The following is a 56,507-nucleotide window of genomic DNA, read 5'->3' on the forward strand; positions in this document are numbered from 1 at the left end:
AATCGTGCTCGCCACCGACAACGCCGCGACGATCGCGCCCGACGCATCGCGCACCGGCGCCGCGACGCAACGGATCGACGCTTCGTTCTCTTCGAGATCGAACGTGTAGCCGCCGGCCGCGTAGTTCGTCATGCGCTGCAGGAAGGTCGGCGCGTCGGGGCGGTTGTCGGGCTTGAAGCTGACGCCCGCGAGCGCGCGGCGCGACGCCTCGAACAGCGACTGCCATGCGTCCGGCGCGAGGTCGAGCATCATCGCCTTGCCGATGCCGGTCGACGCGAGCGGCATCCGATGGCCGACCCGCGAGCGCATTTCGAGGCCGCGCGTGCCGGGGATCTTGTCGATGTACAGCACGTCGTCGCCGTCGCGCACGCCGAGGTGGATCGTGTCGAGCGTCTGCTCGGCCAGCGCCTGCAGGTGCGGACGCGCGACGGCCGTCAGCGGCATCTGTTCGAGCGCGATCGTGCCGAGCTCGATCAGCTTCGGCCCGAGCAGATAGCCGCCCTGCACCTGGCGCAGATAGCGCGCCTGCACGAGGCTGCTGACCAGTCGATGCGTGGTGCTGCGGGTGGTGCCGAGCGCGGCGCCGAAGCTGCGCAGATCGCGCACGCCGGCCGCCGCCGCCTCGAGAATCGCGAGGCCGCGCAACAGTGTCTGTGTGCCGGCCTGCTGCGGCGTGATTTCCAGCAGCGTGACCGGCAGCCCGAGTCCGTCGACGGTTGCCGCGCGCTGCACCGGGCGCGACGCCCTTGCGGTTGCGGACGCACTGGCGGCGACATTGGCGGTGACGGCTGAAGCCTCGCGCGGCGCGGGATTCGCGGCGCGGTCCGGCGCGCCGTTCGACCCCGGCGCCGCCTCGGTCGGGCTAGCCCCGTGAGTAGGCATCGCTTTGTTCATGGCGATTCGCTTTCGGATGGTTTCTGCGCTTAGCGCGCGGGGCCGGAGAACAGGGCGGGAACGCGTGCGGCGCCGCGCTCGCGCGGCTGCTGTGGTTGGCTGCCAGACATGTTGGCCTCGTCTCCGGTTTTTTGTGTCGCGGTTCGCTGTTTCAGCGCGCTGGAGCGCCTACTTGCGATGCATGTTGGCTTGGATTGTAGGGCGACTTTTGAGAATCACCAATATGTGAATGTTGAGTCCAGATAGTGAGATTTTAGTTGGCGATCAACTGTTTAGCGGAACGCCGCGCCTCCGCGATATGGCGCAAAAAAGCCCGCGCGAGGCGGGCTCGGAACTGAAAACCAGGGGATCGACAGCGCTTGTCAATCCGGCAATTCTGCCGCGCCCATCCGCCGCGCGATGACTCGCGCGCGTTGCGTGAGATACGCCGAATTCCTGTGTTCATCGAAATACTTGGGGCGCGGCAGCATCACCGCGAGCCGCGCCGACTGCGCGGCCGTGAGCTTGCTCGCCGACGTCTTGAAGTAGTACTGCGCGGCCGCCTCCGCGCCGTACACGCCGTTGCCCCATTCGACCGAGTTCAGATAGATCTCGAAGATGCGCTGCTTGTCCATCTGCGTTTCGAGCATCCACGTGATGATCAGCTCCTGGCCCTTGCGGATATAGCTTTTCTCGCGCGACAGGAACAGGTTGCGCGCAAGCTGCTGCGAGATCGTCGAGCCGCCGCGCACGATCCGGCCTTGCGCCTTGTTGCGCTCCCATGCCTGCAGCATCGCGTCGGTTTCGTAGCCTTTGTTGTTGACGAAGTTCGCGTCTTCGGACGCGATGATCGCGCGCTTCAGGTTGCGCGAAATCTGCTCGTACGGCACCCACGTGCGCTGCACCGACAGATCCGGCCGGTCCTGCGACAGACGCCACGCGTCCGAGCGCATGAACGCGGTCGAGCGCGGATTGACGACGTTCCAGATCGCGATCTGCGCGAAGTAGTACGCCTGCGTCGCGAGCCAGGCGATGACCACGACCGCGATCAGCCAGGCGAGCCAGCGCAGCGGGCCGGCCTGGCCGCGCGAACCGTTGGCGCGCCGCGTCGCTGTCATGGTGCGTGCTATCCGCGCGCTGACGTTATGCGGGCGACGGCGCCGTCAGCAGCGCGCGCAACTCGGCGAGCACCGGCGCGCCGTCGGGGCGCACACCGCGCCACACATAGAACGATTCGGCGGCCTGCTCGACCAGCATGCCGAGGCCATCGGCGCCGCGCGCGCCGAGCTTCGCCGCGTGCTGCATGAAGACGGTCGGATGCGCGCTGTACATCATGTCGTAAGCGAGCGTGCCGTTGCCGAACGCGCGGTCGTCGCACTCCGGCAGCGACGCATCGAGGCTGCCCGCGGTCGCGTTGACGATCACGTCGTACTGCCCCGCTTCGATCGCGCGGGCGCTGCCGCCGCTCAGACGGCAGTGCGCGTCGCCGGCAGCCTGAGCGAACTGGTCGACCAGCGCCTCGGCCTTCTGTGCCGTGCGGTTGACGATCGTCAGCGTATGCGGCGTGCGGTCGAGCATCGGCAGCACCACACCGCGCGCGGCCCCGCCCGCGCCGAGCAGCAGGATGCGCGCGCCTTTCAGCGACACACCGAGATTCACCTCGATGTCGCGCACGAGGCCGAAGCCATCCGTGTTGTCGCCGTAGATGCCGCCGGCGTCGACCCTCAGCGTGTTTACCGCGCCGGCCGCCGCGGCGCGAGGCGACAGCGTGTTCGCGAACGCATGCGCGTCGAGCTTGAACGGCACCGTCACGTTCAGGCCGCGCCCGCCCGCTTCGATGAACGCGCGCACGTGCGGCACGAACGCGTCGACCGGCGCGAGCAGAGCGCCGTACTCGACCGGCTCGCCGGTTTGCGCGGCGAAGCGGCCGTGGATGAACGGCGACTTGCTATGTCCGACCGGATTGCCGATGACCGCGTAGCGGTCGCGCGTTGGGTTGCCGCTCATCGTCCCGGCTCCGTGATGTGTTGGTCGTTGTCGGCGGTGTTCGATGCGGCGTTGCCGTTGCCGTTGCCGTTGCCGCTTGCCGCGGATTCGTCGGCGCCGGGGTTGTCGTTCGGATTGCCGCCGTCGGCTTCGGCTTGCGCCTCCGCTTCGCTTTCGGCGCTGTCGTCCGCTGCGTCGAGCAACTCTTCGTCGCCCTCGTCCTCGCCTTCTTCGGCTTCGGCGCCGCTCGTCACGGTCGGCGCATCGAGCACGTGCAACAGACGCACCGACGCTTCGATCGTCAGTTCATCGATCGACATCACTTCCAGCTGCAAACGCGTGCCGCGCGCATGCACGCCGAGACCCGGCACGTGCAGCAGCAGCGGAATTTCCTCGAGACGCACGAGATCGCCCTTCACGACCGACGCGACCACCTGCTTGCGGTTTTCCTGCGTGAGCCAGCGCAGACACCAGAAGTACTCCATGCGGCGCTGGTAGTCGGCGTACGCGGTGTAGGTGTCGTCGAAGCCCTGCACGACCGCGAACAGATCGGCGTCCTTCGGCTTGAACGGCGCGGCGAGCTTCGCGGTCACGCCATGCTGCACGCACGCGATCAGCTGCCACTGGTTCACGAGGTCGACGTAGCGGCGCAGCGGCGACGTGCTCCACGCGTATTGCGAGACCCCGAGCCCTTCGTGCGGCGCCGCGTTGGTCTGCATGCGCGTGCGCTTCGGGCCGCTTGGCGCGCCGAACGCGCGCTGTGTGCGATAGATGCCCGGCACGCCGTGATCATGCAGGAACGCGCCCCACGACGAGTTCGCGAGAATCGCCAGCTCGGCGACGATCGTGTCGAGCGGCGAGCCGCGCCGGCGCGGCGTGATCGTGATGTGCTCGCCGTCGACGTAGAAATTGAAGTCGGTATTGCGCTGCACTTCACGGCGCAGGCCGTAGCCGGCGCGCGCGGTCTGGCGCTTTTCGAACAGTGCTTGCGCGAACGGCCACAGCACGGCGATATCGTCCTTGTGCGGATACTCGCCGGTGCCCTCGGCGAGCGCCTGCTCGGTGACGACTTCGTCGAGCGTGTTGTGACGCAGGTTGTTCTTCACGAACACGCGCTCGGCGCGCGTTTCGCTCGCGACGATCTCCTGCGTCTCGCGATTGACGATCACATACAGCGACAGCGCCGGCCGATACCCGCCCTCGGCGAGCGTGAAGGTGTCGACGACGCTGTCGGGCAGCATCGTGATCTTGTCGCCGGGCATGTAGACCGTCGACAAACGCGCACGCGCGATCGCATCAACGTCGTCGCCGCGCTGAATGCCGAGCGCCGGCGCGGCGATGTGCACGCCGATCCGCACGCGGCCGTCGGCCAGATGCTCGACCGAGAATGCATCGTCGATTTCGGTCGTGGTGATGTCGTCGATCGAGAACGCTTCGACGTCGGCCTGCGGCAGATCGTCGGGCACGTTCGCGGCCGCAACGGTCGGGAAGCCGGTGCCGTGCGGAAAGTACTCGGACAGGAATTTCGCTTCGTGCAGCGCGCGCGGCGACGCTATCGCGCCGCATTCGAGCATCAGCCGCGCCTGCGAGATGCCGCGCGCGGCCGCGGCGCCCTCGAGCGCCTTGTACTCGATCGTGTTCTTGTCGGGCTTAGTCAGGAGCGCGAGGCCCTTGCCGCCCGCGAACGCTTCCGGCAGACGGCCTGCCTTCAGTTCTTCCTCGTACTGCGCCTGCACGAGCGCCTGCTGGCGCTTGCGCTCGAGGCCCGCGAGCGCCATCTTCAGCTGCTCTTGCGGCGCGCGCTGGTACATGCCGCGGCCCTTGCGGCGGAAGTACACCGGCGAGCCGTGCATGCGCAGCACCAGCGCCGCGCGCTCGATCGCGCCGAAGCTCGCGCCGAAGTACTCGGCGCCCAGCGTCGCGAACGGGAATTCATCGTCCGGCGCGCATTCCCACAGGAAGTCCAGATCGATCTCCTGCGCCAACGTGTCGGCCTGCTGCATCAGTTCGGCCGCGGTGGGCTTTTCGAACTCGATCAGCACGTCTTTCGCGCGCACCTTCGCGCGCCGGCCGCCCGGCAACTCGACCTGAAACGCGTCACCCTGACGCGACAGCACGCTGCCGGCCTTGAAACTGCCCGATTCCTCGAAGAAAACGTTCACTCAATACTCTCGTTCTGACTTGCATCTGCCGGCGCGCCCGACGCCCTGTGGCGATCGATCACTGCATGAGCGGCACGGCAACCTGTTCGTGATAGTGAATCCGCGGCGCGCACTGCGCGTGCCAGCGGGTTGAATCTTGCGACCAGCGGTGGCGGTCGGTGTGTCTTTCCGGCCGATGTCCTTGCGGGGATCGGTGCCGCCGCCCTTGCGCGCCGTCAGGCCGCCGCGCGTGGCGCCGGCGGCTCGACGTGTTCGCCGTCGCAGAAGGCCAGCACGTCGTCGAGATACTGCGCGAACTCGCTGATCGCGTGGTCGCTGCCTTCGATCAGCGTGGTGCGCGCGCCCGGATAGTGCGCGAGCATTTCGCGATAGTCGAGCACTTCGTCGCCGGTGGCTGCCATCAAATAATAGCGTTCGGGCCGCGTGATCGACGCCACGCCGAGCGCGCGCAATTCATCCAGATGATGCGGCTCGACGACGATGCTGCCGCCGCCATGCCACAACGGCTGCTCGCCGAGATACGCGCTCAGGTCGCGCTGCGGCACGACCGCCGGGTTCAGCAGCACGGCCGGCCAGCCGTGCTTCTCGGCCAGATGGGTGGCGAAGTAGCCGCCGAGCGAACTGCCGATCACCGTCACCTGCCGTGCATCGCCGTTCGCACGTGCGGCGGCGACCCGCGATTCGGCAAGCGCCACGGTTTCGAACGGCGACACCGGCAGCATCGGGCAACACCACTCGTCGGCGCGGCCGAGTTCTGCCAGACGCGTCGCGAGCAGACGCGCCTTGAACGAATTCGGCGACGAACGGAAACCGTGCAGGTAGAGAATCACGACGCGCCTCGCGTCGAAAGACCGTCGAGCAGCTTCTGATGTACGCCGCCGAAGCCGCCATTGCTCATCACCAGAATCTGGTCGCCGGGACGCGCGGCGTGGACTACCGCCTTCACGAGCGCGTCGAGGTTGTCGAAGGCCTGCGCCTTGCCGTCGAGCGGCGCGAGCGCTTCGCCGAGGTTCCAGCCGAGCGCGTCTCGCCCGCTCGGCGCGCCGTAGCCGAACACGAGGTCGGCGTCCGCGAGGCTTGCCGGCAGTTGCGCTTTCATCACGCCGAGCTTCATCGTGTTCGAGCGCGGTTCGAGCACCGCGAGAATTCGCGTGTTGTCGCGGCCGACCCGCGCACGCAGCCCGGCCACCGTCGTCTCGATCGCGGTGGGGTGATGCGCGAAGTCGTCATATACGGTCACGCCGTCGACGCTGCCGCGCACTTCCATGCGGCGCTTCACGTTGCGGAAGCTCGACAGCGATTTCGCGGCCTGCGCGGGCGGCACGCCGACGTGGCGCGCGGCGGCGATCGCGGCGAGCGCGTTCATGCGGTTATGTTCGCCCTGCACCTGCCAGTCGACCACGCCGACGCGCTCGCCGCTGTGATAGACGGCAAAGCGTTCGTCGACGGGCACGCCCTGCTCCGCCGGCTGGATCTCCCAGCCACCCTGCACCCCGAAGCGCTCGACCTCGCTCCAGCAGCCGCGCGTCAGCACGCGCTCGAGCGCGTCCTCGCGGCCGTTCGTGACGACGCGGCCAAGGCGCGGCACTGTACGGATCAAATGGTGGAACTGCGTTTCGATCGCGGCGAGATCAGGGAAGATGTCGGCGTGATCGAATTCGAGATTGTTCAGCACCGCCGTTTTCGGGCGGTAATGGACGAACTTCGAGCGTTTATCGAAGAATGCGGTGTCGTATTCGTCGGCTTCGATCACGAAGAAGCTCGAATCGGTGAGCCGCGCCGACACGCCGAAGTTCAGCGGCACGCCGCCGATCAGAAAGCCCGGATTCAGGCCCGCGTCTTCGAGCAGCCAGGTCAGCATCGAGCTCGTGGTGGTCTTGCCGTGCGTGCCGGCCACGGCCAGCACCCATTTGCCGTTCAGCACGTGCTCGCCGAGCCACTGCGGACCGGACACGTACGGCAGGCCGCGATCCAGAATCGCTTCCATCAGCGGATTGCCGCGCGTGACCACGTTGCCGATCACGAACAGATCCGCGTTCAGGCCGTTCAGCTGTTCCGCGTCGTAACCCTCGATCAGACGGATGCCTTGCGCCTCGAGCTGCGTGCTCATCGGCGGATAGACGCCGGCGTCGCAGCCGGTCACCGTGTGGCCCGCATTGCGCGCGAGCACCGCGAGTCCGCCCATGAAGGTGCCGCAGATGCCGAGGATGTGGATATGCATAAGCCTGTCGTGCCGTGGGGGCGTTTTTTGCGAGGGATGGGAGGCCGCAGGACGGCCGGAACGACCGTCTGCAAAGGACGCCTATTGTAACCGACACGGCGCTCGCCGCCCCTGCGGGCCACGCCCGGCGCCGCCCCGTCCGGGCCGCCTAGCCGCGTCGCCAGGCCCGATCTAGTATGATGCAGGGATGGTCCGCAAATCACATTTCGATCCGCAACGCGTGCGCGAGGAAATCGCGATCGCGGCTGCGCGCATGATTGCCGAAGACGGTCTGGACTACGCCAGCGCGAAGCGCAAGGCGGCCCGGCAGGTCGTCGGCGAAACCCGTATTGCCGGCGAATGGCTGCCGGACAACGACCAGATCGAAGACGAAATCCGCGAATATCAATCGCTGTTCCAGGGCGACAGCCAGCCGGCGCTCTTGCGGCGGCTGCGTGTGATCGCGGTCGACTGGATGGAGCGGCTCACGCCGTTCAATCCGTATCTGACGGGCGCGGTACTCGGCGGCACGGCCGGCGAGCATTCGGACGTGCATCTGCAGGTCTTTTGCGACAACCCGAAGGAAGTCGCGATCTACATGCTCAATGCGAACATCCAGTACGACGTGTCGGAAACGCGCCATTTCGCGGGACGTGGCTATGTGGAGACGCTGAGCTTTCTGTGGCGTCCCGCGGACGACCGCAACGCCGAGCCGGTCGGCATCCATGTAGCGCTGTACGAAACCGACGACCTGCGCGGCGCGGTGCGCGCCGACGCACGCGGCCGCACGGCGCGGGCGAACCTGCAGGCGGTACAGGCGCTGCTCGACGGCGACCAGGTGCCATCCTTCACCAATTGATCAGACAGAGCGGAGCACGATGAACACAAGACGTATGCTGGCGGGCGTGGCCGTTGCGCTGCTCGCCGCGGGCGGCGGTGTGCTGGCCAATCACTGGCTCAATCGCGGCGCCGACGTCGCGTACGCGGCGCAGGGTGGGTCACAGCCTGATACCCCCGCGAGTCCCGTCCAGCAGCTGTGGAGTGCGCCGGTCACGAATGTCGACGGCAAGCCGCAGTCGCTGAGCATGCTCAAGGGCCACCCTATCGTCGTCAACTTCTGGGCGTCGTGGTGTGGCCCGTGCGTCGAGGAAATGCCTGAGCTGTCGCAGATCCAGCGCGAATACGCGAAGAAAGGCATCCAGTTCGTCGGTCTCGGCGTCGACTCGGAAAAAAACATCCAGACCTTCCTGCAGAAGGTCAAGGTCGCGTACCCGATCTACGTGACCGGTTTCGGCGGCGCCGACCTCGCGCGCGCGTTCGGCAACAATGCGGGCGGCTTGCCGTTTACCGTCGTGATCGACGCAAAAGGCAACATCCGCTCGACAAAATTGGGCCAGATCGACCCCGCGGCCCTGCGTCGGACGCTCGACACGCTATAAATTTCCCGATTTCTGACCCTGCGCTTGTTGGCGCCCGCTTGCGTGCAGAACGAGCGAAAATGCGCGGATAATCCCCGATTTTGAGTGAAGTTCGGCTCACGGCTGTGCGGCGGCCCGCCCCGGCCGTCGCCGCGTACGCGCGCGAAACTAGACAAGTTTCTCTAATCAGCGCTAAAGTGCGCGCAATTCCACGGAAAAAGAAGCGACCATGACGCGCCTGCTGGTACTGCACGGACCCAACCTCAACCTTCTCGGCACCCGGGAACCCGAGGTCTACGGTCGCGTGACCCTGCCGCAGATCGATCAGGCGCTGGCGGACCGTGCAGCCGATGCGGGCGTCGAATTCGCATCATTCCAGAGCAATCACGAAGGCGCGCTGGTCGACCGCATTCAGGCGGCCCGCACCGAGCAAACCGATTTCATCCTGATCAATCCCGCCGCGTACACGCACACGAGCGTGGCCATTCGGGACGCACTAGCGGGGGTCGGCATCCCGTTCGTCGAGGTTCATCTGTCGAACGTGCATCGCCGGGAACCGTTCAGGCATCACTCGTATTTCTCCGACCAGGCAGAGGGCGTGATTTGCGGCCTCGGCTGGAAGGGGTATCTGTACGCGCTCGAATTCGCGCTCGACCGGCTCGCCGCTGGTTCGTCGCGCGGCTGAATCCAAACACGTCCAATTTGAGCCGGCTACTGCACCTTTGCATACGCCGGCACACTACGCATTGAAAGGGGCACCCTGATGGATCTACGTAAACTCAAAACTCTGATCGACCTGGTCTCGGAGTCCGGTATTTCCGAACTCGAAGTGACCGAGGGCGAAGGCAAGGTCCGCATCGTCAAGAATGCGCCGCCGGTTTACGTCCAACCGTCCGCCTCGTACGCCGCACCGCAATTCCCGCAAGCCGCGCCGGCAGCAGTCGAAGCGCCGGCCGCCGCGAACGCTCCGGCCACGCCGGCCGCCGCCGCGCCGCAAGGTCACGTCGTCACCTCGCCGATGGTCGGCACGTTCTACCGCGCGCCGTCGCCGGGTGCCGATCCGTTCGTGCAGGTTGGCGACACGGTCAAGGAAGGCCAGACCATCTGCATTATCGAAGCGATGAAGCTGCTCAACGAGATCGAGGCGGACAAGTCGGGCGTGGTCAAGGAAATCCTCGTCGAAAACGGCCAGGCGGTCGAGTACGGCCAACCGCTGTTCGTGGTCGGCTAACGCGGCACGCACCATTCGCCGCCCGCGCGCCGCTCGTCCCGAGGCGCGCGACCGATCCTCTGCGGCAGCCGGCGTCGTGACCGACCCGGCGCCCATTGATGAGTCGAAAACCCGCTATGTTTGAAAAAATCCTCATTGCCAATCGCGGCGAGATCGCGCTTCGTATCCAGCGCGCCTGCCGCGAGCTCGGCGTCAAGACGGTCGTCGTCTACTCGGAAGCCGACAAGGAAGCCAAGTACGTGAAGCTCGCCGACGAGGCGGTCTGCATCGGCCCGGCCCCGTCGAATCTGAGCTATCTGAACATGCCCGCGCTGATCAGCGCGGCCGAAGTGACCGACGCCGAAGCGATCCACCCCGGCTACGGCTTCCTGTCGGAGAACGCCGACTTCGCCGAGCGCGTCGAGCAGTCCGGCTTCACCTTCATCGGCCCGCGTCCGGAAACGATCCGCATGATGGGCGACAAGGTCACGGCCAAGCAGACCATGATCAAGACCGGCGTGCCTTGCGTGCCCGGTTCGGAAGGCGCACTGCCGGACGATCCGAAGGAGATCGTGAAGATCGCCCGCCAGATCGGCTATCCGGTCATCATCAAGGCGGCCGGCGGCGGCGGCGGCCGCGGCATGCGCGTGGTGCACACGGAAGCGGCGCTCGTCAACGCGGTCAACATGACCCGCGAGGAAGCCGGCCGCGCGTTCGGCAACCCGCAGGTCTACATGGAGAAATTCCTCGAGAACCCGCGGCACATCGAAATCCAGGTGCTCGCCGACTCGTTCAAGAATGCCGTGTGGCTCGGCGAGCGCGACTGCTCGATGCAACGCCGTCACCAGAAAGTGATCGAGGAAGCGCCGGCGCCGGGCATCGCGCGCCGTCTGATCGACCGGATCGGCGATCGTTGCGCGGATGCGTGCAAGAAGATGGGCTATCTCGGCGCGGGCACCTTCGAGTTCCTGTACGAAAACGGCGAGTTCTACTTCATCGAAATGAACACGCGCGTGCAGGTCGAGCATCCGGTGACCGAACTGATCACCGGTGTCGACATCGTGCAGGAACAGATCCGCATCGCGGCCGGCGAGAAGCTCGCGTTCCGTCAGCGCGACATCCAGTTCCGCGGCCATGCGATCGAATGCCGGATCAACGCCGAAGATCCGTTCAAGTTCACGCCGTCGCCGGGACGCCTGACGTCGTGGCATATGCCGGGCGGCCCCGGCATCCGCGTCGATTCGCACGCCTACAATGGTTATTTCGTGCCGCCGAACTATGATTCGATGATCGGCAAGCTGATTGCTTACGGCGCCACGCGCGAACAGGCGATCAGTCGGATGCGTATCGCGTTGTCGGAAATGGTGGTCGAAGGCATTCAGACCAACATCCCGCTGCACCGCGAGCTGATGCTCGACGCGAAGTTCGTCGAAGGCGGCACCAGCATCCATTACCTCGAAAACCGGCTGGCCGCGCGTCAGCAGGTCGCGGAAGAAGCGTAAGTCATGAGTTATCGGGAACTGGTCGCCGAACTGGCGCGCGAGCACGCGGAGGAGTTCTCCGACGCGCTGCTCGAGCTGGGCGCGCTGTCCGTGTCGGTTGAAGATGCCGACGCCGACACGCCCGACGAGCAGCCGCTGTTCGGCGAGCCCGGTCTCGCGCCGGATCGCACGGCATGGCAGCATTCGCGCGTGATCGCCCTGCTCGCGCCGGAGCACGATCCGGCCGTGCTGCTGACCGCCGCGGCCAACGAAATCGGACTCGATGCCGCGCCGTCCTATACCGTGCGCGAGGTCGAGGAGCAGGACTGGGTGCGGCTCACGCAGTCGCAGTTCGATCCGATTCAGATCGGCGAGCGCATCTGGGTGGTGCCGTCGTGGCACGATGCGCCGGACCCTGACGCGCTCGTGCTCGAACTCGATCCGGGCCTCGCGTTCGGCACCGGCAGCCACCCCACCACGCGCCTATGCATGGAGTGGATCGAGCAGTCGATCAAGCCCGGCCAGTCCGTGCTCGACTACGGCTGCGGCTCGGGCATCCTCGCGATTCTCGCGAAGAAGTGCGGCGCCGATCCGGTGATCGGCATCGACATCGATCCGCAGGCGGTCGAATCGGCGCGTCACAATAGCGAGCGCAACCACGCCGACGTCACCTATGGCCTGCCCGATGCCTGCCCGGCCGGCGAATTCGACGTGGTGGTCGCGAACATTCTGTCGAATCCGCTGAAGCTGATGGCGTCGATGTTGTCGTCGAAGGTGAAGCCGGGCGGCCGCATCGCACTGTCGGGGATTCTCGCGCGCCAGGCCGACGAAGTCGCGCAGGTCTACGCCCGCTGGATCGACATCAGCGTGTGGCGCGAACATGAAGGTTGGGTGTGCCTCGCCGGAACGCGCCGCGAAAGCAATTAGAATAAGGCATATTGTCAACCTAACGGCCTCTGGCTCAACGGCTCGATATGCACCTGGCGACGCGTTGCCCCTTCTGCGAAACTGTTTTCCGTCTGCAACCGGCGCAGCTTGCACAGCGCCGCGGCCTCGTGCGGTGCGGGCATTGTCAGGAAGTCTTCGACGCATCGAGCAGTCTGTTCGACGTCTCCGAAGGCGGCGATTTTTCGAACGCCAAACCGGTTGCCGCCGCGGCGGCGATCGAAGCGCTGTCGGGAGTGCGGCAACCAGGCTCGGATTTCAGCAGCGACGCATGGGCCCCGAGCGCGCCGGCTCCGGAACAGGACTCCACCAGCATTTCCCGCAGCACGCTCGACTCCCGTTTGCGCGACCACGCGAGCAGCGTGCCGCTCGCGCCGCTGTCGCTCGGCGGCACCGAGCACGCAACCGTCACGTCGGGCACGCCGCGTCAGGCGACCGAACCTGCACTGCGCGCTGGCGCTTCCCCGGCGCCGCTCTCCCCGGACGATGAGCCGACGCTGGCCGACGCGCCGCTCGAACCGTTCGCCTATCCCGCTGACGACGCGGTCGATGAACCGCCTGTCGCCCCGCCCTCCGCGCCTGCTGCCCCACCGCGAGTCGACAACGAAGCGCCACGCGTCTGGCACAAGGTCGAACGCCCCGAGCCGTCCATGCTCGACGAACCCACGCGGCGTGAGCCGGCAAACCTGCATGGCATGCGCGACAACGAACCGCACTTCGGCGCGGCCGGCGTAGGCGCGGCCGGCGTAGGTGCGGCCGGCGTAGGTGCGGCCGGCTTCGGCGCCGCCGCAGGCGCTGCCGGCGCCGGTGGTCCCGGCGGCCCGCGCCCGCCGGGAGGCCCGGCGCCCGCCCCATCGAGCGGCGAGCCGTTCTCGGTCAATCCTCCGATCAGCGCTGGCGACGATCCGTTTCCGGTTATGCGCGAAACCCGCCCGGTGGACGCCGGTCGCGTCGGCTGGATCGTCGCCGGCGTGGTGCTCGCCGCGCTGCTCGTCATTGCGCTGCTCGCGCAACTCGCGTGGTGGCAACGCGAGACCATCATGGTCAACGTGCCGCGCTCGCAGATCCTGTATGCGCAAGCCTGCGCGCATCTCGGCTGTCAGCTGACGCCGCCGCACGACATCGAAGGCTTGCTGGTCGAGCCCTCCGATCTGCGGCAGATCGACGGCCCGCACAAGCTCGAACTGAAGATGCCGCTGCACAACCGCCTGAACATCGCGCTCGCCTACCCGGCGATCGAACTTACGCTGCTCGACGATCAGAACAACGTCGCGGTGCGGCGCGTGTTATGGCCGCAGGATTACGTGCCACCGGGCACCGTGATCGCGGCCGGCCTGCCCGCGCACGCGACACAGACGATGATCGTGCACCTCGACACCGGCACCGCGATCGCCTCCAATTTCCGCGTGCAGATCTTTTATCCGTAACGCACCCTCGCGCGCCCGCTCCCGAGCGGGCGCATCATTGTCGTCACTGACGCCCTTTTCGGAGCACAACACATGAGTCAAGTCACGCTGGGTGGCAACCCGATCGAAGTAAGCGGCACTTTCCCGTCGGTCGGCCAGCAGGCCGCCGCGTTCTCGCTGGTCGGCCGCGACCTGAAGCCGCTGACGCTCGCCGACTTCGCCGGCAAGCGCAAGGTGCTCAACATCGTCCCGAGTCTCGACACGCCGACCTGCGCAACGTCGACGCGCAAGTTCAACGAAGCCGCCGCGAAGCTCAGCAACACGGCAGTGATTGTGGTGTCGGGCGACCTGCCGTTCGCGGCGTCGCGCTTCTGCACGACCGAGGGCATCGAGAACGTGGTGACCGCGTCGACGTTCCGCGGCCACGAGTTCGCGCAAGCGTACGGCGTCGATGTGACGAGCGGTCCGCTGACCGGCCTGACCGCGCGCGCGGTCGTCGTGCTGGACGAGAACGACAAGGTCTTGCACGCCGAGCTGGTCGGCGAGATCAAGAACGAACCGAACTACGACGCAGCGCTCGCCGCGCTGAAGTAAGCCCTCTCGCTCGCGAACGACGGCGCCGCGCCTCGCGTGGCGCCGTCGGCGCGGCGCGTCTGTCTTCCTATCCCACCGTTTTCATACAGGAACGCTCGCCTTGGCTACGCTCATCTGCGGCTCGCTCGCGTACGACAACATCATGACCTTCGAAGGCCGCTTTCGGGAGCACATCCTGCCGGAGCAGGTCCACATCCTGAACGTAAGCTTTCTCGTGCCGACCATGCGTCGCGAGTTCGGCGGCTGCGCGGGCAACATCGCGTATGCGCTGAATCTGCTCGGCGGCGACGCGCGCATCATGGGCGCGATCGGCGCCGTCGACGCGCAGCTTTATCTGGACCGGCTCGCGGAGCTCGGCCTGTCGACGGAAAACGTGCTCGTCGTGCCCGACACCTACTCGGCGCAGGCGATGATCACGACCGACCTCGAGAACAACCAGATCACCGCGTTCCATCCGGGCGCGATGATGCAGTCGCATCAGAACCGCGCCGACGAAGTGAAAGGCCTGACGCTCGGCATCGTTGCACCGGACGGCTACGACGGCATGGTTCAACACTCGGAACAGCTGGCCGCCGCAGGCGTGCCTTTCATCTTCGATCCGGGCCAGGGCTTGCCGTTGTTCGACGGCGAGACGCTGCGGCGCGTCATTGAACTTGCTACCTATGTAGCGGTCAACGATTACGAAGCCGCGCTGGTGAGCAACAAGACCGGCTGGTCGATCGAGCAGATCGCCAGCAAGGTCGATGCGCTGATCATCACGCTCGGCGAGAAGGGTGCTCAGATCCATCACGGCGGCGGCATCGAAGAGATCCCGGCGGTCACGGCCAGGCGAGTACTCGATCCCACCGGTTGCGGCGACGCATTTCGCGGCGGCTTGCTCTACGGTATCGAGAAGGGCCTTGGTTGGGCAACCACCGGCCGTCTCGCCAGCCTGATGGGCGCACTGAAGATCGAGCATCAGGGCCCGCAAAACTATGCGCCCAGCCGGGCGGAAATCAACGAGCGGTTCAAGCAGGCCTTCGGATACGACCTGCACTGATATCGCGTGCTATGGGAGTTTGGGAATGAGAACCTCGAGTCGCCTGATCGTCGCCACCTTGATCGCCGGTTCGCTGGCCATGTCGGGGTGTGCGGTCAACAGCAGCTCTCCCGACGTTTTCACCGCTTCGCAGGCGCAGCGTGAACAGACGGTGCGCATGGCCACGGTGGAAAGCGTGCGCGCGGTCCGAATCAGCACGAACGAAGGTCAGCCGATCGGCATAGGCGCACTCGGCGGCGCGGCGCTCGGCGCGCTCGCTGGCACTGCGTTCGGCGGCGGACGTGGCCAGGTCGCGACGGGTATCGTCGGCGGCATCGGCGGTGCGGTCGCCGGCAATGCGATCGAAAACCGTGTGGCGATGCGCGACGGCATCGAAATCACCGTGCGGCTCGACAACGGCGACATGCGCGCCATCACCCAAACTGCCACCGGCGAAATCTTCCGCGCCGGCGATCGCGTGAGGCTGCTGTCGAGTGGCGGCGTCACGCGCGTCACGCACTAAGCGCAGGTCCCCTCCCGCACGGCCGCGCGTAGTTCAGCGCCGCGACGACGACATCACACGCATGCGCCCTCCCGGGTCCATGCGTGTTTTTCTTTCCGGGCGACAGGCAAAAAAAAACCCGCCACCGGCACACCGGTAACGGGACATTGACCGGGTGGCGCTCGCAACAGCTCGAGCACGACCCGGTCATCCGACACATCGTTCGATGTGTCGACGTACTGCTACAGCTACTGCTTACGGACGGCTGCCCGTCGGGAACGGCCATGCCGCAGCCGGGTTCAGCGCGGTCTTCACCGTCGCCGCCGGTGCGCTCGAGACAGCAGGCGCAGCGGGAGCAGGCGCGGCCTTCTTGGCGACAGCCTTCTTCGCAGGGGCAGCCTTCTTCGCAGGTGCAGCGGCCTTCTTCGCGGCAGCCTTCTTGGCAGGTGCAGCTTTCTTGGCTGCAGCCTTTTTCGCAGGCGCGGCCTTCTTGGCAGCGGTCTTCTTCGCCGCGGTCTTCTTCGCCGGTGCTGCTTTCTTCGCTGCGGTCTTCTTCGCCGGTGCCGCCTTCTTCGCTGCGACCTTCTTCGCTGCGACCTTCTTCACCGCGGCTTTCTTCGCCGGTGCTGCCTTCTTCGCCGCGACCTTCTTGGCTGCAACCTTCTTCGCCGCGACCTTCTTCACTGCGGCTTTCTTCGCCGGTGCTGCCTTCTTCGCCGCGACCTTCTTCGCTGCAACCTTCTTCGCTGCGACCTTCTTCACTGCGACCTTCTTCGCGGCGACCTTCTTGGCCGGAGCAGCCTTCTTAGCCGGAGCAGCCTTCTTTGCTGCGGTCTTCTTTGCTGCGGTCTTCTTGGCCGCGGCTTTCTTTGCAGTTGCCATCATTTTCTCCTTCAGGTTTTCAGATGAGGTCAGTTCAAACTACACCCTTCGTCAAAACCCGCTTCCCGCGGACGCTTCTCAGGGCGCGCGCTACGAAGCGGGCTATTCATCGGCGTACGCAGGTGCAACGCGCTTACGCTAATGAATGCGGTAAGGCGCGCCGTGCCCCAAGGCACCGCGCGCCAAATCTGGTCGGCGTCGCGAGGCGACGCCGGCAATTGCTTGATCGGGCCGCCGGCAACGACGCCAGCGGCTTTTTCCGGGGGGAAGTTTGCCCATCCCACTGAAGGGTCCGCAAAGTGCCTGTCATGTTTGTGGGCCGTCAAGGCACCGGGCACGCTTTGCATCAGGCCGTTCTGCTCCTAACCCGGGGCGCCGCGGCCACAGGCGGCGGCATCCCCATCAATGAAACCATCCGCGACGCGAATCCCGGCTTACTCCCAGGACAGCGCACCGCCAGTCTGATATTCGATCACTCGCGTCTCGAAGAAATTGCGTTCCTTCTTCAGGTCGATCATCTCGCTCATCCACGGGAACGGGTTTTCCTCGTTCGGGTACAGCGGATCGAGACCGATCTGCTGGCAACGGCGGTTGCAGATGAAGCGCAGATAGCTCTTGAACATCGACGCGTTCAGGCCGAGCACACCGCGCGGCATCGTGTCTTCGGCGTAGCGGTATTCGAGCTCAACCGCCTGCTGGAAGATCGCGCGAATTTCGGCGCGGAACTCAGCCGTCCACAGGTGCGGGTTTTCGAGTTTGATCTGGTTGATCAGGTCGATGCCGAAGTTGCAGTGCATCGACTCGTCGCGCAGGATGTACTGGTACTGCTCCGCCGCGCCGGTCATCTTGTTCTGGCGTCCGAGCGCCAGGATTTGCGTAAAGCCGACGTAGAAGAACAGGCCTTCCATCACACAGGCGAACACGATCAGCGAGCGCAGCAGCGTCTGGTCTGCTTCGAGCGTACCGGTCTTGAAGGCCGGGTCGGTCAGCACGTGGATGTACGGAATCAGGAATTCGTCTTTCGCGCGGATCGACGGGACCTCGTGATACGCGTTGAAGATTTCGCCCTCGTCGAGACCGAGCGACTCGACGATGTACTGGTAAGCGTGCGTGTGGATCGCCTCTTCGAACGCCTGACGCAGCAGGAACTGGCGGCATTCGGGCGCCGTGATGTGGCGGTAGGTGCCCAGCACGATGTTGTTGGCGGCGAGCGAGTCGGCCGTTACGAAGAAGCCCAGGTTGCGCTTGACGATGCGACGCTCGTCTTCGGTCAGCCCGTTCGGGTCTTTCCACAGGGCGATGTCGCGCGACATGTTCACTTCCTGCGGCATCCAGTGGTTGGCGCAACCCGCCAGATACTTTTCCCAGGCCCACTTGTACTTGAACGGCACCAGCTGGTTGACGTCAGTCTGGCCGTTGATGATGCGCTTGTCGGCGACATTGACGCGCGCTTCGGAAGCGGCCGCCGCGTTGGCAGCATGAGCGACGGGAGCAACAGCGATGTCGTTCGCGAAGACTTCTTGAGCGGAGGGAGCATGAGGAGCGGAACGCGTTCCGATTTGCGAACCCACAACCGACCCCGCAGCGTTGCGCAACACGTTCGGTTGCGTCGCGCTCGAGGGAGTTACGGCAGTGATCTCGTCATCCCAGTTGAGCATAAATGTCACCATCAATTTAGAACGGTTTGTACCATCTTTTCACGAGCGATAAAAGAGCTCACTCGCGAAAATTCCTGTTTTCGATTCGCGTTGCTACGTTCATACAACACTTTGTTCGACATGCTGCGTGTGACTCATGCAGTCACGCATCGAGTGACGCGTGATGATCGCGTGTTGAACATGTGTTGCCGAGGTCCTTCGCGAGCTCGAAGAGCAACGTTTCGACACGACGTTTCGTTGCTCTATCTATGTGTATTGCGCAGTGCGTTCGCGGCATCCGCCGACTGGTCGATGGACCGTCGATGCCGCGCGAATCGCTCATCGCGAGAGTCGGCGGTGAGCCGCGTTGAGCATGTTGCGTCAGCGTTGGCGGTAGAGGTGCGATGCCATGTCGAGCGATCGTCTGGTGTTGCCAACTGCTGTGTTGCTTCGCTGCATCGACGAGCGGTGAGACTTCGATTCTGCTCACCGCTCATCGCCCTGCTTCTACTTCATCGACCGGGCGCGTCGCTCGCCGCCTGCGGGTCATCACCTACGACCCTCGTGTGCAGTTAGCAAGCATCGCTCCCGCTGCTTGCCTCTCGTTACTGGCAAGCCTCGCACTCGTCAAAGCCAGGATCGCCCGGACGCATCATGCAGACCGGACCATCCGCTTCGGGTGCCGCTTCGACTGCGACCGCGGCAGTCGCTGCCGCTGCCTGGAAGCCGCCGCTCACGCCACCCGCCACACCACCCGTCGAGCCGCCCACACCGAAGCCGCCTGCGCCGCCCGAGCCGTCATGCCCCGAGCTCACCGCGTTCAGCGCGCCGTGCGCGACCGTCGACTTCTCGACGTGCGTCGCCGCCATCGTGCGCAGATAGTAGGTGGTCTTCAGACCGCGCAGCCATGCGAGCTTGTAGATCTCGTCGAGCTTCTTGCCCGATGCGCCCGCCATGTAGATGTTCAGCGACTGCGCCTGGTCGATCCACTTCTGACGACGCGAGGCCGACTCGACGAGCCACACCGGATCGACTTCGAACGCGGTCGCATAGATCGCGCGCAGGTCGGCCGGGATGCGGTCGATGCGCGACAGCGTGCCGTCGAAGTACTTCAGGTCGGCGACCATCACTTCGTCCCAAAGGCCGCGCGCCTTCAGGTCGCGCACCAGGTAGTCGTTGACCACCGTAAACTCGCCCGACAGGTTCGACTTCACGTACAGGTTCTGATAGGTCGGCTCGATGCACGCCGACACGCCGATGATGTTCGAGATCGTCGCGGTCGGCGCGATCGCGACACAGTTCGAGTTGCGCATGCCGTAGGTCGCGATGCGCGAGCGCAGCGCCGGCCAGTCCATCGACTCGCTCGAATCGACCTCGACATAACCGCCGCGCGCTTCGGCGAGCAGCGCCACCGAGTCTTGCGGGAGGATGCCGCGATCCCACAGCGAGCCGCGGTAGCTCGAGTAGCGGCCGCGCTCTTCGGCGAGCTCGGTCGATGCGTAGTACGCGTAGTAGCAGACCGCTTCCATCGAGCGATCGGCGAACTCGACCGCTTCGGGCGACGCGTACGGCGTGCGCAGCACGTGCAGGCAGTCCTGGAAGCCCATGATGCCGAGGCCGACCGGACGGTGCTTCAGGTTCGAGTTGCGCGCCTTGGCGACCGCGTAGTAGTTGATGTCGATCACGTTGTCGAGCATGCGCATCGCGACGCTGATCGTGCGCTTGAGCTTGTCGTGGTCGAGCGCCACCGTGCCGTCGGCCTGTTCCTTCAGGTGCGCGACGAGGTTCACCGAGCCGAGGTTACAGACGGCGATTTCGGCGTCGCTGGTGTTCAGCGTGATTTCCGTGCACAGGTTCGACGAGTGGACGACGCCGACGTGCTGCTGCGGCGAGCGCACGTTGCACGGGTCCTTGAACGTGATCCACGGATGGCCGGTTTCGAACAGCATGCCCAGCATCTTGCGCCACAGCTGCGCCGCCGGAAGCTTCTTGAACAGCTTGATCTCGCCGCGCGCGACCTTGTCTTCGTAAGCCGTGTAAGCCGCTTCGAATTCGGCGCCGAACTTGTCGTGCAGATCCGGGCAGGTGGACGGCGAGAACAGGGTCCAGTCGCCGCCTTCCATCACGCGCTTCATGAACAGGTCGGGAATCCAGTTCGCGGTGTTCATATCGTGCGTGCGACGACGGTCGTCGCCGGTGTTCTTGCGCAGCTCCAGGAATTCCTCGATGTCGAGGTGCCACGATTCGAGGTACGCGCACACCGCGCCCTTGCGCTTGCCGCCCTGGTTCACCGCGACCGCCGTGTCGTTGACGACCTTCAGGAACGGCACCACGCCCTGCGACTTGCCGTTGGTACCCTTGATGTGCGAGCCGAGCGCGCGCACACGCGTCCAGTCGTTGCCGAGACCGCCGGCGAACTTCGACAGCAGCGCGTTTTCCTTCAGCGCTTCGTAGATGCCGTCGAGGTCGTCGTCGACCGTGGTCAGGTAGCACGACGACAGCTGCGAGCGGCGCGTACCCGAGTTGAACAGCGTCGGCGTCGAGCTCATGAAGTCGAAGCTCGACAGCACGTTGTAGAACTCGATCGCGCGCGCTTCGCGGTCGATCTCGTTCAGCGACAAACCCATTGCGACACGCATAAAGAATGCCTGCGGCATTTCGATACGCACGTTGTCGTGATGCAGGAAGTAGCGGTCGTACAGCGTCTGCAGACCGAGGTAGCCGAACTGCAGGTCACGGTTCGCGTCGAGCGCGGCGCCCAGACGCTTCAGGTCGAACTGCAGCAGCTTGTCGTCGAGCAGCTCGGCTTGCACGCCGCGCTTGATGAACTGCGGGAAGTACTCGGCGTAGCGCTCGCCCATCTCGGCTTGCGTGACTTCTTCTTCGAGGATCTCGCGGCGGATCGTGTGCAGCAGGATGCGCGCGGTGACCTGGCTATAGGCCGGGTCCTTCTCGATCATCGTGCGGGCAGCGAGGATGGCCGAGTCGTAGACCTGGCTCATCGGTACGCCGTCGTACAGGTTCTTCACCGTTTCCGCGACGATCGGCTCGGCGCTCACCGCGTCGCCGAGGTTCGCGCAGGCGGACTCGATGATGCCGCGCAGCGCGGCCATGTCGAGCGGACGCGTGATGCCGTTGTCGGTCACGTTCAGGCCCGGGGTGCTCGCGGCATCTGCATGGTCGTCATGCGCGCGCGCCTGGTTGCGCTTCTCGCGATACAGCACGTAAGCACGCGCGACGTTGTGCTCGCCGCCGCGCATCAGCGCGAGTTCGACCTGATCCTGAATGTCTTCGATATGGAACGTGCCGCCGTTCGGACGGCTGCGCACCAGCGCGCGCACCACGTTCTGCGTGAGTTGCTCGACCAGTTCGCGCACCCGCGCCGACGCCGCGCCCTGACCACCGTTGACGGCGAGGAACGCCTTCGTCACGGCGATCGCGATTTTCGACGGCTCGAACGACACCACGGTGCCGTTGCGGCGGATCACCTTGTAGTCGGCGTAGCTCGCTTGCGGCGCGAGCGACTGTGCGCCTTGAGTCTGGCCGAAAGCCTGGCCAGTCGGTGAGCCCTCGTACCGGGTGGTCACGTTGTCGGTGGTTTGCATGTGCAAAGCTCCTGGTCTTGGAAATGGCGGCGAGTGCCGCGGATTAAAACGAACGCCGCGCCGCCGCGTGCGCGAGCGATGAGGTGCAGGAAAGCCGGCTCTGCCGGTTGGCGGGATGCAACTGCGAGGAAGCCTGGTTCGATTTGATGACGGTCTTCATCGGGTCGGTCGCGATCACTGGCTGGTCCTTTCCTGAATGCTTCTGGATGCGGCCGGAGATCCCCCACCGGCTGCGCCCCAGGAATTTTTTTCGCTGTCTGGAATGCTTGCGGCGCCGTGCTCGGGGAGCGGGGCGCCGCTTACTTATCCACTCTTATTCACTCGGTTATGCACATGGTTATTCACAGCACAACACAAGATATAGTGCGAAACTCAGTTGTCGGCACCAAGTATAGTGGAGATTCGAGACAGGTCAAACCGTTTTATTTGCGTTCGAAGTCTTGACTTTTGCGTTGCGCGACGCGCATTAGCTCCCCGGAGAAGCAGGCTGCGCCTCGTTCTCTGCGGATCACGCAAGATCGTGCGAAGGGGGATTACCGCGTTTCGGAAAACTTGAGATAGGGGAAATACCGACCGTCCAGCGACGTGTCGTGTTGCAGCCGCGGCCACTCGAAATGTGGACCGGGATCGGTCTTGCGACCGGGTGCGATGTCGGAGTGTCCGGCAAGCGCGTCGATCGGATAGCGCGCCTTCAGTGCGCTCACCAGCGCGGCGAGCGTGCGATATTGCGCCGCTTCGAAGGCGGTGGTGTCGCTGCCTTCGAGCTCGATGCCGATCGAGAAATCATTGCAGCGCTCGCGGCCGAAAAAATTCGACGGCCCCGCGTGCCACGCGCGTTCATTGCACGACACGAACTGCTCGAGCGCGCCGTCGCGATGAATCACGAAATGCGCGGACACACGCACGCCGCGCAGATGCGTGTCGTAGTACGGGTGGGCGTCGCAGTCGAGCGTGTTCTGGAACAGCTCGGCAATCGCGGTGCCGCCGAACTCGTTCGGCGGCAGACTGATGTTGTGAACGACGATCAGCGTCGGAACCGCGCCTTGCGGCCGCGCTTCGAAGTTCGGCGAGGGGAGCTTGCGTGCGGCGGGAACCCAACCGTCGGCATCGACGGTGAAGACGTTGCTCATCGGGCGTCGCGGCCGCTCGGACGCGCGCTGTGACGCTGCGCGTGCGCGGCGCAGCAGAACGCCTGCCCCGCGACGTTGACCGAGTCGCTCTTCGGTGCATGCACGCCGCACTCGACGCAGCGAATCATCGGTTCGGCGAGCTGCGGCTGTTGTCCATTCGAAGAACGCGCGCCGCCATTCGCGGCGCCGTCGCCGTTGGCGCCGCGCGCGCCGGTGCGTTGCGCGGATTGCGCGTCGTGGCGGCGCAGCGCCTTCACGAGCCACTGACCGACGATGAACAGCAGAATCAGCAAAAAGATTTGTCGCATGGGGACGCTCACACTACAGGCCGGTGCAACAGCACCTCTAAAACGAAACGGCTGCCGACGTACGCGAGCAACAGCGCGACGAACGAGGCCAGCACCCAGCGCAATGCCGCACGGCCGCGCCAGCCGGACACCTTGCGCGCGGTCAGCAGCGCGCCGAACATCACCCACGAAAGAATCGCGAACACAGTTTTGTGATCGAGCCGCAACGCGCGGTCGAGCAGCTGCTCGCTGAACAGGATGCCCGACAGCAGCGTCAGCGTGAGCAGCACGAAGCCGGCGCCGATCAGACGAAACAGGAGCTTCTCGAGCGTGAGCAGCGGCGGCAGCGTGTCGAGCCAGCTCGACCACCAGCCGTTGCCCGACGCCGCATGTCGCTGCGCAAGAGCGCCGCGCATCGAATGCAAACGCCGCTCGATCGCCAGCATCAGCACCGCGTGCAGCGCCGCGATCGCGAACAGACCGTACGCGATGTTCGCGATCAGGAAGTGCAGCTTGAACATCGGCGCGGCCGCATACGGCAGCACGCGCACGCCGCCGAACGCAAGCGGCAGCAGCGATGCGACGCACGCGAGCGGCAACACCAGCAGGCGCAGTCCGTCGAGCGGGAAGAAGAAGCTTTCGATCCAGTAGATGCCGGCGCCGAGCCAGAACATTGCCGACAGCGCGAACGCGAAGCCGAACACCATCGCGTTCTGCGGGAAGATCGTGGTATGCAGCAGTACGCCGTGAGCGAGCAGCGCGACGAATAACAGCGCGCGCCCGGGCGCGCTCATGCCGGAGGCCACCAGAGCGCCCGCGTGGGCGGCTTGATCGGGCAGCGGCGGCACGCTCTCGAGCAGCGGATGCAAGGCCGCGTGCCGGTGCGAGCGCCAGCCGGCCACGGCAAGACCGCCGTAGAGAAGCGCGGTGAGGGCATACAGTACAATATCCATATTCGAAGTTTACACTAGGGCCCTTCCCCGCGACGCCTTCCGCTTCGCGCGCTGCGCGGGCCCCACCGTTCATCGCTCCCCATGCTCGACAATCTGACTCAACGGATGGCGCGCGTCGTCAAGACGCTGCGCGGCGAAGCCCGGCTCACCGAGGCGAACACCCAGGAAATGCTGCGCGAGGTGCGTCTCGCACTGCTCGAGGCCGACGTGGCGCTGCCCGTCGTGCGTGAGTTCATCGCGAAGGTCAAGGAGAAGGCGCTCGGCGAGGAGGTGATCGCCAGCCTGTCGCCGGGTCAGGCGCTCGTCGGCGTGGTGCAGCGCGAGCTGACCGCGGTGATCGGTGGTGATTACGAAGGCAAGGCCTCCGAGCTCAATCTCGCCGTTACGCCGCCCGCGATCATCCTGATGGCGGGTCTGCAGGGCGCCGGTAAAACGACCACGGTCGGCAAGCTCGCGAAGCTGCTGCGCGAGAAGTACAAGAAGAAGGTGCTGACGGTTTCGTGCGACGTCTATCGTCCCGCCGCTATCGCGCAGCTGAAAACGGTGACCGAGCAGGTCGGTGCGGACTTCTTCCCGTCGGAGCCGAACCAGAAGCCGGTCGACATCGCGCGCGCCGCGGTCGACTGGGCCAAGCGCCACTATCACGACGTGCTGCTCGTCGACACGGCCGGCCGTCTTGGTATCGACGAAGCGATGATGCAGGAAATCGCCGCGCTGCACGCCGAGCTGAAGCCGGCGGAAACGCTGTTCGTCGTCGACGCGATGCTCGGTCAGGACGCGGTCAACACCGCGAAGGCGTTCAGCGACGCGCTGCCGCTCACCGGCGTCGTGCTGACCAAGCTCGACGGTGATTCGCGCGGCGGCGCGGCGCTGTCGGTGCGTCACGTGACGGGCAAGCCGGTCAAGTTCGTGGGCGTCGCCGAAAAGCTCGACGGCCTCGAAGTGTTCCACCCGGACCGCATGGCGAGCCGGATTCTCGGCATGGGCGACATTCTTGCGCTCGTCGAGGAAGCGCAGCGCGGCGTCGACGTGCAAGCCGCGCAGAAGCTCGCCGACAAGGTCAAGAAAGGCGGCGACTTCGATCTCAACGATTTCCGCGCGCAGCTCTCGCAAATGAAGGGCATGGGCGGCTTGTCGTCGCTGATGGACAAGCTGCCCGCGCAGTTCCAGCAGGCCGCCGCCGGCGCCGACATGAGCCAGGCCGAGAAGCAGATGCGCCGCATGGAAGGCATCATCAACTCGATGACGCCAGCCGAGCGCGCCAAACCCGAGCTGATCAAGGCGACCCGCAAGCGCCGCATCGCGGCCGGCGCGGGCGTGCAGGTACAGGAAGTCAACCGCATGCTGAACCAGTACGAACAGATGCGCACGATGATGAAGAAGCTCAAGGGCGGCAACCTGCAGAAGATGATGCGCGGCATGAAAGGCATGATGCCCGGCATGCGCTAAGCTTGATGGGACCGGCGCGCGCTCGCGCCGATGCGCAGCGTGGCTGACTTCGGCATCGTGCGGGTTTATTCTGTAGCGCATCGCGTCGTCCCTCGCGTGAACGTCCCTCGGGATGTTGCCACTCACACTATGTATACAGTTATCGGCCGTCAGACGTCATGAACCGCGAAGAAGCCCTACAGATTTTTCAACATTCCGAAGAGATCGTTTCGGCCTCGGACGTCACCGCGTCGATCGCCCGCATGGCGGCCGCCATCCGCGACGAGATGAGCGAGGACTTCCCGCTCGTGCTGTCGGTGATGGGCGGCGCCGCGGTGTTCACCGGCATGCTGCTGCCGCACCTCGATTTCCCGCTCGAGTTCGACTACATCCACCTGACGCGCTACCGCAACACGACCAAGGGCAGCAACGAGATGCAATGGCGCGTCGCGCCGGCCGAGTCGGTCAAGGATCGCGTGGTGCTCGTGCTCGACGACATCCTTGACGAAGGCGAGACGATGGCCGCGATCCGCGACCGCATCCTCGCGATGGGTGCGAAGCGCTTCCTGTCCGCGGTGCTGTGCGAGAAGATCATTCCGAAGGCGAAGCCGCTGCGCCCCGATTACTGCGGCTTCGAAGTGCCGGACCGGTACGTGTTCGGCTGCGGGATGGACGCGAAGGGTTACTGGCGCAACCTGCCGACCATTCGGGCGTTGACCGAGGGGGCGTGAGCGGCGCGTCCGCGTACCGGCGAAAAAAAAAGCAGCCCGCCAGGCTGCTTTTTTTATGGCTGCGACGGTGGCGACTCGAGCATCGGCTCCCGCTTCACAGCTTGTGCACGAAAGAACGGATCCCGCCGAGCATCATCTCGACTGAAATCGCGACGAGCACCAGCCCCATCAGCCGCTCGAACGCCGCCATCACCCGTTCACCGAGCCACGCCTGAATGCGCTCTGCGAGCATCAGCACGATCGCGCAGATGATCATCGTGACGGTCAGCGCGCCGACCCACTCGAACGTCTGGCCCGGCGCCTGCGAGGTCAGCAGCATGACGGTCGCCAACGCCGACGGACCTGCCAGCGCCGGAATCGCGAGCGGCACGATCAGCGGCTCGCCGCCGCGCGCGTCGCCGCCGAATGGCCCGTCCGGATGCGGAAACACCATGCGCAGCGCGATCAGAAACAGGACAATGCCGCCGCCGATCCGCAGCGACTGGTCACTCAGGCTCATCATGCGCAGGAAGCTCTGCCCGAGCACCATGAACACCAGCAGGATCGCAAACGCGATCGCGACCTCGCGCAGGATCACGACCGTGCGGCGCTCCGGCGACACCCCGCGCAGACAGCTAATGAAGATCGGGATGTTGCCGAGCGGATCGGTGATCAGGATCAGCAGCACCGTCGCGGACAGGAAGGTGTACTCCACTGCCCGCCCCGCTTAGTTCGCGAGCGCCGCGCGCACTTTGTCGATCACCGTCTGCGCGGCGTCAGCGACCGGCAGCAGCGTCGCTTCTGCGTCGCGACGGCCCTGATACTCGATTTTGCCGTCCTTCAGTCCGCGGTCGCCAATGACCAGCCGGTGCGGCACGCCGATCAGCTCCCAGTCGGCGAACATCACGCCCGGACGCTCGCCGCGATCGTCGAGGATCACGTCGATGCCGGCCGCGACGAGTTCCGCGTACAGCTTGTCGGCCTGCTCACGTACCGCGTCGCTGCGGTCGTAGCCCATCGGACACAGCACGACTTCGAACGGCGCGATCGACTCCGGCCAGATGATGCCCTTGTCGTCGAAATTCTGTTCGATCGCGGCGCCGAGGATACGCGTGACGCCGATGCCGTAGCAGCCCATTTCCATCGGCCGCGGCTTGCCGGTTTCGTCGAGACAGGTCGCGTTCATCGCTTCGGAGTACTTCGTGCCGAGCTGGAACACGTGGCCCACTTCGATGCCGCGGCAGATGTCGAGCACACCCTTGCCGTCCGGCGACGGATCGCCCTTCTTCACGTTGCGGATGTCGGCGACGACCGGCTCCGGCAGGTCGCGGCCCCAGTTCACGCCGGTGGTGTGATAGTCGACCTCGTTCGAGCCGACCACGAAGTCGCTCATGTTCGCGACCGTGCGGTCCGCGATCACCTTGACCGGCTTCTTCGTGTTGATCGGACCGAGATAGCCCGGCGGCGTCCCGAACGTTTCGATGATCTCGGCTTCGGTCGCCATGCGGAAGTCGGCGAGACCGGGCAGCTTGCCGACCTTGATCTCGTTCAGGTCGTGGTCGCCGCGCAGCATCAGCAGCCAGATGGTCGGCTCGGCGCCTTCGTTTTCGGTGGCGAGAATGACCGACTTGATCGTGCGCTCGAGCGGAATGTTCAGCAGTTCGGCGACCGCCTCGCACTTCGCCTTGCCGGGCGTCGCGGTCTTTTTCATGTCCTCGGCGGGCGCGGCGCGTTGCGCGATCAGCGGCAATGCGTCGGCGGCCTCGACGTTCGCGGCGAAATCGGAACTCGGGCAATAGGCGATCGCGTCTTCGCCGGTGTCGGCGATCACGTGGAACTCATGCGAGCCGCTGCCGCCGATCGAGCCGTTGTCCGCCGCCACCGCGCGGAACTCGAGGCCGAGGCGCGTGAAGATGCGCACGTACGCCTCGTACATCTTGCGATACGACTCGCGCAGACCTTCCGCGTCCTTGTCGAACGAGTACGCGTCTTTCATGATGAACTCGCGGCCGCGCATCACGCCGAAACGCGGACGAATCTCATCGCGGAACTTCGTCTGGATCTGATAGAAGTTGACCGGCAGCTGGCGATAGCTCTTGATCTGGTTGCGCGCGATGTCGGTCACGACTTCCTCGTGCGTCGGACCCAACACGAAATCAGCCTGCTTGCGGTCCTTGAAGCGCAACAGCTCGGGACCGTACTTCTCCCAGCGGCCCGATTCCTGCCACAGTTCGGCCGGCTGCACGGACGGCATCAACAGCTCGATGGCGCCTGCCCGGTTCATTTCCTCGCGCACGATCGCTTCCACCTTGCGGATCGAACGCAGGCCGACCGGCAAGTAGTTGTAGATACCGCCCGCGACGCGGCGGATCATGCCCGCGCGCACCATGAGCTTGTGGCTGATGATTTCGGCGTCGGCGGGCGCTTCTTTGAGGGTGCCGATAAAGAAACGGGAAGCTTTCATTCAAGGTGTCCAAAAGCGGCGGCTTCCGGTGGGACCGCCAGAAAAGGTGAAAACATGGGGAAAATCGACACAGATCAGCGGCGAAGCCAGCGGGGTTCGCCCGACTGGCGGCACCCTGTCCCCGTGCAGCGCCGAAACCGCCGCGCAAAGCCTCTCGCAAGGGATCCGGCACGGAAAACCGACAGGCTACCGCAAACACGGGCTGTTGCGGCGAATCGCGGCAATCTCATGCGATTCGGTGCGTAGGGTCCGTTATCTGTTTATAATCAAAGCAATTTTAAAGGATTCGAAGGTGGTTGTATGCTGGATCGTGAAGGCTTTCGCCCGAACGTCGGCATCATCCTCTTGAACGCGCACAACGAGGTGTTTTGGGGCAAACGGCTCCGTGAACATTCCTGGCAGTTTCCGCAAGGGGGCATCAAATATGGCGAAACCCCCGTGCAAGCGATGTATCGGGAGTTACACGAAGAGACCGGACTGCTTCCTGAGCACGTCAAGGTGATCGGTCGCACGCGCGACTGGTTGCGTTATGAGGTGCCTGACAAGTTCATCAAGCGCGAAGTACGCGGTCATTACCGCGGCCAGAAACAAATCTGGTTTTTGCTCCGGATGGTAGGACGCGACTGCGACATCTGTTTGCGCGCCACCGACCACCCCGAGTTCGATGCGTGGCGTTGGAACGAGTATTGGGTACCGCTCGACTGTGTGATCGAGTTCAAGCGGGATGTGTATCAGTTGGCGCTGACGGAGCTGTCCCGTTTCATGCGCCGGCCTGCGCCGCGTGCGGAAAAACCTGGCGGGCATCATGGGTCGCGTTATCCGCGGATAGCGTCGTCGATGCAAAGCCCGCCGGATTCCGCGGTAAGCACGGTGGTCACCACCGTCACTACCGTAAGTTCGGTCAGTGTCGAAACATCGACGCGCGTGCTGGTCGTGCCGGATTGCGGCCCCGGCTCACCGGATGCAAACATTGCACCGGAGCATGAGCAGGAAACGGCCGAAGCCGACGAGGTCGGCGCCCCGTCAGTCCGACGAGGGGTGCGCGATTAACCATTCCAAGGCGGCGGCTCACGCCGCCTCTCTCTGGCGCGGCCTTCGGGCCGCGTCCGTCTTTCGAGGGAATCAGATTGAAAGCATTTGCACTCGCCGTGGCATGCGTCGCCACCGGCGCCCTGCTGGCAGGCTGTTCGAGCGCCGGCAAACCGACCAATAAAGACGACAGCGAGTTCGTCTATCTGCTGGATCGTAAGAGCAACTGGGTTGAAAACAAGGTCGACACGTTGCCGCCGCTGCCCACCGACACGAACCTGCTGCCGTTCGAGGTCTCCGGCAATACGCCGCTGCAATTCGCGATCGACCCGAAATCGGTCAGCGTCGGCGACGACGGTGTCGTGCGTTACACGGTGGTCGTCACGAGCCCGGGCGGCGCACGCAACGTCAATTACGAGGGCATCCGCTGCGACACGTATGAATGGCGTCAGTACGCGGGCCTCAACGCCGATCACGACGGCTGGGACACGACGGTCGCGAACCAGTTTTCGCGCATCGAAAATGGTGCGCTGAACGCGTATCAGGCCGCGCTGTATCAGGACTATATGTGCGCGAACAAGATTCCGACCGGCAGCGCGCAGCGCATCGTCGAAAACATTCGTTACAAGCGCACTCAGACGTCGCAAATTCATTGAGGCCGTTTGTACGGCACACCTGATTCACACGCCGTTGCGTACACATGACGATAAAAAGCCGTTCCTGCCTGCGCTGGAACGGCTTTTTTTCGGCTCTTTTTACGCGCGCAGCCTGAAAGATCAAAGTAGCACGAGATTGTCGCGGTGAATCAGCTCGGGCTCGAGCATATAACCCAGCACCGACTCGATTTCGCCGCTCGGCCGCCGCTGGATTAGCTTGGTTTCCGCGCTACTGTAGTTCGTCAAACCACGTGCGACTTCACGGCCCGACGCGCTCAGACACGCGATCACCTCACCGCGCGCGAAAGCGCCCTGCACGCCGACGATGCCGATCGGCAGCAGGCTCTTGCCGCCGGCGGTGAGCTTTTCGACCGCGCCGTCGTCGATCACGACGTGGCCGCGCACCTGCAGGTGATCGGCCATCCATTGCTTGCGCGCCGCCATGCGCGCGGTGCGCGCGATCAGCTGCGTGCCGATCGCGTCACCGGCCGCCAGTCTCAGCAGCACGTCCGCCTCGCGCCCACTCGCGATTACCGTATTGGCGCCGCTATGGGCTGCGCGCTTCGCGGCAAGAATTTTGGTCAGCATGCCGCCGCGGCCGAGACTCGAGCCCGCGCCGCCCGCCATCGCCTCGAGATCGGGCGCGCCGGCGTCGGCTTGCTCGACGAGCGTCGCGTTCGGGTTCTTGCGCGGATCGGCGGTAAAGAGGCCCTGCTGGTCCGTCAGAATGATCAGTGCATCGCCTTCGATCAGATTGGCGACCAGCGCGCCGAGCGTGTCGTTGTCGCCGAACTTGATTTCGTCGGTGACGACCGTGTCGTTCTCGTTGATGATCGGTACGACACCGAGCCGCAGCAGCGTGAGCAGCGTGGAGCGCGCATTCAGATAGCGCTCGCGGTCGGCGAGGTCGGCGTGAGTAAGCAGGATCTGCGCAGTCTGGATGGAATGCTCGGCAAAGCGGCTTTCGTACACTTGCGCGAGGCCCATCTGGCCGACCGCCGCAGCCGCCTGCAATTCATCGATTTCACGCGGCCGCTTTGTCCAGCCGAGCCGCTGCATGCCCTCGGCGATCGCGCCCGAGCTGACCAGAACGACTTCCTTGCCCTGCGCGCGCAGTGCGGCAATTTGCGCGGCCCAGCGGCCGATCGCCGCATGATCGAGGCCGCGCCCGTCGTTCGTGACGAGGCTCGAACCGACTTTGACGACCAATCGCCGTGAATCTGCGATGACGGAACGCATTGTGCGCTGTCTCCCAAGATGACGCGAGATGCATGCCGACACCCGCCGCAGGCGCCGGCGCGCGACTTGTTATTCGTGCGGATCGCTGCCGGCTTCGGGGGTCTCGGCCGGTACCTGCGTCCCCTCGCGGAAACGCACGTCGGAGGCGAGGTCTTCGGCTTCGGCCGCGCGTTGCGCGTCGGAGTGCTCGGCGAGGTAGTCGAACACCGCATAGCAAAGATTTTCACAGCCCTGGCCAGTCAGCGCCGAGATCTCGAACACCGGACCGTCCCAGCCAAAGCCTTCGAGGAAAGCCGCCACGCGCGCTTCACGCTCGTCCTCGGGCACCATGTCCAGCTTGTTCAGCACGAGCCAGCGTGGTTTCTGATAAAGCTCTTCGTCGTACTTGCGCAGTTCGTTGACAATCGCTTTCGCTTCCGCGACCGGATCGATCGATTCATCGAACGGTGCTATGTCGACGATGTGCAGGAGCAACCCGGTGCGCTGCAGGTGGCGCAAGAATTGATGGCCGAGGCCGGCGCCTTCCGCCGCGCCTTCGATCAGCCCCGGAATGTCCGCAATCACGAAGCTGCGGCTCGGCCCGACGCGCACGACGCCGAGGTTCGGTGCGAGCGTGGTGAATGGGTAATCGGCAATTTTCGGCTTCGCGTTCGACACCGAAGAGATGAACGTCGACTTGCCTGCATTCGGCATGCCGAGCAGACCGACGTCAGCCAACACTTTCAGTTCGAGGCGGACCATGCGGCGCTCGCCCGGCTTGCCGTCGGTTTTCTGACGCGGCGCGCGGTTCGTGCTGGACTTGAAATGGAGGTTGCCGAGACCGCCGGCGCCGCCTTGCGCGATTTGCACGCTCTGGTTGTGCTCAGTCAGATCGGCGATCAGCTCGCCAGTTTCCATGTCCGTGATGGTCGTGCCAACCGGCATGCGCAGCGTGATGTCGTCGCCGCCCTTGCCATAGCAATCTGAGCCACGACCGTTTTCGCCGTTGCGCGCCAGATGTTTTTTCGCGTAGCGGTAATCGATCAGCGTGTTGATGTTGCGGTCAGCAACGGCAATCACGCTGCCGCCCCGGCCGCCATCACCGCCATCGGGACCGCCGAACGGAACGAACTTCTCGCGGCGCATCGACGCGCTGCCATCCCCTCCGTCGCCGGCGATGACTTCAATCCTCGCTTCGTCAATGAACTTCATGCGTTACTCCGTCCCGTGGTGTACTGCTCGATTCGATGCAGGGGTTGTTACTGATTGGATGCTGCTATTTTGCCGCGCGCGCCGCGCGTTGATCAATCGACCGAAAGGCATAGTCGCCGGTGATGAACTGTTGGCTGCGCGGCTTCGGCGCCACACGAAAGAGGCGCCGCAATAAAAAAAGCCCCGCGAACTTCGCGGGGCCTTTTCCGGTCCTGAAGCCCGTGCCTGACTAAACTCAGGTTGCCGGGACGACGGAAACGGTGTGCTTCTTCGCCGCGCCCTTCGTCGAGAACTGGACGTGGCCGTCCTTCAGCGCGAACAGGGTGTGATCCTTGCCCATGCCGACGTTCTCGCCAGCGTGCATGCGCGTACCGCGCTGACGCACGATGATGCCACCAGCGTTGATAGCCTGGCCGCCGTAAACCTTAACGCCGAGGCGCTTCGATTCGGAGTCGCGGCCGTTCCGGGACGATCCGCCTGCCTTTTTGTGTGCCATTTGATTTGCTCCTTAACCGGTGCGCTTACGCGTTGATCGCGTCGATGCGCAGTTCGGTATAGTTCTGGCGGTGGCCGCCATGCTTCTGGTAGTGCTTCCGGCGACGCATCTTGAAGATCGTCACTTTGGCGTGACGCCCTTGCGACACGACGGTAGCCTTGACGGAAGCCCCACTGACCAGCGGCGTACCGAACTTAATCGATTCGCCTTCGCCCACTGCGAGAACCTGGTCGAGCGTGATTTCAGCGTCAATGTCTGCCGGTATCTGTTCTACTTTAAGTTTTTCGCCGACGGCAACCTTGTACTGCTTGCCGCCGGTTTTTATGACCGCGTACATTGAGAACCTCACTCTGTATTCATTTTTCCCACGCACCGCGCGCGGAAACTCTCAATTATACATAGAGTTAGCTGCTCGGTCAAAACCTGCTTACCAAACCGCCTACCGTTCGGGTTCGCCACCTGTCGCAGGCGCTCGCAGACAATAAACCAGCGAGGCGCGGCGGTCCGCAGACGCCCTTGGCGAGCGGTCCTCGCGCCGTGCGGAAAGCATCCGCACCGCAGCCGGCGACCCGGAAGCGCCCCGATCGCCTTATAATTCGCGGCACTACCCAATTCAGCCATCATGTCGTCGACTGCCACCACCTCCCCCAACGTCGCCAGCCTGCTTGCTCCGATCGCCGAAGACATGCAGCAGGTCAATCGCGTCATCCGGCAACGTCTTGCGTCGGACGTGATGCTGATCAATCAGATTTCCGAGTACATCATCAGCGCCGGCGGAAAGCGGCTGCGGCCCGCGCTGCTGTTGCTGGTGGCGGGCGCGCTGGGCGACACGACGGGACACCGGCACGAGCTTGCCGCGGTCGTCGAATTCATTCACACGGCCACGCTGCTGCATGACGACGTGGTCGACGAGTCCGACCTGCGGCGCGGCCGCCAGACCGCCAACGCGCTGTTCGGCAACGCCGCGAGCGTGTTGGTCGGTGATTTCCTGTATTCGCGCTCGTTCCAGATGATGGTCGGCGTGGGCAAGATGCGCGTGATGGAAATTCTGTCGGAGGCGACCAACATCATCTCCGAAGGCGAAGTGCTGCAGTTGTTGAACATGCACGATGCCGACGTCGACGAAGCCCGCTACATGCAGGTGATCCGCTACAAAACCGCAAAGTTGTTCGAGGCGGCCGCCCAACTCGGGGCGGTGCTCGCCGGAGCGGACGCGAAAACCGAAGCCGCCGCCGCCGAATATGGCCGCCGCATCGGCACCGCGTTCCAGATCATGGACGACTGGCTCGACTACACCGGCACGGCCGAGTCGATGGGCAAGAACGCCGGCGACGATCTGCGCGAAGGCAAACCAACGCTTCCGCTCATCTATCTGATCGAACGCGGCACGCCCGAGCAATCGGCGCTCGCGCGCGAAGCCATCGAGCAGGGTGGCACCGACCGTTTCGATACGATTTTCGACGCTATCACGCGATCGGGCGCGCTCGACCACACGCTCGAGTGCGCGAAACAGGAGGCGCAGGCAGCCGCGGCAGCAATTTCTTCATTTCCCCATTCCATTTTCAAAGAGAGCCTGCTAGAATTATCTTCTTACTCGACGGCAAGACAGTCTTGAACGAGACTGAAACGCCGAAATAGTCCGAATCGAGTCAGCAGTACCAAATCGGGGTGTAGCTTAGCCTGGTAGAGCGCTACGTTCGGGACGTAGAGGCCGGAGGTTCGAATCCTCTCACCCCGACCAGATTCTCCTTGTTAGCTCAAGGTTCAAAAACCGCCGCAGCATTGCTCGGCGGTTTTTTGTTTTGCGCGGGAGCTTTTTGCTGCTCTCCTGCAGCCTTTCGCTGCTTTCTTTTGCTCCGGCAAGGCAGGCACAGCGCGTACGTCGCGACGTTGGCGATCCAGCAGCGGCGTCAGCCGCCGTCCACGGCGGAGCGCGCGCCCCCTCTGCTATATTCTCTTCATCCTTTCCCTTTTTTTCACGACGCGTGGAACAACTTCCCTTATGGGCGCAGATCGGCGCCGTCCTTCTGCTGCTTGTCTGCTCCGCCTTCTTTTCCATTTCCGAGACAGCGATGATGGCGCTGAACCGTCATCGGCTCAAACATCTCGCCAGCAAAAACACGCTCGGCGCGAAAACGACCCAGGGACTGCTCGCAAAAACCGATCAGCTATTGAGCGTGATCCTGATCGGCAACAACCTGTTCAACACGATCATTCCGGTCCTGACTACATCGCTCGCGTTGCATACGTTCGGCCGCAATAGCCTCGTGCTGTCGATCGCGACCGGTATCGTCGCGTTCCTCATTATCGTGTTCGCGGAAATTACGCCGAAGATCGTCGGCGCGACGTTTCCCGAGAAAATCGCACTGCCCGCGAGCCTGCTGATCGCGCCATTGATGCGCATCGCGAGACCGGTGATCTGGTTCGTCAACCTGTTCGCCACCGGCATCCTGCGTGTGCTGCACATCAATACGAAGGGCGCGCGCGATCAGCGACTGTCTACCGAAGAACTACGCACCATCGTGCTCGAATCCGGCAGCTTCATGCCGACCAAACACCGCAGCATCCTGCTCAATCTGTTCGACCTCGAAAACATCTCCGTCGACGACGTGATGATCCCGCGCCGCCGCATCGAGGCGCTCGACTTCGATGCGCCGTTCGAACAGATCCTGCATCAACTCGAGACCTGCTATCACAACAAGCTGATCGTCTACCAGGGCGACATCGACCGCGTGCTCGGTGTGCTGCATGTGCGCAAGACACTGTCAGCGCTGCACAACCAGGAGCTCGAACGCGATACCTTGCGCGAGCTGCTCGCCGAGCCGTATTTCGTGCCCAGCGGCACGCCGGTGTTCCAGCAGTTGCAGTACTTTCAGGAGAGCCGGCACCGCATCGCGCTCGTCGTCAACGAATACGGCGAACTGCAAGGCCTCGTCACGCCGGAAGACATCATCGAGGAGCTGATCGGCGAATTCACCACGTCGATTCCGCGTGGCGCCAGTTCGCGCGGCGGCTGGAACGAAGCGGGCGAATGCATCGTTGCAGGCAGCATGCCGTTGCGCGAACTGAACCGCTGGCTGCAACTCGCGCTGCCCACCGATGGTCCCAAAACGCTCAACGGCCTGATTCTCGAAATTCTCGAAGACATCCCCGACGGCGACGTCTGCGTGCGCATCGGCGACACCAAGCTCGAAGTGATGCGCAGCGACGATCAGGCAATCCGCACCGTCAAGCTGTTCAAAGCGCCGTCGCGCACCAAGGCCGGAAAAGCAAGGTCAGGCTGAAGCCCGCACAGTCGCTCGCTAATTCATGGTCAGCATTGCACAGGCTCGCGACGCGCGCCATTAGCCGAATGGCCGAATTGCACTCGGACGCTCTCATCCGGAAGATGAAGCCGTCATGTTCTACAGGCGGCTCATCACCGGTCTCTTATGCAAACACCCTTCGCCACCACCGCGGCATTGCGGCGCCCACTCGCTGCCGACGGCGAATCCAGCGCAACGAATCTGAACGATCCGGACAATGCCCCGGCCGTGCGTCTGTTGACCGACACGTTGCACGAAGCGACGCGGCGCAATGCGTCGGATATCCACATCGAGCCGGCCGAGCACGGCTGGCGTGTGCGCCTGCGTATCGACGGCGTACTGCATGAAATCCCGCGGCCGCCCGCGCATCTGCGCGATGCGTTCGTCACGCGTGTCAAGGTGCTCGCGCGCATGGACATCGCCGAGCGACGCGTGCCGCAAGACGGCCGGCTACGCCTCGCGACGTCGCCAGGGCGACTCGAGGATTACCGAGTCAATTCACTGCCGACGCTGTTCGGCGAAAAGCTGGTACTACGACGGCTCGACGCGCTACCCGCAGATTTATCACTCGATTCGCTCGGCCTCGATCCGCGGCAGCGCGTGGCCGTCGATGCCGCGATCCGCGCGCCGCACGGTCTGATGCTCGTCACCGGACCAACGGGCAGCGGCAAGACGCTTTCGCTGTACTGCTTCCTGAATCTGCTGAACGGCGAGGCACGCAACCTCTGCTCGGTGGAAGACCCGGCCGAGATTCAGCTGGCCGGCATCAACCAGGTCAGCGTGCGCGAAAAAGCCGGGCTTACGTTCGCGGTCGCACTGCGCGCGTTCCTGCGTCAGGACCCTGACGTGATCATGGTCGGCGAAATCCGCGACAACGAAACCGCCGACGTCGCCGTGAAGGCCGCCCAAACCGGCCACCTCGTGCTGTCCACGCTGCATACCAACGACGCCCCCGCAGCCATCGCGCGCCTCATCGATATCGGTGTCGAGCCGTACAACCTTGCCGCCGCGCTGCGGATGGTGACCGCGCAGCGGCTGGTGCGGCGACTGTGCGTCGAGTGTCGAGCACCTGCGCCCCATTCCGCGGCCGCGCTCCACGCGGCGGGCTTCGGCGAACACGAGCTGGACGGCTGGCAACCGTATGCGGGGACCGGCTGCGCGGCTTGCCATGGCATCGGCTACCGGGGGCGCGTCGGCATACATCAGGTGATGCCCGTTTCCGACGCGATGCGCGAGCTGATCGTCGCAAGCGCGGGCGCGCACGAGCTGGGCCGCCTCGCGCAGACCGAACAAGTCGCGACGTTACGCGACGCGGCGCTAGCGCGCGTGCGCGACGGCACCACCAGTCTCGCCGAAGCGCTCGCCGCCACGGAGGTCGCATGAGTATCCCCGCGCTGTCACCGACAGGGTCCGTCTCAGCCGATCTGCGCTTCAGGTGGCGCGGCGTCGACGCGGACGGCACGCGTCATAGCGGCACGCTGATCGCGCCCGACGCGAGCGCCGCGCGCACGCTGCTCAAACGCGACAACCTCTTTATCGTCGAGCTCGCAACGCAAGGGCCGGCGCCACGCCCAAAGACCAGCGCGGCCGATGTCACGCTATTCACGCGACAACTGTCCAGTCTGCTGCGTGCCGGCTTGCCGCTCGCGCCCGCGCTCGAACTGCTCGCGCAGACGCCGGCGTCGGGTCAGCGGCAAGGCATGCCGCGGATCGTCGGTACGGTCGCGCGAGATATCACTGCCGGCCTGCGGTTTTCGGCGGCCCTGCAGCGGCATCCGGCGCAGTTCAATGCGCTGTATTGCCAACTCGTCGAGGTGGGTGAAGCGGCGGGCGCGCTCGTCACCGTGCTCGCCCGCCTCGCCGACGATCGCGAACGCGCCGCCGCACAGCGTGCAAAGGTGCGCGCGGCTCTCACCTATCCAGTCGCGATCCTGCTGCTCGCGATCGCGATAACCGCCGCGTTGCTGGTGTGGGTCGTGCCGACGTTCAAGCAGATCTTCGATGGCTTCGGCGCCAAGCTGCCCGCGCCGACGCAGTTTGTGCTGGCGCTTTCGGCGGGTGCCGCGCGCTGGAGTGTGCCGCTGTTCGCGCTGATGCTCGCAATGAGCTCGGCCATCTCGTTCGTGCTGCGTCGATCGACCAGCGCGCGCATCCGCTTCGCCCGCCTGTCGCTCAACCTGCCGGTGGCCGGCCCGCTGCTGCGCACGCTGTGCGCAGCGCGCTGGAGTCGCGCGCTCGGCACTTTGCTGTCCGCTGGCACACCGCTCGCCGACGCGTTCGATTCGCTCACCCAGGCGACCGGCAATGCCTTCTTCGATCGCGCAACGGCAAGCATCGCCATCAGACTGCGGCGCGGCGAACGGCTCGCCGCGGCGATGCGCGCGGCACGCTGCTTTCCTGCCGAGGTCGTGCAGCCCGTTGCGGTCGCCGAGGAATCTGGCGCGCTCGACAGCATGCTGCTCGATGTCGCGTCGCTCGCGGATCGCCAGGTCGACGACCGCATCGGTACGCTGTCGAGCCTGTGCGAACCGCTCGTGATCGTCGTGCTCGGCACGCTGGTCGGCGGCCTCGTAATCGCGATGTATCTTCCCATTATTCAACTCGGCAACGTGGTGTAGCATCGCAGCCGAATCCACTTCATGACCATGCAGGCTCCTCTACCGCTCGTGTCACAAACCTCCTCCAGCTTGCTCGCCGGCTTACTGCCAGGCCGCTTTGCAAGCGATATCGGCCTCGCGCTCGCGAGTCTGCCCGCCGGGGTGCAGATCGCGTTCGCGATCGTGCTCGGCCTCGTGATCGGCAGCTTCCTGAACGTGGTCGTGCATCGGCTGCCGATCATGCTCGAGCGTGCCTGGCGCGCCGAAATCAGCGAGGCCACCGACGAGCCGCGGCCCGGCGACGGACTGCCCGAGCGCTACAACCTGTGGGTGCCGCGTAGCGCGTGCCCGCATTGCGGCCACGTACTGAGCGCGTGGGAAAACTTGCCGGTGTTGAGCTACCTGCTGTTACGCGGCCGCTGTTCCGCATGCGGCACGCACATCAGCGCACGTTATCCGCTGCTCGAAATCGCGAGTGCAGCTTTCGCCGCAGGCGCATTGATGGCGTTCGGCCCGACCTTGATGGCACTCGCCGCGTTCGGCCTGTGCGCAACGTTGCTTGCGATGAGCGCGATCGATATCGACACGCATCTGCTGCCCGATTCCTTGACCTTGCCGCTGTTGTGGGCCGGCCTGATCGTCAATTTCAACGGCATGTTCACGAACCTGCATGATGCGGTCCTCGGGGCTATCTTCGGATATCTGGTGTTATGGGCCGTGCATTGGGCGTTCAGGCTCGTGCGCGGTATCGAAGGCATGGGCTATGGCGACTTCAAACTGCTCGCGGCGCTCGGCGCGTGGCTCGGCTGGCCCGCACTGCCGCAAATCGTGCTGGTCGCCGCTGTGGCCGGCGCCGTGATCGGCCTCGCGGCGACGTGGCGCGGCCGTATGCGCTTCGAAGAGCCGCTGCCGTTTGGGCCATTTCTCGCGGCGGGCGGTGCGCTCACGCTGTTTGCCGGCACGCCGCTTTACCTGGCTTTGGGAGGCTGAAGCATGTTCGTTGTGGGACTCACCGGCGGCATCGGTAGCGGCAAGTCGACGGTTGCCAATCTGTTTGCCGCGCGCGGCGTGCCGCTCGTCGATACCGACGTGATCGCGCATCGCATCACCGCGCCGCATGGATTGGCGATGCCGCACATCGCCGCCGAATTCGGCACTGAGTTCGTCGCCGCCGACGGCTCGCTCGATCGCGCGCGCATGCGCACGCTCGTGTTCAGCGACGACACTGCGCGCAAACGTCTGGAAGGCATCACGCATCCGCTGATTCGCGCGGAAACCGAGCGCGAAGAGCGCGAAGCGCAAGGGCCGTATGTGATCGTCGTGGTGCCGTTGCTGGTCGAGTCCGGCACCTGGAAGAACCGTGTGAATCGCGTGCTCACCGTCGATTGCAGCGTCGACACGCAAATCGCGCGGGTGATAAGCCGCAACGGCTTCAGCCGTGAGCAGGTGCTCGCGATCATCGCGCGCCAGGCCACGCGCGAAGCGCGCCTCGCCGCCGCCGACGACGTGATCGTCAATGACAATGCGCCGCTCCTGGAACTCGAGGCGCAGGTGGACGCTCACCATCATGCGTATCTGTCGCTCGCGAAGGGTGAGGCCGAGTCGTAGCGCGCGGAGCTCTCAGGTCGGCCTCGCTTGCACGCATCAAGCGCATGGTGCCCCGTGAGGCGGATACGCATCTTCGGCACGCGTCGTCAGGGCACAATTGAACTTTGCGCGCATGCGAGGGCCGAAGCGCTCATAACACCGGGAACTGACAAAAAAGTTGCGAAAGCACGCGGAAAGCGTGCGTGATTGCCTGGGTAGTCCCACGGCATTAGAATGTTTTGCATTCCTGTCACCGACCACGCCCGAGGCGAGCCCGCTTGATCCTTTACGAGTACCCCTTCAATGAGCGAATCCGGACGCTGTTGCGGCTCGAAGATCTGTTCGAGCGCTTCACGTTCTTTCTGACTCAGGAAGACGCGCGGGAACATCACGTCGCACTGACAACGCTGTTCGAAATCTCCGAAGTAGCTGGCCGCGCGGATCTGAAGTCGGATCTGATGAAAGAGCTCGAACGGCAGCGGCAAACGCTCGCGCCGTTTCGCGGCAATCCGGGCATCGAGCAGAACGCGCTCGAAGCGGTGCTCGGCGAAATCGAGCAGACACTTGCGGGGCTCACGCAGATGCAAGGCAAGACCGGCCAGCATCTTGCAGACAACGAATGGCTCGCGAGCATTCGCAGCCGCGCAATCATCCCCGGTGGCACCTGCAAATTCGACCTGCCCTCGTATTACGCGTGGCAACAGTTGCATCCCGATCAGCGTCGCCAGGACATCGCCAAGTGGGTCACGCCGCTTTTGCCGCTGCGCGACGCGGCCACGATCGTGCTGCGGCTCGCGCGCGAGTCGGGCCAGGCGTCGAAGGTGATGGCGATGCAAGGCAGCTATCAGCAAATGCTGTCGGGCCGCTCGTATCAATTGATGCAGGTTCGCGTCGCGCCCGAATTGCGCGTGATTCCCGAAGCGAGCGCCAACAAGTACATGCTGTGGGTGCGTTTCACGGTGCAGGACGGCGATCTGCGGCCGCGTGCGGTCGACGTCGACGTGCCGTTCCAGCTCACGCTCTGCAGCCTGTAATCGCCTGATAATCGCCGCCGCATCGGGCAGCGCACCCCGGATTTGACCGAACGCGCCTTTGAAGCGGGGCGAAATAGCCCTATATTCGTTACTTGTTCCGTTTGCGATTGACCGTCCGACCGTATGCCTACCGTCGTCAAATGTCCTACCTGCGGTAAAGATGTCCGCTGGATCCCCGAGAGCCGCTTCCGTCCTTTCTGCTCCGAGCGCTGCAAGCAGATTGATCTCGGCGCATGGGCCGCCGAAAAATACCGGATTGGCGGCAACGAACAGGAGGGGTCTTCGTCCGAAGAGGAAACGCCGCGCGGCGACTACAACCCGCACTGAGCGAGCCAGCAAAAAAGCCACGCGAATCGCGACGCTCCCGAGACAGCGCCACGCTATCGCGTGGCCTTTTCAGCCACTCTGTTTCAACCGATCACTTGTTTTCGGCCGCCAGCCACTCCAGCACCGGGATTGTGGCCGGTAACAACGGCGAGACATCCGCAGGCAAGCTCTGCCACACGAAGGCCTGGCCTTCACGCCCGTGGGGCTCGCCCGACCACTGCGTCACCTTGCAGAAGAACAGGCGCACATAGGCGTGCGGATAATCGTGTTCGAGCGTGTGCCACAGATGGCTCGCTTCGACCTCGATTCCCAGCTCCTCGTGCAGCTCGCGCGCAAGCGCGGCCTCGACTGACTCACCCGCCTCCAGCTTGCCCCCCGGAAACTCCCAGTAGCCCTCGTACGGCTTGCCCGCCGGACGCTGCGCGAGCAGATAGCGCCCGTCAGGCTGCACCAGCACGCCGACCGCGACCTCGGTGACGGGTCGGCCGGCGCCGTTAGTGCCGGCGCTATTGCCCGCGTTTTTGCCAGCGTCGCTCATGCCGGCGTCTTACGGCCAGACCAGTCGCGCGCGAATTGCCATGCGACCCGCCCCGAGCGCGAGCCGCGTTCGAGCGCCCACACGAGCGCATCGCCGCGCGCCGATTCGATCTCGGCGTCGTCGCAACCGAAATGACGCAGCCAGTGCGCGATGATCGTCAGATAGTCGTCCTGTTTGAACGGATAGAAGCTGACCCACAGCCCGAAACGCTCCGACAGCGAAATCTTCTCTTCGACCAGTTCACCCGGATGAATCTCGCCGTCCGACGTGTGCTTGTACGTTTCGTTGTCGCTCATGTACTCGGGCAGCAGATGGCGGCGGTTCGACGTCGCGTAGATCAGCACGTTGTCGGACTGCGCGGCGACCGAGCCGTCGAGCGCGACTTTCAGCGCCTTGTAGCCCGACTCGCCTTCTTCGAACGACAGGTCGTCGCAGAAGACGATGAAGCGCTCCGGGCGCTTCGCGATCACATCGACGATGTCGCCGAGGTCGTGCAGATCGTCCTTGTCCACTTCGATCAGACGCAGGCCGTCTTTCGCGTAAGCGTTCAGACACGCCTTGATCAGCGACGACTTGCCGGTGCCCCGCGCGCCCGTCAGCAGCACGTTGTTGGCCGGCTGCATGCGCACAAACTGGCGCGTGTTCTGTTCGATCAGCCCTTTCTGGCGATCGATGTTCTGCAGGTCGTCGAGCGTGATCGACGAAATGGCGGGCACCGGCTGCAGGTAGCCGCGCCCCTGGCGCTTGCGCCAGCGAAACGCGACTGCGGCCGACCAGTCGATGTCCGGCGCGGCGGGCGGAAGCATCGCTTCCAGGCGGCCGAGCACGGCTTCGGCCCGGGTCAGAAACTGTTCGAGTTTGTCCATGGTAAGTAGGCGGCCCGCGGCCGAGCTTTGAACCTGATTACGAGCGGTAGTCGGCGTTGATGCTCACGTAGTCGTGCGACAGATCGCAGGTCCAGATCGTGGCTTGCGCATTGCCGCGGCCGAGCACGACGCGAATGCCGATCTCGCTCTTTTTCATCACGCGCTGGCCGTCTTCTTCGCGGTACGCCGGGTTGCGGCCGCCGGCAGTCGCGACCAGCACGTCGTCGAGATACAGATCGATCTTGCCGACGTCGAGATCGTCCACGCCGGCATAGCCGATGGCCGCGAGAATGCGGCCGAGGTTCGGGTCCGATGCATAGAAGGCCGTCTTGACGAGCGGCGAATGGCCGATCGCGTAGGCGATCTGGCGGCATTCGCCGACGCTCGAGCCGCCTTCGACATGCACGGTCATGAACTTGGTCGCGCCTTCACCATCGCGCACGATCAGTTGCGCGAGGCTCTGCGCGACCTCGGTCACCGCGTCGCGCAGCGCTGCATAAGCGGGCGAATCGGTGGACGTGATCGCGGGCAGGCTTGATTTGCCCGACGCGATCAGGATGAACGAATCGTTGGTCGACGTATCGCCATCGATCGTAATGCAGTTGAACGAGCGGTCCGCGACGTGCTTCACGAGTTCGTCGAGCACGGGCTGCGCGACGGCTGCGTCGAACGCGAGGAAGCCGAGCATGGTCGCCATGTTCGGCTTGATCATGCCGGCGCCCTTGCTGATGCCGGTCAGCGTGACCGTGTGGCCGTCGATCGTGACCTGGCGCGAGCTCGCCTTCGGCAGCGTGTCGGTCGTCATGATCGACTGCGCCGCGTCGTACCAGTTTGCTTCCTTGCGATTCGCGAGCGCGGCCGGCAAACCGGCCTTCAGACGATCGACCGGCAGCGGTTCGAGGATCACGCCCGTCGAGAACGGCAGCACCTGCTCGGGCGCGATGTCGGCGAGACGCGCGAGTTCCGCGCAGGTTTCGCGCGTCGCCGCGAGGCCCGGCTCACCGGTGCCCGCGTTCGCGTTGCCGGTGTTGATCAGCAGCGCGCGAATCGACTTGCCGCCCGCGCGCACGCGCTGCAGGTTCTCGCGGCAGACCGTGACGGGCGCCGCGCAGAAGCGGTTCTGCGTGAACACGCCGCCTACCGTCGCGCCTTCGTCGACGGAAATGACGAGCACGTCCTTGCGGTTCGGCTTGCGGATATTCGCTTCCGCCCAGCCTAGCGTGACGCCGGCGACGGGGTGGAGTTGAGCGGGATCGATCGAGGGAAAGTTGACAGCCATGGTCGCGACCTGTCGAAGAAAATGCCGGCGGACGCCGGCATCGGGGAAACGGAACTGATGACCCGGGCGTGTTGCCGGGTCACCCGCGAAATCAAAACGGACAAGCGGCGCTCAAAAGCGACGCGGCGCGCCCTGAAGCGCGCCGCGTCGGCAATTATGCGATCTTGCCGTGGCACTGCTTGTACTTCTTGCCGCTACCGCACGGACACGGGTCGTTGCGGCCGACTTTCGGCACGTTGTCGGTATTCACGTTCAGGGTCTGCGGCACCGCGCCGTGGCCATGACCATGGCTCATTGCGTCGCCGATCATCGCGGCGGTGGCCGCTTCGGCTGCAACCGGCGCGGCGGCGCCGGCTTCCGCGAACTCGGCATGACGGAACTCGACGTTCTCCAGATGACCGCCCTGCTCTTCCATCTGCTCCGCGGCCGCTTCGAGCTGCTCCGGCGACTGGATCTGCACGTTCATCACGATGCGCGTGACTTCGAGCTTCACCGCGTCGAGCATCGCGGCGAACAGTTCGAACGCCTCGCGCTTGTATTCCTGCTTCGGGTTCTTCTGCGCATAGCCGCGCAGATGGATGCCCTGACGCAGATGGTCGAGCGCGGCGAGATGCTCGCGCCATGCGCGGTCGAGCGTCTGCAGCATGATCGAGCGCTCGAACGCGCTGAACGATTCACGGCCGACCAGCTGGACCTTCGCTTCGTACCCCTCGTCCGCGGCGGCCTCGACAGCTTCGAGAATCTCTTCCGCGCTGATCGAGTTCGACTCGTTGATCATTTCCTGGATCGCGAGGTCGAGCTGCCATTCGTTGCGCAGCACTTCTTCGAGCTCGGGCACGTCCCACTGTTCTTCGATACTGCCCACCGGCACGAACTGATGCACGATGTCGCCCACCACGCCGTGACGCATCGCGGTGATGGTCTCGGTGATGTCGTTCGCTTCGAGCAGTTCGTTGCGCTGCTGGTAGATCACCTTGCGCTGGTCGTTCGACACGTCGTCGTATTCGAGCAATTGCTTACGAATATCGAAGTTGCGCGCCTCGACCTTGCGTTGCGCCGATTCGATCGAACGCGACACGATGCCTGCTTCGATCGCCTCGCCTTCCGGCATCTTCAGACGGTCCATGATCGCGCGCACGCGGTCGCCCGCGAAAATGCGCAGCAGCGGATCTTCCAGCGACAGATAGAAGCGCGACGAACCCGGGTCACCCTGACGGCCAGCACGGCCGCGCAGCTGGTTATCGATCCGGCGCGACTCATGACGTTCGGTGCCGATGATGTGCAGACCGCCCGCAGCCTTCACCTGATCGTGCAGCGTCTGCCATTCGTCGTGCAGCTTCTGGATGCGGCGTTGCTTTTCGTCGTCGGAGAGCGTTTCGTCCTGCTCGATGAACGACGCCTGCTTCTCCGCGTTGCCGCCGAGCACGATGTCCGTACCACGGCCGGCCATGTTGGTCGCGATCGTGATGCGTTGCGGACGACCCGCTTCGGCGACGATCGCCGCTTCGCGCGCGTGCTGCTTCGCGTTCAGCACTTCGTGCGGCAAGCCGGCCTGCTTCAGCAGATGCGACAGCAGTTCCGAGTTCTCGATCGACGTCGTGCCGACCAGCACCGGCTGCCCGCGTTCGTAGCACTCGCGGATGTCGCGGATCACCGCGTCGTAGCGTTCCTTCGCGGTCTTGTAGATCTGATCCTGCTTGTCGATCCGCTTCGGCGGACGGTTGGTCGGGATCACGACCGTTTCGAGACCGTAGATCTCGTTGAATTCGTACGCTTCGGTGTCGGCCGTGCCGGTCATGCCGGCCAGTTTCGCGTACATGCGGAAGTAGTTCTGGAACGTGATCGACGCGAGCGTCTGGTTCTCGCTCTGGATCTTCACGTGCTCCTTCGCCTCGACCGCCTGGTGCAGACCGTCCGACCACCGGCGGCCGGCCATCAGACGGCCGGTGAATTCGTCGACGATGATCACTTCGCCGTTCTGCACGACGTAGTGCTGATCCTTGAAGAACAGCGTATGCGCGCGCAGCGCCGCGTACACGTGGTGCATCAGCGTGATGTTCTGTGGCGCGTACAGGCTTTCGCCCTCACCGATCAGACCCCACTCGGAGAGCAGCCGCTCCGCCTTTTCGTGGCCAGACTCGGTCAGGAACACCTGACGGCCTTTTTCGTCCAGCGTGTAGTCGCCAGGCTTCTCGACGCCGGTGCCGTCCGCCTTCTCTTCGCCGATCTGGCGCTCGAGCAGCGGCGGCAGTGCGTTCATGCGCACGTAGAGTTCGGTGTGGTCTTCGGCCTGGCCGGAGATGATCAGCGGCGTACGCGCTTCGTCGATCAGGATTGAGTCCACCTCGTCGACGACCGCGAAGTTCAGGCTCCGCTGCACGCGCGCGTCGGTCTCGTAGACCATGTTGTCGCGCAGGTAGTCGAAGCCGAATTCGTTGTTGGTGCCGTAGGTGATGTCGGCGGCGTAGGCTTGCTGCTTCGCCGTGTGCTCCATCTGCGACAGGTTGATACCGACCGACAGACCGAGGAAGTTATAGAGACGCGCCATCCACTCGGCGTCGCGCTGCGCGAGGTAGTCGTTGACCGTGACCACGTGGACGCCGCGGCCCGACAGCGCGTTCAGGTAGACCGGCAGCGTCGCGACGAGCGTCTTGCCCTCGCCGGTGCGCATTTCGCTGATCTTGCCGTAGTGCAGCGCCATACCGCCGATCAGCTGCACGTCGAAGTGGCGCATCTTCAGCACCCGCTTGCTGGCCTCGCGGCAGACCGCGAACGCCTCCGGCAGGATCTTGTCGAGCGATTCGCCGCTCGCGACGCGCTGGCGGAATTCACCCGTTTTGGCGCGCAGTTGGTCATCCGTCAATTGCTCGATCTGCGGCTCGAGCGCATTGATCGCCGCGACGGTCTTTTGATATTGCTTGACAAGCCGCTGATTACGGCTGCCAAAAATCTTCTGTAGAAAACCGGTGGTCATCGGATCGGTGTCTGCGTCGCGGCTTCGGCTGGCTCGCGGTGTGCGCTACATGCATACCGCGCCTGGGTCGGAAAGTCCTCGGCGGCTTAGTCCAAGAGTGAATTCGAATCGGGCATTTTAGCACGCGCCTCCGGCTGCGCTCGTGTCGGAGCCGTGACGGCGCCGGCTCTGTTCGGCCCCGCCAGGCAACCTTCGGCGCCGCGCGGACCGGCATCGCAAGCTGCTCGCGCGGTACAATCGCGGCGTGAGCGCGCATGGGGCGAGTTCACGTGTCAATGCCAAACATGAGCCGTTTTTCGTCCTTTTCAAGGCCGCCGAAGCAGTTCGATCTGCGCCGCCCGCAACCGCTCGCCGAGGTTCTCGGCCGCACGGACGCGTTCGCGGCGTTGCGCGCGGGCGTCGAGCAGATCGCCGCGCTCGAGAAGGATCTGCGCGAGCTTTTGCCCGACTATCTGGCGACGAGTGTCGAGCCCAGCTTCATCAAGGAGGGCGTGCTGGCGCTATTCGCCGCGCACAACGCGCTCGCGGCGCGTCTGCGGCATCTGGAGCCGCGGCTGCTCGTGGATTTGCAGCAGCGCGGCTGGCCCGTGCAGGCGCTGAAGATTCGCGTACGGCCGCAGCCGCTTAAAGAACCGCCGCCCGTCAAGCAGGCGCGCATGACGCCGGCCGGCGCCGCCGCGCTGCAGGCGTTGAGCGAATCGCTCGAGCCTTCGCCGTTGCAGGAAGCGCTCGCGCGCATGGCCGCGCGGCATCGGCGCAATCGCTGAACGTTGAACGAAAAAAACGGCCCGGAGGGGCCGTTTTTCATCTGCCTGCCTGTCACGCCGGCTTTATGCGAACGCCGTCTGCGTTTCGTACGCGAAGCCGCGCGGGGCCTTTTGCGTGTCGTCGAAGGTGACGATTTCGTACGAGTCTTCGTGCGCGAGCAACTCGCGCAGCAATGCATTGTTCAGGCCGTGGCCGGACTTGTACGCGGTGTACGACGCGAGCAGTGGGTGACCGATCACGTACAGGTCGCCGATCGCGTCGAGCATCTTGTGCTTGACGAACTCGTCGTCGTAACGAAGGCCGTCGTTGTTCAGGATGCGGTACTCGTCGAGCACAATCGCGTTGTCCATGCTGCCGCCCCGCGCGAGGCCGAGCTCACGCATCATTTCCACTTCATGCGCGAAGCCGAACGTGCGGGCGCGCGCGATTTCGCGCACGTACGACGTGTTGGCGAAATCCACTTCCAGCGCCTGACCGGTTTTGTCCACGGCGGGGTGACGGAAGTCGATCGTGAACTTGAGCTTGAAGCCGAAATACGGATCGAGGCGCGCGAACTTGTCGCCGTCGCGGATTTCGACCGGCTTCGTGACCTTGATGAATTTCTTCGGCGCGTTCTGCTCTTCGATACCCGCCGACTGGATCAGGAACACGAACGAACCCGCGCTGCCGTCCATGATCGGGATTTCTTCGGCGGTGACGTCGACGTAAAGGTTGTCGATGCCAAGACCGGCGCAGGCGGACATCAGATGCTCGATGGTCGACACGCGCGCGCCGTCTTTCTGCAACACGGAAGCCAGACGCGTATCGCCAATCGCCATCGCCGACGCAGGAATGTCCACCGGCGTGGGCAAATCCACGCGCGAAAACACGATGCCAGTGTCCGGCCCCGCCGGACGGAGCGTCAGATTGACTTTACGGCCGGAGTGCAATCCGATACCGACAGTCTTGACGATCGATTTGATTGTGCGCTGCTTCAACATGGTGGTCTTCTATTCGATTGAAAATCCCAATCAGGATTTTTTATTTCATAGCCGCAATTATACTCCAATCCCCAGACCAGCGTCTTTGCGGGGAACGTGACAATCTGTTTCGCTGCATTACCCAGTGGGCTTAGCGACGGAAAGCGTGACGGGCCGATGCCCCGGAACGGAGGCGTTTCCGGTCATCGGCCCGCGTAACGGCCTGTCACAAAAGCGTCGTAATCACCGTTGCCGTCGCGCCACGCGGCATCAGCGCGCGGGTCGCGGCGAAGGTGCGACGTCAGCAACTAGCTCAACGTAGCGAGAATACTCGCTGCATCGCTGACTTCGAATTTGCCGGCGGCCTCGACGTTCAGCGTCTTGACCACGCCGTCGTCGACCACCATCGCGTAGCGCAGGGAACGAATCCCCATGCCGCGCGCCGACAGATCCTGCTCCAGACCAAGCGCCCGTGTAAAAGCCGCACTGCCGTCCGCCATCATGCGCACCTTGCCCGAGGTGTGCTGATCGCGTCCCCACGCGCCCATGACGAACGCGTCGTTGACGGACACGCACCAGATTTCGTCGATGCCGGCAGCGCGCAACTGCTCGGCATGCTCGACATAGCCCGGTACATGTTTGGCCGAACAGGTCGGCGTGAACGCGCCAGGCAATCCGAAGATCACCACGCGTTTGCCCGCCGTCTGCTCGCGCACGTCGAAACTGTTCGGTCCGATCGTGCAGCCCGCCCGGTCGTCTTCGACATACTCGAAGAGCGTCGCGTCGGGCAGCTTTTCACCTTCCTTGATCATGCTCAGTCCTTTGCATCGATGCGAAGCACGCTCGCACGTCCTCGTGTCGCAGTGAATATCGGTTCGGCCTTTTCAACTATAAGCCACACCGTGCGGCGGCAGTCACTTCGTCCGCCTCGCGAATCCGCAGAGGGCAGTTGCCCCTGCCGCGAACCAGACGATACGCGACCTGCTTGCCGTTCACCCGCCACGCTCGTGCGTTCGTCCGCCAGCGCTGCACTTGCGACCTCAGTCGCAGCGCGGCAACGAAGCCTGCCCGTGCGCTCAGTCCGCCTGCTTGCGCAGGAATGCAGGAATGTCGTACGTATCGACGCCCTTTTCCTGCAGCGCCTGCACGTGCGAGGCCGCCGTGTCGCGCGACGTGCGCCACACTGCCGGCGTGTCGAGCGCGCCGTAGTCGGCCGTGCTGGCATGGCCTGCCGCCGGTGCGTACGCTGCGTGCGCCATCGCGCCGACCGGCTGGTTGTCGGTGCCGGTGCGCAGCAGCGTCATCGGTGCCGATTGCTGCTTCTTCGCCGCGCGGCCGAGACCCGTTGCCACGACCGTCACGCGCAGCGCGTCGCCCATTGCATCGTCGTACACGGCGCCGAAGATCACCGTCGCATCTTCCGCGGCATAGCTCTTGATCGTGTTCATCACTTCGCGCGTTTCCGACAGACGCAGCGAACGGCTCGACGTGATGTTGACCAGCACGCCACGCGCGCCCGACAGATCGACGCCTTCCAGCAGCGGGCTCGCGACGGCCTGCTCGGCCGCGAGACGCGCGCGATCGACACCGGCAACCGTCGCCGTGCCCATCATCGCCTTGCCCTGCTCGCCCATCACGGTCTTCACGTCTTCGAAGTCGACGTTGACGAGACCGTCGACGTTGATGATTTCCGCAATGCCCGCAACCGCGTTGTTCAGAACGTCGTCAGCGCACTGGAAGCACTTGTCCATCTCGGCGTCGTCGCCCATCACCTCGAACAGCTTGTCGTTCAGCACGACGATCAGCGAGTCGACGTGATCCTCCAGTTGTTGCGAACCGGCTTCCGCCACGCGCATCCGCTTGCCGCCTTCGAATTCGAACGGCTTGCTGACGACGCCGACGGTCAGAATGCCCATTTCCTTCGCGATCTGCGCGACGACCGGTGCCGCGCCCGTGCCCGTGCCGCCACCCATGCCGGCGGTGATGAACACCATGTGCGCGCCGCGCAGTGCGTCGGCGATGCGCTCGCGTGCTTCTTCAGCGGCGGCGCGGCCCATTTCCGGCTTGGCTCCTGCGCCCAGACCCGTGTTGCCGAGCTGGATCACCGCGGTTGCGCGCGAACGCGACAGCGCCTGCGCGTCCGTGTTCATCACGATGAAGTCGACGCCTTGCACGCCTTTGTTGATCATGTGCTGAACGGCATTGCCGCCAGCGCCACCGACTCCGACGACCTTGATGATGGTGCCGCTCGTTTCGGTTTCCAGCATCTGGAATTCCATGTTGCCTCCGTCAAGATAAAAAGTTACTGCCACTCGGCGTTATCCGGCAGGAGATCGGGCAACCTCCTGTCGCGCACCGGCCGCCGGCACCAGCGCGAATTTCTCGAAACCCCTGGTCAGAAGTTGCCGAGGAACCAGTCCTTCATGCGCGAGAACACCTGTCCCATCGACCCCGACTGCACTGCAACCTTGCGCCCGCGCATACGCTGCGAGCGCCCTTCGACGAGCAGGCCCATTGCCGTCGAATAGCGCGGATTGCGCACGACGTCGGCGAGACCGCCCGCGTACTCCGGCACCCCAATGCGCACCGGCTTCAGGAAAATGTCCTCACCGAGCTCGACCATGCCGATCATCATCGACGCGCCGCCCGTCAGCACGACGCCCGAGCTCAGCAACTCCTCGTAACCCGACTCGCGCACCACCTGCTGCACGAGCGAAAACAGTTCTTCGACGCGCGGCTCGATCACCGCCGCCAGCGCCTGGCGCGACAGCGTGCGCGGACCGCGTTCGCCGAGACCCGGCACTTCGATCATCTCGTCCGGATCGGCGAGCGCCTGCTTGGCGATGCCGTAGTCGACCTTGATGTCCTCGGCATCCGGCGTCGGCGTGCGCAGCGCCATTGCGATGTCGCTGGTGATCTGGTCGCCGGCGATCGGAATCACGGCGGTGTGGCGGATCGCGCCTTCGCTGAAGATCGCGATGTCCGTCGTGCCGCCGCCGATGTCGACCAGCACCACGCCCAGTTCCTTTTCGTCTTCCGTCAGCACCGCCAGCGACGACGCGAGCGGCTGAAGAATCAGATCGTTCACTTCGAGGCCGCAGCGTCGCACGCACTTGACGATGTTCTGCGCCGCGCTGACCGCGCCGGTGACGATATGCACCTTCACTTCGAGGCGGATGCCGCTCATGCCGATCGGCTCGCGCACGTCTTCCTGGCCGTCGATGATGAATTCCTGCGTGAGGATATGCAGCACCTGCTGATCGGTCGGGATGTTGATCGCCTTGGCCGTTTCGATCACGCGCGCCACGTCCGCCTGCGTGACTTCCTTCTCCTTGATCGCGACCATGCCGCTGGAATTGAAGCTGCGGATATGGCTCCCGGCGATCCCGGTGAACACGTTCGTGATCTTGCAGTCGGCCATCAGCTCGGCTTCCTCGAGCGCGCGCTGAATCGACTGCACGGTGGCTTCGATGTTCACCACCACGCCCTTCTTGAGCCCCTTCGATTCGCTCTGGCCGAGACCGATCACCTCGTAGTGACCCTCGCCCTTCAACTCGGCGACGATGGCCACTACCTTCGACGTCCCGATGTCGAGGGCGACCAGCAGATCCTTATAGTCTTTACTCATAGCGTGCTCAGTGCGTGTGATGTCCGTTTACTTCTTGCCCTTGTCGGGTTCGCTGATGAAGCGCATGCCAGCGGCACGAATCGCGAAACCGTTCGGATAGCGCAAGTCCGCATTCTCGATATCCTTTCCCCAACGTTGCGTCACCGCGCCCCATGCCGCGGTCAGGCGTTTGCTGCGATCGGCCAGCGTGTCCTGATTGCGTTCGCGGCCCAACTCCACCTGCGTGCCGTTCGACAGTTTCACCGTCCACGCATAGCGCGGCGACAGCGTCACTTCCTCGGGCGTCGCGTTGATCGCCGCGAACCACTTCTGGAAGTCGTGATAACGCGCGACGACTTCCTTCGCCGTACCGTCCGGGCCGTCGAACGCGGGCAGTTCTTCGTCGAGCTCGCCCTGGTTCGCGGTGAACAGTTCGCCGTCGACGCTCACCAGCTGATCGCTGCCCCACGTCCCTAGCGGCTTGTACTCTTCGAGCGTGACAGCCAGTGCATTCGGCCACACGCGCCGCACGCTCGCGTGACGCACCCACGGCATCTGCTCGAACGCCTGACGCGCGGCGTCGAGATCGACCGTGAAGTAGTTGCCCTTCAGGCGCCCCACAACGCCGGCGCGCACCGTCGGCGAATTGATGTGCTCGGTGTCGCCGTCGATCTGGATCTCGCGCAGCGCGAAATTCGGGCGCTGGATCATCCAGTAACCGCCCGCCGCCAGCAGCACGAGCACCAGCAACGCGTGCAGCGCGTTGGTGGCGAGATTGAGCTGGCGAACGTTGTTCCACATGGTGTTGCTTGCGTTTACCCTGGTTAATCCTGCAGCGTCAGCGCCAACACGCCGACCACGAGTTCCTGATAGCTGATGCCGACCGCGCGCGCCGCTTTCGGCGGCAGCGAGTGATCGGTCATGCCGGGCGCCGTGTTCACTTCGAGGAAGTACGGCTTGCCTTCACCATCGAGCATGAAGTCCGCGCGGCCCCAGTCGGTGCAGCCGAGCACGTCGAACGCGCGGCGCGCGAGCACCTTCAGGCGCGCTTCTTCTTCGGCGCCGAGACCACAGGGAATCAGATACTGCGTGTCGTTGGCGATGTACTTCGCGTGATAGTCGTAGAACTCGCCGGCCGGCACGATGCGGATCACCGGCAGATCCAGATTGCCGGCGATGCACGCGGTGTACTCGCCGCCGCCTTCGATGCTCTTCTCGACCACGACGATACGGTCGTATTTCACGGCCTCGATCAGCGCGGCCGGCAGCGCGTCCGCGCTCTTCACCTTGATCACGGCGACGCTCGAACCTTCGCTCGCCGGCTTGACGAACAGCGGCAGGCCGAGCTTCGCGACGATCTCTTTCGCGCGCGCTTCGTAGTCGTCGCCGCGCAGCACCGCTTCGAACGGCGGCGTCGGAATGCCGAGCTGCTGCCACACGAGCTTGGTGCGGAACTTGTCGAGTCCGAGCGCCGAGCCGAGCACGCCGCTACCGGTGTAGCGGATGCCGTAGAAATCGAGCGCGCCCTGGATCTGGCCGTTTTCGCCGTAGCCGCCATGCAGCGCGTTGAACGCGCGCACGAAGCCCTCTTCCTTCAATGCCGACAGCGGACGCTCGGCCGGATCGAACGGATGCGCGTCGACGCCGGCGTCGCGCAGACCCTGCAGCACCAGACGTCCGGAATTGAGCGACACCTCGCGCTCGGCCGAATTACCGCCGAGCAGCACTGCCACCTTGCCGAATTTTTTGGGATCGATACTGCTCATCTCACACCTTCAGTTCCTGAGCGAGGCGACCCGGCACACCGCCGATCGAACCCGCGCCCATCGTAATCACCACATCACCGTCGCGCACCACCGTAGAGAGCGCGTCCGGCACTTCATCGACCGTATCGACGAACACCGGCTCGACCTTGCCCGCGACACGCAGCGCGCGCGCCAACGCGCGGCCGTCCGCCGCGACGATCGGCGCTTCGCCGGCCGCATAGACTTCGGTCAGCACGAGCGCGTCGACGGTCGACAGCACTTTCACGAAATCCTCGAAGCAATCACGCGTGCGCGTGAAGCGGTGCGGCTGGAACGCCAGCACCAGGCGCCGACCCGGAAATGCGCCGCGCGCCGCCGCCACCGTGGCGGCCATTTCGACCGGGTGGTGACCGTAGTCGTCCACCAGCGTGTAGGAGCCCGCGGCCTGGCCGTCGCTGACGACCGGCACTTCGCCGTAACGCTGGAAGCGTCGGCCGACGCCGTTGAAATCCGCGAGCGCTCGCTGGATATCGGCATCTTTCACTTCAAGTTCAGTCGCAATTGCAATTGCGGCCAACGCGTTCTGCACGTTGTGCTCGCCCGGCAGGTTCAACGTGACGTCGAGCGGCGCCGCGTCTTCGCGCATCACGGTGAAATGCATGCGCCCTTCGCGCGCTTCGACGTTGACCGCGCGGACCTGTGCATCGGCCGCAAAACCGTAGCGGATGATCGGCTTCGACACGAACGGCAGGATCTCTTTTACGTTCGGATCGTCGACGCACAGCACCGCGATGCCATAGAACGGCAGACGGTGCGTGAATTCGATGAACGCCTGCTTCAGACGCGCGAAGTCGTGACCATAGGTATCCATATGATCGGCGTCGATGTTCGTGATGACTTCGATCACCGGGAACAGGTTGAGGAACGACGCGTCCGATTCGTCCGCCTCGGCGACGATGAAGTCGCCGGTGCCCAGACGCGCATTCGCGCCCGCACTGATCAGCCGGCCGCCGATCACGAAGGTCGGATCGAGCCCGCCCGCGGCGAGCACGCTCGCAACCAGCGACGTGGTCGTGGTCTTGCCGTGCGTGCCGGCGATCGCGATGCCCTGCTTCAGACGCATCAGTTCCGCGAGCATCACCGCGCGCGGCACGATCGGAATGCGGCGATGACGCGCGGCCAGCACTTCCGGGTTGTCGCTGCGCACCGCGGTCGACACCACCACCGCGTTCGCGCCTTCGATGTTCTCCGCCGCGTGCCCGATCGAAATGCGCGCGCCGAGCCCGGCGAGGCGCTCGGTGACCGCGTTGCCCGACAGGTCCGAGCCGCTCACCTGATAGCCGAGATTGACGAGCACTTCGGCGATGCCGCTCATGCCGACGCCGCCGATGCCGACGAAATGAATATGTTTGACGATGT

General features: G+C 64.4%; 54 protein-coding genes and 1 tRNA gene (2 of these 55 running past the window's edge). 24 read left to right on the forward strand and 31 right to left on the reverse strand.

Annotated elements, in window-relative coordinates:
• The 6 genes from ACLFKU_RS07355 to mpl all read right to left on the reverse strand — a co-directional run.
• Nucleotides 1–894 carry the 5' portion of an IclR family transcriptional regulator gene (locus ACLFKU_RS07355; protein ID WP_410848628.1) on the reverse strand. It extends 123 nt beyond the left edge of the window, so 894 of the gene's 1,017 nt are visible here — the first part of the coding sequence; its start codon is at nt 892–894; its stop codon lies beyond the left edge, outside the window.
• A 362-nt stretch (nt 895–1,256) separates the two neighbouring features.
• Nucleotides 1,257–1,991 (reverse strand): monofunctional biosynthetic peptidoglycan transglycosylase, encoded by a 735-nt coding sequence (gene mtgA / locus ACLFKU_RS07360; RefSeq protein ID WP_410848629.1) that lies wholly within the window; start codon nt 1,989–1,991, stop codon nt 1,257–1,259.
• A 25-nt stretch (nt 1,992–2,016) separates the two neighbouring features.
• On the reverse strand, nt 2,017–2,880 hold the full coding sequence (aroE, locus tag ACLFKU_RS07365; RefSeq protein ID WP_410848630.1) for a shikimate dehydrogenase: 864 nt from the start codon (nt 2,878–2,880) through the stop codon (nt 2,017–2,019).
• Nucleotides 2,877–5,021, reverse strand: coding sequence for a ribonuclease catalytic domain-containing protein (locus tag ACLFKU_RS07370; protein WP_410848631.1), 2,145 nt, complete (start codon nt 5,019–5,021; stop codon nt 2,877–2,879). Before ACLFKU_RS07370 ends, aroE begins: the two co-directional genes overlap by 4 nt.
• 215 nt (nt 5,022–5,236) lie before the next feature.
• Nucleotides 5,237–5,851, reverse strand: coding sequence for a YqiA/YcfP family alpha/beta fold hydrolase (locus ACLFKU_RS07375; RefSeq protein ID WP_410848632.1), 615 nt, complete (start codon nt 5,849–5,851; stop codon nt 5,237–5,239).
• The gene (mpl, locus tag ACLFKU_RS07380) at nt 5,848–7,242 is read right to left on the reverse strand and encodes a UDP-N-acetylmuramate:L-alanyl-gamma-D-glutamyl-meso-diaminopimelate ligase (protein WP_410848633.1); all 1,395 of its coding nucleotides are present in this window, start codon (nt 7,240–7,242) and stop codon (nt 5,848–5,850) included. Before mpl ends, ACLFKU_RS07375 begins: the two co-directional genes overlap by 4 nt.
• A 187-nt stretch (nt 7,243–7,429) precedes the next feature.
• Between mpl and ACLFKU_RS07385 the strand changes: the two genes are divergently transcribed.
• The 10 genes from ACLFKU_RS07385 (at nt 7,430) to ACLFKU_RS07430 (ending at nt 15,816) form a co-directional block, all read left to right on the forward strand.
• Nucleotides 7,430–8,080, forward strand: a complete 651-nt coding sequence (locus ACLFKU_RS07385; protein ID WP_410848634.1) for a UDP-N-acetylmuramate--alanine ligase — start codon at nt 7,430–7,432, stop codon at nt 8,078–8,080.
• A gap of 19 nt (nt 8,081–8,099) precedes the next feature.
• Nucleotides 8,100–8,660, forward strand: coding sequence for a TlpA family protein disulfide reductase (locus ACLFKU_RS07390; protein WP_410848635.1), 561 nt, complete (start codon nt 8,100–8,102; stop codon nt 8,658–8,660).
• 208 nt (nt 8,661–8,868) lie between these two features.
• Entirely contained in the window at nt 8,869–9,324 is a 456-nt protein-coding gene (aroQ, locus tag ACLFKU_RS07395; RefSeq protein ID WP_368587624.1) for a type II 3-dehydroquinate dehydratase, read from the forward strand.
• A 78-nt stretch (nt 9,325–9,402) separates the two neighbouring features.
• On the forward strand, nt 9,403–9,870 hold the full coding sequence (accB, locus tag ACLFKU_RS07400) for an acetyl-CoA carboxylase biotin carboxyl carrier protein (RefSeq protein ID WP_176121879.1): 468 nt from the start codon (nt 9,403–9,405) through the stop codon (nt 9,868–9,870).
• A gap of 116 nt (nt 9,871–9,986) precedes the next feature.
• Complete coding sequence (accC, locus tag ACLFKU_RS07405; RefSeq protein ID WP_013090569.1) at nt 9,987–11,351, forward strand: acetyl-CoA carboxylase biotin carboxylase subunit; 1,365 nt, start codon at nt 9,987–9,989, stop codon at nt 11,349–11,351.
• A 3-nt stretch (nt 11,352–11,354) separates the two neighbouring features.
• Nucleotides 11,355–12,257, forward strand: a complete 903-nt coding sequence (prmA, locus tag ACLFKU_RS07410) for a 50S ribosomal protein L11 methyltransferase (RefSeq protein WP_410848636.1) — start codon at nt 11,355–11,357, stop codon at nt 12,255–12,257.
• 47 nt (nt 12,258–12,304) lie between these two features.
• Nucleotides 12,305–13,702 carry a zinc-ribbon and DUF3426 domain-containing protein gene (locus ACLFKU_RS07415; RefSeq protein ID WP_410848637.1) on the forward strand — a complete coding sequence of 466 codons (1,398 nt, stop codon included), beginning with the start codon at nt 12,305–12,307 and terminating at the stop codon, nt 13,700–13,702.
• A gap of 72 nt (nt 13,703–13,774) precedes the next feature.
• On the forward strand, nt 13,775–14,275 hold the full coding sequence (gene tpx, locus ACLFKU_RS07420) for a thiol peroxidase (protein WP_176380931.1): 501 nt from the start codon (nt 13,775–13,777) through the stop codon (nt 14,273–14,275).
• Between the two features lie 100 nt (nt 14,276–14,375).
• A complete protein-coding gene (locus tag ACLFKU_RS07425) occupies nt 14,376–15,314 on the forward strand; it encodes a carbohydrate kinase family protein (RefSeq protein ID WP_018437645.1) in 939 nt (312 codons plus the stop codon).
• 25 nt (nt 15,315–15,339) lie between these two features.
• The gene (locus ACLFKU_RS07430; RefSeq protein WP_013090574.1) at nt 15,340–15,816 is read left to right on the forward strand and encodes a glycine zipper 2TM domain-containing protein; all 477 of its coding nucleotides are present in this window, start codon (nt 15,340–15,342) and stop codon (nt 15,814–15,816) included.
• 234 nt (nt 15,817–16,050) lie between these two features.
• On the opposite strand, the gene ACLFKU_RS07435 is transcribed toward ACLFKU_RS07430, so the two are convergent.
• The 8 genes from ACLFKU_RS07435 to ACLFKU_RS07470 all read right to left on the reverse strand — a co-directional run bounded on the left by ACLFKU_RS07435 (nt 16,051) and on the right by ACLFKU_RS07470 (nt 24,289).
• The gene (locus ACLFKU_RS07435; RefSeq protein ID WP_410848638.1) at nt 16,051–16,677 is read right to left on the reverse strand and encodes a histone H1-like DNA-binding protein; all 627 of its coding nucleotides are present in this window, start codon (nt 16,675–16,677) and stop codon (nt 16,051–16,053) included.
• Between the two features lie 29 nt (nt 16,678–16,706).
• Nucleotides 16,707–17,024, reverse strand: coding sequence for a hypothetical protein (locus ACLFKU_RS07440; protein ID WP_176380933.1), 318 nt, complete (start codon nt 17,022–17,024; stop codon nt 16,707–16,709).
• A gap of 87 nt (nt 17,025–17,111) precedes the next feature.
• Nucleotides 17,112–18,335, reverse strand: coding sequence for a ribonucleotide-diphosphate reductase subunit beta (locus tag ACLFKU_RS07445; protein WP_176105010.1), 1,224 nt, complete (start codon nt 18,333–18,335; stop codon nt 17,112–17,114).
• A gap of 584 nt (nt 18,336–18,919) precedes the next feature.
• The gene (locus ACLFKU_RS07450; protein WP_410848639.1) at nt 18,920–21,919 is read right to left on the reverse strand and encodes a ribonucleoside-diphosphate reductase subunit alpha; all 3,000 of its coding nucleotides are present in this window, start codon (nt 21,917–21,919) and stop codon (nt 18,920–18,922) included.
• Nucleotides 21,920–21,962: 43 nt separating this feature from the next.
• Nucleotides 21,963–22,097: a hypothetical protein gene (locus ACLFKU_RS07455; protein ID WP_368587629.1), complete on the reverse strand. Its 135-nt coding sequence runs from the start codon at nt 22,095–22,097 to the stop codon at nt 21,963–21,965.
• A 355-nt stretch (nt 22,098–22,452) separates the two neighbouring features.
• Nucleotides 22,453–23,049 (reverse strand): 1,6-anhydro-N-acetylmuramyl-L-alanine amidase AmpD, encoded by a 597-nt coding sequence (ampD, locus tag ACLFKU_RS07460; RefSeq protein ID WP_410848640.1) that lies wholly within the window; start codon nt 23,047–23,049, stop codon nt 22,453–22,455.
• Complete coding sequence (locus ACLFKU_RS07465; protein WP_410848641.1) at nt 23,046–23,357, reverse strand: PP0621 family protein; 312 nt, start codon at nt 23,355–23,357, stop codon at nt 23,046–23,048. Before ACLFKU_RS07465 ends, ampD begins: the two co-directional genes overlap by 4 nt.
• Nucleotides 23,358–23,365: 8 nt before the next feature.
• Nucleotides 23,366–24,289, reverse strand: a complete 924-nt coding sequence (locus ACLFKU_RS07470; RefSeq protein ID WP_410848642.1) for an inner membrane protein YpjD — start codon at nt 24,287–24,289, stop codon at nt 23,366–23,368.
• 81 nt (nt 24,290–24,370) lie between these two features.
• Here ACLFKU_RS07470 and ffh point away from each other — a divergent pair, with 81 nt between their 5' ends.
• Both ffh and ACLFKU_RS07480 read left to right on the forward strand, forming a co-directional pair.
• Complete coding sequence (gene ffh / locus ACLFKU_RS07475) at nt 24,371–25,738, forward strand: signal recognition particle protein (RefSeq protein WP_176105005.1); 1,368 nt, start codon at nt 24,371–24,373, stop codon at nt 25,736–25,738.
• 158 nt (nt 25,739–25,896) lie between these two features.
• The gene (locus ACLFKU_RS07480; protein ID WP_018437636.1) at nt 25,897–26,448 is read left to right on the forward strand and encodes a hypoxanthine-guanine phosphoribosyltransferase; all 552 of its coding nucleotides are present in this window, start codon (nt 25,897–25,899) and stop codon (nt 26,446–26,448) included.
• 94 nt (nt 26,449–26,542) lie between these two features.
• Here ACLFKU_RS07480 and ACLFKU_RS07485 read toward each other — a convergent pair whose 3' ends face one another.
• Nucleotides 26,543–27,142 (reverse strand): MarC family protein, encoded by a 600-nt coding sequence (locus tag ACLFKU_RS07485; protein WP_013090584.1) that lies wholly within the window; start codon nt 27,140–27,142, stop codon nt 26,543–26,545.
• A 12-nt stretch (nt 27,143–27,154) separates the two neighbouring features.
• Nucleotides 27,155–28,891 carry a proline--tRNA ligase gene (locus ACLFKU_RS07490; protein WP_410848643.1) on the reverse strand — a complete coding sequence of 579 codons (1,737 nt, stop codon included), beginning with the start codon at nt 28,889–28,891 and terminating at the stop codon, nt 27,155–27,157.
• Nucleotides 28,892–29,191: 300 nt separating this feature from the next.
• On the opposite strand from ACLFKU_RS07490, the gene ACLFKU_RS07495 reads away from it, so the two are divergent.
• Both ACLFKU_RS07495 and ACLFKU_RS07500 read left to right on the forward strand, forming a co-directional pair.
• Nucleotides 29,192–29,941: an RNA pyrophosphohydrolase gene (locus ACLFKU_RS07495; RefSeq protein WP_176121900.1), complete on the forward strand. Its 750-nt coding sequence runs from the start codon at nt 29,192–29,194 to the stop codon at nt 29,939–29,941.
• 77 nt (nt 29,942–30,018) lie between these two features.
• The gene (locus tag ACLFKU_RS07500; RefSeq protein ID WP_368586804.1) at nt 30,019–30,576 is read left to right on the forward strand and encodes a CNP1-like family protein; all 558 of its coding nucleotides are present in this window, start codon (nt 30,019–30,021) and stop codon (nt 30,574–30,576) included.
• 120 nt (nt 30,577–30,696) lie between these two features.
• Here the strand turns inward: ACLFKU_RS07500 and proB are convergent, their stop codons facing one another.
• The 4 genes from proB to rplU form a co-directional block, all read right to left on the reverse strand.
• Nucleotides 30,697–31,815 carry a glutamate 5-kinase gene (gene proB, locus ACLFKU_RS07505; protein WP_410848644.1) on the reverse strand — a complete coding sequence of 373 codons (1,119 nt, stop codon included), beginning with the start codon at nt 31,813–31,815 and terminating at the stop codon, nt 30,697–30,699.
• A 69-nt stretch (nt 31,816–31,884) separates the two neighbouring features.
• Complete coding sequence (gene cgtA, locus ACLFKU_RS07510) at nt 31,885–33,006, reverse strand: Obg family GTPase CgtA (protein ID WP_368586805.1); 1,122 nt, start codon at nt 33,004–33,006, stop codon at nt 31,885–31,887.
• 235 nt (nt 33,007–33,241) lie between these two features.
• Entirely contained in the window at nt 33,242–33,502 is a 261-nt protein-coding gene (gene rpmA, locus ACLFKU_RS07515; protein WP_410848645.1) for a 50S ribosomal protein L27, read from the reverse strand.
• A gap of 25 nt (nt 33,503–33,527) precedes the next feature.
• The gene (rplU, locus tag ACLFKU_RS07520; protein ID WP_007180329.1) at nt 33,528–33,839 is read right to left on the reverse strand and encodes a 50S ribosomal protein L21; all 312 of its coding nucleotides are present in this window, start codon (nt 33,837–33,839) and stop codon (nt 33,528–33,530) included.
• 285 nt (nt 33,840–34,124) lie between these two features.
• Here rplU and ACLFKU_RS07525 point away from each other — a divergent pair, with 285 nt between their 5' ends.
• The 9 genes from ACLFKU_RS07525 (at nt 34,125) to yacG (ending at nt 42,352) form a co-directional block, all read left to right on the forward strand.
• Complete coding sequence (locus tag ACLFKU_RS07525; RefSeq protein ID WP_410848646.1) at nt 34,125–35,117, forward strand: polyprenyl synthetase family protein; 993 nt, start codon at nt 34,125–34,127, stop codon at nt 35,115–35,117.
• 49 nt (nt 35,118–35,166) lie between these two features.
• Nucleotides 35,167–35,243 (forward strand) — tRNA-Pro (locus ACLFKU_RS07530).
• Between the two features lie 244 nt (nt 35,244–35,487).
• Nucleotides 35,488–36,786 carry an HlyC/CorC family transporter gene (locus ACLFKU_RS07535; RefSeq protein WP_410848647.1) on the forward strand — a complete coding sequence of 433 codons (1,299 nt, stop codon included), beginning with the start codon at nt 35,488–35,490 and terminating at the stop codon, nt 36,784–36,786.
• Between the two features lie 147 nt (nt 36,787–36,933).
• Nucleotides 36,934–38,190 (forward strand): GspE/PulE family protein, encoded by a 1,257-nt coding sequence (locus tag ACLFKU_RS07540; RefSeq protein WP_410848648.1) that lies wholly within the window; start codon nt 36,934–36,936, stop codon nt 38,188–38,190.
• Nucleotides 38,187–39,425 (forward strand): type II secretion system F family protein, encoded by a 1,239-nt coding sequence (locus ACLFKU_RS07545; protein ID WP_410848649.1) that lies wholly within the window; start codon nt 38,187–38,189, stop codon nt 39,423–39,425. Before ACLFKU_RS07540 ends, ACLFKU_RS07545 begins: the two co-directional genes overlap by 4 nt.
• Before the next feature lie 27 nt (nt 39,426–39,452).
• Nucleotides 39,453–40,394: a prepilin peptidase gene (locus tag ACLFKU_RS07550; protein WP_368586833.1), complete on the forward strand. Its 942-nt coding sequence runs from the start codon at nt 39,453–39,455 to the stop codon at nt 40,392–40,394.
• A gap of 3 nt (nt 40,395–40,397) precedes the next feature.
• Nucleotides 40,398–41,012, forward strand: coding sequence for a dephospho-CoA kinase (coaE, locus tag ACLFKU_RS07555; protein ID WP_410848650.1), 615 nt, complete (start codon nt 40,398–40,400; stop codon nt 41,010–41,012).
• Between the two features lie 257 nt (nt 41,013–41,269).
• Nucleotides 41,270–42,025 carry a cell division protein ZapD gene (zapD, locus tag ACLFKU_RS07560; RefSeq protein ID WP_008921182.1) on the forward strand — a complete coding sequence of 252 codons (756 nt, stop codon included), beginning with the start codon at nt 41,270–41,272 and terminating at the stop codon, nt 42,023–42,025.
• A 123-nt stretch (nt 42,026–42,148) separates the two neighbouring features.
• Nucleotides 42,149–42,352: a DNA gyrase inhibitor YacG gene (gene yacG, locus ACLFKU_RS07565; RefSeq protein WP_368586810.1), complete on the forward strand. Its 204-nt coding sequence runs from the start codon at nt 42,149–42,151 to the stop codon at nt 42,350–42,352.
• Between the two features lie 91 nt (nt 42,353–42,443).
• On the opposite strand, the gene ACLFKU_RS07570 is transcribed toward yacG, so the two are convergent.
• The 4 genes from ACLFKU_RS07570 to secA form a co-directional block, all read right to left on the reverse strand.
• Nucleotides 42,444–42,890 (reverse strand): NUDIX domain-containing protein, encoded by a 447-nt coding sequence (locus ACLFKU_RS07570; RefSeq protein WP_368586811.1) that lies wholly within the window; start codon nt 42,888–42,890, stop codon nt 42,444–42,446.
• Entirely contained in the window at nt 42,887–43,756 is an 870-nt protein-coding gene (locus ACLFKU_RS07575; RefSeq protein WP_410848651.1) for an ATP-binding protein, read from the reverse strand. Before ACLFKU_RS07575 ends, ACLFKU_RS07570 begins: the two co-directional genes overlap by 4 nt.
• Nucleotides 43,757–43,793: 37 nt before the next feature.
• The gene (argJ, locus tag ACLFKU_RS07580; protein ID WP_410848652.1) at nt 43,794–45,035 is read right to left on the reverse strand and encodes a bifunctional glutamate N-acetyltransferase/amino-acid acetyltransferase ArgJ; all 1,242 of its coding nucleotides are present in this window, start codon (nt 45,033–45,035) and stop codon (nt 43,794–43,796) included.
• Between the two features lie 154 nt (nt 45,036–45,189).
• On the reverse strand, nt 45,190–48,009 hold the full coding sequence (secA, locus tag ACLFKU_RS07585; protein ID WP_368586814.1) for a preprotein translocase subunit SecA: 2,820 nt from the start codon (nt 48,007–48,009) through the stop codon (nt 45,190–45,192).
• Between the two features lie 284 nt (nt 48,010–48,293).
• Here secA and ACLFKU_RS07590 point away from each other — a divergent pair, with 284 nt between their 5' ends.
• Nucleotides 48,294–48,776: a DciA family protein gene (locus tag ACLFKU_RS07590; RefSeq protein ID WP_410848653.1), complete on the forward strand. Its 483-nt coding sequence runs from the start codon at nt 48,294–48,296 to the stop codon at nt 48,774–48,776.
• A gap of 63 nt (nt 48,777–48,839) precedes the next feature.
• Here the strand turns inward: ACLFKU_RS07590 and lpxC are convergent, their stop codons facing one another.
• The 7 genes from lpxC to murC all read right to left on the reverse strand — a co-directional run.
• Nucleotides 48,840–49,757, reverse strand: coding sequence for a UDP-3-O-acyl-N-acetylglucosamine deacetylase (gene lpxC, locus ACLFKU_RS07595; protein WP_018437618.1), 918 nt, complete (start codon nt 49,755–49,757; stop codon nt 48,840–48,842).
• 287 nt (nt 49,758–50,044) lie between these two features.
• Complete coding sequence (locus tag ACLFKU_RS07600; protein ID WP_013090605.1) at nt 50,045–50,548, reverse strand: peroxiredoxin; 504 nt, start codon at nt 50,546–50,548, stop codon at nt 50,045–50,047.
• 264 nt (nt 50,549–50,812) lie between these two features.
• Complete coding sequence (gene ftsZ, locus ACLFKU_RS07605; RefSeq protein WP_013090606.1) at nt 50,813–52,015, reverse strand: cell division protein FtsZ; 1,203 nt, start codon at nt 52,013–52,015, stop codon at nt 50,813–50,815.
• Nucleotides 52,016–52,131: 116 nt separating this feature from the next.
• On the reverse strand, nt 52,132–53,364 hold the full coding sequence (ftsA, locus tag ACLFKU_RS07610; protein WP_008921172.1) for a cell division protein FtsA: 1,233 nt from the start codon (nt 53,362–53,364) through the stop codon (nt 52,132–52,134).
• Nucleotides 53,365–53,391: 27 nt separating this feature from the next.
• Nucleotides 53,392–54,144: a cell division protein FtsQ/DivIB gene (locus tag ACLFKU_RS07615; protein WP_410848654.1), complete on the reverse strand. Its 753-nt coding sequence runs from the start codon at nt 54,142–54,144 to the stop codon at nt 53,392–53,394.
• Between the two features lie 23 nt (nt 54,145–54,167).
• Entirely contained in the window at nt 54,168–55,109 is a 942-nt protein-coding gene (locus tag ACLFKU_RS07620; protein ID WP_368586818.1) for a D-alanine--D-alanine ligase, read from the reverse strand.
• Between the two features lies 1 nt (nt 55,110).
• A protein-coding gene (gene murC, locus ACLFKU_RS07625) for a UDP-N-acetylmuramate--L-alanine ligase (protein ID WP_368586819.1) crosses the window boundary here: on the reverse strand, nt 55,111–56,507 show its 3' portion. It continues 7 nt past the right edge of the window; 1,397 of the gene's 1,404 nt are visible here — the last part of the coding sequence; its start codon lies off the right edge, out of view; its stop codon occupies nt 55,111–55,113.

The organism is Paraburkholderia sp. EG304, from assembly GCF_046543485.1.
Classification (GTDB): Bacteria; Pseudomonadota; Gammaproteobacteria; order Burkholderiales; family Burkholderiaceae; genus Paraburkholderia; species Paraburkholderia youngii.

Coding starts and splice junctions, on each gene's coding strand:
- mtgA (WP_410848629.1), bottom strand. CDS start 1,991: ATGACAGCGACGCGGCGCGCCAACGGTTCGCGCGGCCAGGCCGGCCCG.
- aroE (WP_410848630.1), bottom strand. CDS start 2,880: ATGAGCGGCAACCCAACGCGCGACCGCTACGCGGTCATCGGCAATCCG.
- mpl (WP_410848633.1), bottom strand. CDS start 7,242: ATGCATATCCACATCCTCGGCATCTGCGGCACCTTCATGGGCGGACTC.
- ACLFKU_RS07385 (WP_410848634.1), top strand. CDS start 7,430: ATGGTCCGCAAATCACATTTCGATCCGCAACGCGTGCGCGAGGAAATC.
- ACLFKU_RS07390 (WP_410848635.1), top strand. CDS start 8,100: ATGAACACAAGACGTATGCTGGCGGGCGTGGCCGTTGCGCTGCTCGCC.
- aroQ (WP_368587624.1), top strand. CDS start 8,869: ATGACGCGCCTGCTGGTACTGCACGGACCCAACCTCAACCTTCTCGGC.
- accB (WP_176121879.1), top strand. CDS start 9,403: ATGGATCTACGTAAACTCAAAACTCTGATCGACCTGGTCTCGGAGTCC.
- accC (WP_013090569.1), top strand. CDS start 9,987: ATGTTTGAAAAAATCCTCATTGCCAATCGCGGCGAGATCGCGCTTCGT.
- prmA (WP_410848636.1), top strand. CDS start 11,355: ATGAGTTATCGGGAACTGGTCGCCGAACTGGCGCGCGAGCACGCGGAG.
- ACLFKU_RS07415 (WP_410848637.1), top strand. CDS start 12,305: ATGCACCTGGCGACGCGTTGCCCCTTCTGCGAAACTGTTTTCCGTCTG.
- tpx (WP_176380931.1), top strand. CDS start 13,775: ATGAGTCAAGTCACGCTGGGTGGCAACCCGATCGAAGTAAGCGGCACT.
- ACLFKU_RS07430 (WP_013090574.1), top strand. CDS start 15,340: ATGAGAACCTCGAGTCGCCTGATCGTCGCCACCTTGATCGCCGGTTCG.
- ACLFKU_RS07435 (WP_410848638.1), bottom strand. CDS start 16,677: ATGGCAACTGCAAAGAAAGCCGCGGCCAAGAAGACCGCAGCAAAGAAG.
- ACLFKU_RS07440 (WP_176380933.1), bottom strand. CDS start 17,024: ATGCAAAGCGTGCCCGGTGCCTTGACGGCCCACAAACATGACAGGCAC.
- ACLFKU_RS07445 (WP_176105010.1), bottom strand. CDS start 18,335: ATGCTCAACTGGGATGACGAGATCACTGCCGTAACTCCCTCGAGCGCG.
- ACLFKU_RS07450 (WP_410848639.1), bottom strand. CDS start 21,919: ATGCAAACCACCGACAACGTGACCACCCGGTACGAGGGCTCACCGACT.
- ampD (WP_410848640.1), bottom strand. CDS start 23,049: ATGAGCAACGTCTTCACCGTCGATGCCGACGGTTGGGTTCCCGCCGCA.
- ACLFKU_RS07465 (WP_410848641.1), bottom strand. CDS start 23,357: ATGCGACAAATCTTTTTGCTGATTCTGCTGTTCATCGTCGGTCAGTGG.
- ACLFKU_RS07470 (WP_410848642.1), bottom strand. CDS start 24,289: ATGGATATTGTACTGTATGCCCTCACCGCGCTTCTCTACGGCGGTCTT.
- ffh (WP_176105005.1), top strand. CDS start 24,371: ATGCTCGACAATCTGACTCAACGGATGGCGCGCGTCGTCAAGACGCTG.
- ACLFKU_RS07480 (WP_018437636.1), top strand. CDS start 25,897: ATGAACCGCGAAGAAGCCCTACAGATTTTTCAACATTCCGAAGAGATC.
- ACLFKU_RS07490 (WP_410848643.1), bottom strand. CDS start 28,891: ATGAAAGCTTCCCGTTTCTTTATCGGCACCCTCAAAGAAGCGCCCGCC.
- ACLFKU_RS07495 (WP_176121900.1), top strand. CDS start 29,192: ATGCTGGATCGTGAAGGCTTTCGCCCGAACGTCGGCATCATCCTCTTG.
- proB (WP_410848644.1), bottom strand. CDS start 31,815: ATGCGTTCCGTCATCGCAGATTCACGGCGATTGGTCGTCAAAGTCGGT.
- cgtA (WP_368586805.1), bottom strand. CDS start 33,006: ATGAAGTTCATTGACGAAGCGAGGATTGAAGTCATCGCCGGCGACGGA.
- rpmA (WP_410848645.1), bottom strand. CDS start 33,502: ATGGCACACAAAAAGGCAGGCGGATCGTCCCGGAACGGCCGCGACTCC.
- rplU (WP_007180329.1), bottom strand. CDS start 33,839: ATGTACGCGGTCATAAAAACCGGCGGCAAGCAGTACAAGGTTGCCGTC.
- ACLFKU_RS07525 (WP_410848646.1), top strand. CDS start 34,125: ATGTCGTCGACTGCCACCACCTCCCCCAACGTCGCCAGCCTGCTTGCT.
- ACLFKU_RS07540 (WP_410848648.1), top strand. CDS start 36,934: ATGCAAACACCCTTCGCCACCACCGCGGCATTGCGGCGCCCACTCGCT.
- ACLFKU_RS07545 (WP_410848649.1), top strand. CDS start 38,187: ATGAGTATCCCCGCGCTGTCACCGACAGGGTCCGTCTCAGCCGATCTG.
- ACLFKU_RS07550 (WP_368586833.1), top strand. CDS start 39,453: ATGCAGGCTCCTCTACCGCTCGTGTCACAAACCTCCTCCAGCTTGCTC.
- coaE (WP_410848650.1), top strand. CDS start 40,398: ATGTTCGTTGTGGGACTCACCGGCGGCATCGGTAGCGGCAAGTCGACG.
- yacG (WP_368586810.1), top strand. CDS start 42,149: ATGCCTACCGTCGTCAAATGTCCTACCTGCGGTAAAGATGTCCGCTGG.
- ACLFKU_RS07570 (WP_368586811.1), bottom strand. CDS start 42,890: ATGAGCGACGCTGGCAAAAACGCGGGCAATAGCGCCGGCACTAACGGC.
- ACLFKU_RS07575 (WP_410848651.1), bottom strand. CDS start 43,756: ATGGACAAACTCGAACAGTTTCTGACCCGGGCCGAAGCCGTGCTCGGC.
- argJ (WP_410848652.1), bottom strand. CDS start 45,035: ATGGCTGTCAACTTTCCCTCGATCGATCCCGCTCAACTCCACCCCGTC.
- secA (WP_368586814.1), bottom strand. CDS start 48,009: ATGACCACCGGTTTTCTACAGAAGATTTTTGGCAGCCGTAATCAGCGG.
- ACLFKU_RS07590 (WP_410848653.1), top strand. CDS start 48,294: ATGAGCCGTTTTTCGTCCTTTTCAAGGCCGCCGAAGCAGTTCGATCTG.
- lpxC (WP_018437618.1), bottom strand. CDS start 49,757: ATGTTGAAGCAGCGCACAATCAAATCGATCGTCAAGACTGTCGGTATC.
- ACLFKU_RS07600 (WP_013090605.1), bottom strand. CDS start 50,548: ATGATCAAGGAAGGTGAAAAGCTGCCCGACGCGACGCTCTTCGAGTAT.
- ftsZ (WP_013090606.1), bottom strand. CDS start 52,015: ATGGAATTCCAGATGCTGGAAACCGAAACGAGCGGCACCATCATCAAG.
- ftsA (WP_008921172.1), bottom strand. CDS start 53,364: ATGAGTAAAGACTATAAGGATCTGCTGGTCGCCCTCGACATCGGGACG.
- ACLFKU_RS07615 (WP_410848654.1), bottom strand. CDS start 54,144: ATGTGGAACAACGTTCGCCAGCTCAATCTCGCCACCAACGCGCTGCAC.
- ACLFKU_RS07620 (WP_368586818.1), bottom strand. CDS start 55,109: ATGAGCAGTATCGATCCCAAAAAATTCGGCAAGGTGGCAGTGCTGCTC.